Annotated in this window: 43 protein-coding genes; 8 read left to right on the plus strand and 35 right to left on the minus strand. The window is 71.3% G+C overall.

Features of this window, described 5'->3' with window-relative positions; translation table 11 throughout:
- Positions 1-181: 181 nt before the first annotated feature.
- Positions 182-1,741, plus strand: a complete 1,560-nt coding sequence (locus AB0J78_RS22880; RefSeq protein ID WP_363792184.1) for an aldehyde dehydrogenase family protein — start codon at positions 182-184, stop codon at positions 1,739-1,741.
- Between the two features lie 72 nt (positions 1,742-1,813).
- On the opposite strand, the gene AB0J78_RS22885 is transcribed toward AB0J78_RS22880, so the two are convergent.
- The 4 genes from AB0J78_RS22885 to AB0J78_RS22900 all read right to left on the minus strand — a co-directional run bounded on the left by AB0J78_RS22885 (position 1,814) and on the right by AB0J78_RS22900 (position 5,211).
- The gene (locus tag AB0J78_RS22885; protein WP_363792186.1) at positions 1,814-2,353 is read right to left on the minus strand and encodes a GNAT family N-acetyltransferase; all 540 of its coding nucleotides are present in this window, start codon (positions 2,351-2,353) and stop codon (positions 1,814-1,816) included.
- Between the two features lie 20 nt (positions 2,354-2,373).
- The gene (locus AB0J78_RS22890) at positions 2,374-3,684 is read right to left on the minus strand and encodes an FAD-dependent oxidoreductase (protein WP_363792188.1); all 1,311 of its coding nucleotides are present in this window, start codon (positions 3,682-3,684) and stop codon (positions 2,374-2,376) included.
- Entirely contained in the window at positions 3,681-3,998 is a 318-nt protein-coding gene (locus tag AB0J78_RS22895; RefSeq protein WP_363792190.1) for a (2Fe-2S)-binding protein, read from the minus strand. Before AB0J78_RS22895 ends, AB0J78_RS22890 begins: the two co-directional genes overlap by 4 nt.
- Before the next feature lie 238 nt (positions 3,999-4,236).
- A complete protein-coding gene (locus AB0J78_RS22900; protein ID WP_363792192.1) occupies positions 4,237-5,211 on the minus strand; it encodes a M28 family metallopeptidase in 975 nt (324 codons plus the stop codon).
- Between the two features lie 268 nt (positions 5,212-5,479).
- Between AB0J78_RS22900 and idi the strand changes: the two genes are divergently transcribed.
- Positions 5,480-6,058: an isopentenyl-diphosphate Delta-isomerase gene (gene idi / locus AB0J78_RS22905; RefSeq protein ID WP_363792194.1), complete on the plus strand. Its 579-nt coding sequence runs from the start codon at positions 5,480-5,482 to the stop codon at positions 6,056-6,058.
- 65 nt (positions 6,059-6,123) lie between these two features.
- Here idi and AB0J78_RS22910 read toward each other — a convergent pair whose 3' ends face one another.
- From AB0J78_RS22910 to AB0J78_RS22940, 7 genes are all read right to left on the minus strand, one after another.
- The gene (locus AB0J78_RS22910) at positions 6,124-7,428 is read right to left on the minus strand and encodes a GNAT family N-acetyltransferase (protein ID WP_363792196.1); all 1,305 of its coding nucleotides are present in this window, start codon (positions 7,426-7,428) and stop codon (positions 6,124-6,126) included.
- 96 nt (positions 7,429-7,524) lie between these two features.
- A complete protein-coding gene (locus AB0J78_RS22915; protein WP_363792198.1) occupies positions 7,525-8,172 on the minus strand; it encodes a class II aldolase/adducin family protein in 648 nt (215 codons plus the stop codon).
- 10 nt (positions 8,173-8,182) lie between these two features.
- The gene (locus tag AB0J78_RS22920; protein ID WP_363792200.1) at positions 8,183-8,659 is read right to left on the minus strand and encodes a ribose-5-phosphate isomerase; all 477 of its coding nucleotides are present in this window, start codon (positions 8,657-8,659) and stop codon (positions 8,183-8,185) included.
- Positions 8,656-10,386 carry a dihydroxyacetone kinase family protein gene (locus AB0J78_RS22925; protein WP_363792202.1) on the minus strand — a complete coding sequence of 577 codons (1,731 nt, stop codon included), beginning with the start codon at positions 10,384-10,386 and terminating at the stop codon, positions 8,656-8,658. Before AB0J78_RS22925 ends, AB0J78_RS22920 begins: the two co-directional genes overlap by 4 nt.
- A 1-nt stretch (position 10,387) precedes the next feature.
- Positions 10,388-11,848: an FGGY-family carbohydrate kinase gene (locus tag AB0J78_RS22930; RefSeq protein WP_363792204.1), complete on the minus strand. Its 1,461-nt coding sequence runs from the start codon at positions 11,846-11,848 to the stop codon at positions 10,388-10,390.
- Positions 11,845-12,900 (minus strand): 2-hydroxyacid dehydrogenase, encoded by a 1,056-nt coding sequence (locus tag AB0J78_RS22935; protein WP_363792206.1) that lies wholly within the window; start codon positions 12,898-12,900, stop codon positions 11,845-11,847. The genes AB0J78_RS22930 and AB0J78_RS22935 overlap by 4 nt, the downstream gene beginning before the upstream one ends.
- A 42-nt stretch (positions 12,901-12,942) precedes the next feature.
- The gene (locus AB0J78_RS22940; protein WP_363792208.1) at positions 12,943-13,635 is read right to left on the minus strand and encodes an HAD family phosphatase; all 693 of its coding nucleotides are present in this window, start codon (positions 13,633-13,635) and stop codon (positions 12,943-12,945) included.
- Between the two features lie 122 nt (positions 13,636-13,757).
- Between AB0J78_RS22940 and AB0J78_RS22945 the strand changes: the two genes are divergently transcribed.
- Together AB0J78_RS22945 and AB0J78_RS22950 are read left to right on the plus strand one after the other, a co-directional pair.
- Positions 13,758-14,546, plus strand: a complete 789-nt coding sequence (locus AB0J78_RS22945; RefSeq protein ID WP_363792210.1) for a DeoR/GlpR family DNA-binding transcription regulator — start codon at positions 13,758-13,760, stop codon at positions 14,544-14,546.
- A gap of 167 nt (positions 14,547-14,713) precedes the next feature.
- Entirely contained in the window at positions 14,714-16,057 is a 1,344-nt protein-coding gene (locus AB0J78_RS22950) for an RbtT/DalT/CsbX family MFS transporter (RefSeq protein WP_363792212.1), read from the plus strand.
- Here the strand turns inward: AB0J78_RS22950 and AB0J78_RS22955 are convergent.
- The 3 genes from AB0J78_RS22955 to AB0J78_RS22965 are packed head-to-tail and all read right to left on the minus strand — an operon-like array spanning position 16,054 to position 21,067.
- On the minus strand, positions 16,054-17,703 hold the full coding sequence (locus AB0J78_RS22955) for a PIG-L family deacetylase (RefSeq protein ID WP_363792214.1): 1,650 nt from the start codon (positions 17,701-17,703) through the stop codon (positions 16,054-16,056). The genes AB0J78_RS22950 and AB0J78_RS22955 overlap by 4 nt on opposite strands.
- Complete coding sequence (locus tag AB0J78_RS22960; RefSeq protein ID WP_363792216.1) at positions 17,700-20,129, minus strand: GtrA family protein; 2,430 nt, start codon at positions 20,127-20,129, stop codon at positions 17,700-17,702. Before AB0J78_RS22960 ends, AB0J78_RS22955 begins: the two co-directional genes overlap by 4 nt.
- Positions 20,129-21,067 (minus strand): glycosyltransferase family 2 protein, encoded by a 939-nt coding sequence (locus AB0J78_RS22965; protein ID WP_363792218.1) that lies wholly within the window; start codon positions 21,065-21,067, stop codon positions 20,129-20,131. The genes AB0J78_RS22960 and AB0J78_RS22965 overlap by 1 nt, the downstream gene beginning before the upstream one ends.
- A gap of 348 nt (positions 21,068-21,415) precedes the next feature.
- Between AB0J78_RS22965 and AB0J78_RS22970 the strand changes: the two genes are divergently transcribed.
- Complete coding sequence (locus AB0J78_RS22970; protein ID WP_363792220.1) at positions 21,416-23,494, plus strand: prolyl oligopeptidase family serine peptidase; 2,079 nt, start codon at positions 21,416-21,418, stop codon at positions 23,492-23,494.
- Here the strand turns inward: AB0J78_RS22970 and AB0J78_RS22975 are convergent.
- From AB0J78_RS22975 to cmk, 5 genes are all read right to left on the minus strand, one after another.
- Entirely contained in the window at positions 23,491-24,570 is a 1,080-nt protein-coding gene (locus tag AB0J78_RS22975; protein WP_363792222.1) for a histidine kinase, read from the minus strand. The two genes, AB0J78_RS22970 and AB0J78_RS22975, sit on opposite strands and share 4 nt — an antisense overlap.
- Positions 24,567-25,244: a response regulator transcription factor gene (locus AB0J78_RS22980; RefSeq protein WP_363792223.1), complete on the minus strand. Its 678-nt coding sequence runs from the start codon at positions 25,242-25,244 to the stop codon at positions 24,567-24,569. The genes AB0J78_RS22975 and AB0J78_RS22980 overlap by 4 nt, the downstream gene beginning before the upstream one ends.
- A gap of 139 nt (positions 25,245-25,383) precedes the next feature.
- Positions 25,384-26,799 carry a ribosome biogenesis GTPase Der gene (der, locus tag AB0J78_RS22985; RefSeq protein WP_363792296.1) on the minus strand — a complete coding sequence of 472 codons (1,416 nt, stop codon included), beginning with the start codon at positions 26,797-26,799 and terminating at the stop codon, positions 25,384-25,386.
- Between the two features lie 11 nt (positions 26,800-26,810).
- Positions 26,811-27,482 carry a lysophospholipid acyltransferase family protein gene (locus tag AB0J78_RS22990; protein WP_363792225.1) on the minus strand — a complete coding sequence of 224 codons (672 nt, stop codon included), beginning with the start codon at positions 27,480-27,482 and terminating at the stop codon, positions 26,811-26,813.
- Positions 27,479-28,165 carry a (d)CMP kinase gene (gene cmk, locus AB0J78_RS22995; RefSeq protein ID WP_363792227.1) on the minus strand — a complete coding sequence of 229 codons (687 nt, stop codon included), beginning with the start codon at positions 28,163-28,165 and terminating at the stop codon, positions 27,479-27,481. Before cmk ends, AB0J78_RS22990 begins: the two co-directional genes overlap by 4 nt.
- Positions 28,166-28,373: 208 nt before the next feature.
- On the opposite strand from cmk, the gene AB0J78_RS23000 reads away from it, so the two are divergent.
- Together AB0J78_RS23000 and AB0J78_RS23005 are read left to right on the plus strand one after the other, a co-directional pair.
- Entirely contained in the window at positions 28,374-28,856 is a 483-nt protein-coding gene (locus AB0J78_RS23000; protein ID WP_363792229.1) for a TrkA C-terminal domain-containing protein, read from the plus strand.
- Between the two features lie 68 nt (positions 28,857-28,924).
- Complete coding sequence (locus AB0J78_RS23005) at positions 28,925-30,100, plus strand: cation:proton antiporter (protein ID WP_363792231.1); 1,176 nt, start codon at positions 28,925-28,927, stop codon at positions 30,098-30,100.
- Positions 30,101-30,169: 69 nt separating this feature from the next.
- Here the strand turns inward: AB0J78_RS23005 and AB0J78_RS23010 are convergent, their stop codons facing one another.
- The 16 genes from AB0J78_RS23010 to AB0J78_RS23085 form a co-directional block, all read right to left on the minus strand.
- Positions 30,170-30,943, minus strand: a complete 774-nt coding sequence (locus AB0J78_RS23010; protein ID WP_363792233.1) for a pseudouridine synthase — start codon at positions 30,941-30,943, stop codon at positions 30,170-30,172.
- Complete coding sequence (scpB, locus tag AB0J78_RS23015) at positions 30,933-31,622, minus strand: SMC-Scp complex subunit ScpB (RefSeq protein ID WP_363792235.1); 690 nt, start codon at positions 31,620-31,622, stop codon at positions 30,933-30,935. The genes AB0J78_RS23010 and scpB overlap by 11 nt, the downstream gene beginning before the upstream one ends.
- Positions 31,622-32,527 carry a segregation/condensation protein A gene (locus tag AB0J78_RS23020; protein ID WP_363792237.1) on the minus strand — a complete coding sequence of 302 codons (906 nt, stop codon included), beginning with the start codon at positions 32,525-32,527 and terminating at the stop codon, positions 31,622-31,624. The genes scpB and AB0J78_RS23020 overlap by 1 nt, the downstream gene beginning before the upstream one ends.
- Positions 32,524-32,883 carry a hypothetical protein gene (locus AB0J78_RS23025; RefSeq protein WP_363792239.1) on the minus strand — a complete coding sequence of 120 codons (360 nt, stop codon included), beginning with the start codon at positions 32,881-32,883 and terminating at the stop codon, positions 32,524-32,526. Before AB0J78_RS23025 ends, AB0J78_RS23020 begins: the two co-directional genes overlap by 4 nt.
- Positions 32,880-33,821, minus strand: coding sequence for a ParA family protein (locus tag AB0J78_RS23030; protein ID WP_363792241.1), 942 nt, complete (start codon positions 33,819-33,821; stop codon positions 32,880-32,882). Before AB0J78_RS23030 ends, AB0J78_RS23025 begins: the two co-directional genes overlap by 4 nt.
- A 174-nt stretch (positions 33,822-33,995) precedes the next feature.
- The gene (gene xerD, locus AB0J78_RS23035) at positions 33,996-34,943 is read right to left on the minus strand and encodes a site-specific tyrosine recombinase XerD (RefSeq protein WP_363792243.1); all 948 of its coding nucleotides are present in this window, start codon (positions 34,941-34,943) and stop codon (positions 33,996-33,998) included.
- The gene (locus tag AB0J78_RS23040; RefSeq protein WP_363792245.1) at positions 34,940-35,596 is read right to left on the minus strand and encodes an NUDIX hydrolase; all 657 of its coding nucleotides are present in this window, start codon (positions 35,594-35,596) and stop codon (positions 34,940-34,942) included. The genes xerD and AB0J78_RS23040 overlap by 4 nt, the downstream gene beginning before the upstream one ends.
- Positions 35,597-35,672: 76 nt before the next feature.
- Positions 35,673-37,391 carry a CTP synthase gene (locus AB0J78_RS23045; RefSeq protein ID WP_363792247.1) on the minus strand — a complete coding sequence of 573 codons (1,719 nt, stop codon included), beginning with the start codon at positions 37,389-37,391 and terminating at the stop codon, positions 35,673-35,675.
- A 233-nt stretch (positions 37,392-37,624) separates the two neighbouring features.
- Complete coding sequence (locus AB0J78_RS23050; protein ID WP_363792249.1) at positions 37,625-38,569, minus strand: copper transporter; 945 nt, start codon at positions 38,567-38,569, stop codon at positions 37,625-37,627.
- Positions 38,566-39,750: a putative cytokinetic ring protein SteA gene (steA, locus tag AB0J78_RS23055; protein WP_363792251.1), complete on the minus strand. Its 1,185-nt coding sequence runs from the start codon at positions 39,748-39,750 to the stop codon at positions 38,566-38,568. Before steA ends, AB0J78_RS23050 begins: the two co-directional genes overlap by 4 nt.
- Before the next feature lie 294 nt (positions 39,751-40,044).
- Positions 40,045-41,841, minus strand: coding sequence for a DNA repair protein RecN (gene recN / locus AB0J78_RS23060; RefSeq protein WP_363792253.1), 1,797 nt, complete (start codon positions 41,839-41,841; stop codon positions 40,045-40,047).
- A gap of 101 nt (positions 41,842-41,942) precedes the next feature.
- Positions 41,943-42,830 carry an NAD kinase gene (locus tag AB0J78_RS23065; protein WP_363792255.1) on the minus strand — a complete coding sequence of 296 codons (888 nt, stop codon included), beginning with the start codon at positions 42,828-42,830 and terminating at the stop codon, positions 41,943-41,945.
- Positions 42,827-43,681, minus strand: coding sequence for a TlyA family RNA methyltransferase (locus tag AB0J78_RS23070; RefSeq protein WP_363792257.1), 855 nt, complete (start codon positions 43,679-43,681; stop codon positions 42,827-42,829). Before AB0J78_RS23070 ends, AB0J78_RS23065 begins: the two co-directional genes overlap by 4 nt.
- A gap of 4 nt (positions 43,682-43,685) precedes the next feature.
- A complete protein-coding gene (locus AB0J78_RS23075) occupies positions 43,686-43,916 on the minus strand; it encodes a hypothetical protein (RefSeq protein ID WP_207918964.1) in 231 nt (76 codons plus the stop codon).
- A gap of 91 nt (positions 43,917-44,007) precedes the next feature.
- On the minus strand, positions 44,008-44,997 hold the full coding sequence (locus AB0J78_RS23080) for an HAD-IIA family hydrolase (protein WP_363792298.1): 990 nt from the start codon (positions 44,995-44,997) through the stop codon (positions 44,008-44,010).
- A gap of 5 nt (positions 44,998-45,002) precedes the next feature.
- Positions 45,003-45,716 carry a hypothetical protein gene (locus tag AB0J78_RS23085; RefSeq protein WP_363792259.1) on the minus strand — a complete coding sequence of 238 codons (714 nt, stop codon included), beginning with the start codon at positions 45,714-45,716 and terminating at the stop codon, positions 45,003-45,005.
- A gap of 39 nt (positions 45,717-45,755) precedes the next feature.
- On the opposite strand from AB0J78_RS23085, the gene AB0J78_RS23090 reads away from it, so the two are divergent.
- The gene (locus AB0J78_RS23090) at positions 45,756-47,150 is read left to right on the plus strand and encodes a hypothetical protein (protein ID WP_363792261.1); all 1,395 of its coding nucleotides are present in this window, start codon (positions 45,756-45,758) and stop codon (positions 47,148-47,150) included.
- The last annotated feature ends 323 nt before the right edge of the window (positions 47,151-47,473 follow it).

Genomic DNA, 47,473 nt, shown 5'->3' on the forward strand with positions numbered 1-47,473 from the left:
TTCCGCGTTCCTGTTTCGCCGGATTTCCCAACCGCGGCGGAGCGGCGAGGCTCTGAAGGGGTTCACAAGACGCACGTACGTTTTGTTCGAATTCGTACGATTGCAGCAGGCGCAGCGCCTCTCGACCTGGCATAGTCCTATGCCTCCCGGCACCCCATCCCAATCTTTTGAGGAGGGCGTAATGACACTCCGGGTTCCCGATCACCACACCGCTTCGGCGGTGCTGTCACGGGCCATCGCCGCAGTGCCGGAGGCGTTCGACGACGGCGTGCCCCGCAACCTCATCGACCGCCGCTGGCAGGCCGTCGGGGAGCCCGCCCCGCAGGTCACACCGGTGGACGGCACGGTCTTCGCCCAGCTGCCCAAGATCGACGCCGGCACGGCGCAGGACGCGGTGCGGGCAGCGGCGAGGGCCCACCAGGCGTGGGCGCAGACGACCTTCGAGCAGCGCCGCGAAGCGGTGACCAGCGCGGTCGAGGCCATGTCGCAGGTCCGCGACGACCTCGCACTGCTTCTCGCCTGGGAGATCGGCAAGCCGTGGAAGGCCGCCTGCGCCGACGTCGACCGCTGCCTCGACGGCGTGCGCTGGTACGCCGAGCACACCGAGCAGATGCTCAACCAGGACGTGGAGGGCGCCCCGCACAAGCGCCAGCCGCTTCCCGGCCCGGTGAGCAACATCGCCAGCTGGAACTACCCGATGAGCGTCCTGGTGCACGCCGAGCTCGTGCAGCTGCTGGCGGGCAACGCCGTGATCGCCAAGACCCCGACGCAGGGCGGCGCGGTGACGCTGACCGTCGCGCACGCGCTGATGGCCCGCGCCGGGCTACCGGCCACGCTGGTGTCCGGGGACGGTTCCGCCCTGTCCGACCCGCTGGTGCGCTCGCCCGAGGTGGGCGCGCTCGCGTTCGTCGGCGGACGCTCCAACGGCGGCAAGATCGCCGCGCAGCTGGTCGACACCGGCAAGCGGCACATGCTGGAGCAGGAAGGCCTCAACACCTGGGGCCTGTGGGAGTTCTCCGACTGGGACGGACTGAGCGCTCACCTGCGCAAGGGCTTCGAGTACGCCAAGCAGCGCTGCACCGCCTACCCGCGGTTCGTGGTGCAGCGAAAGCTCGTGGACAAGTTCCTCGCCACCTATCTCCCGGTGGTCCAGTCGGTGCGCTTCGGTCACCCGCTGGCCGGGGAGAACGGCGAGCCGCCCGCGCTGGACTTCGGTCCGCTGATCTCGGCGGCGAAGGCCACCGAGCTGGAGGGCCGGGTTGCCGAGGCGTTGCGCCACGGCGCAGTTCCGCTGCACCACGGCGACCGCTCCCAGGGGCACTTCCTGGACGGTCAGGACGTCTCGGCCTACGCCGCGCCGGTGACGCTGCTGGCACCGCCGGGCGCCAGCCGGCTCATGCACGAGGAGCCGTTCGGACCGGTCGACACCATCGTCGTGGTCGACACCGAGGCGGAGCTGCTGGCGCAGATGAACGCCTCCAACGGCGCGCTGGTGGCCTCCGTCGCGTGCGACGACGAGTCGTTCGCCGCCGAGCTCGCCGAGAGCGTCCAAGCGTTCAAGGTCGGCATCAACAAGCCGCGCTCGCGCGGTGACCGGGACGAGCCGTTCGGCGGCCGGGGCGCGTCGTGGAAGGGCGCGTTCGTGGGAGGACAGCACCTCGTCCACGCCGTCACCCAGGGGCCTCCGGGAGAGCAGCTCTACGGCAACTTCCCGGGCTACCACCGCTATCCGCAGACCTGATCGCGGCGCGAGCGAACGGGGACCCCGCTGCGGCGGGGTTCCCCGTTCGTCATCGGCGGGTTCCCCGCGCGTTCACCAGGGCTCGCCGGGGCGGGGGTCGCAGGTGAGCGGCGCGCTGAGATCGAGGGTGGCCCCGGCCGGGTAGTAGTAGATCCAGCCGTCCTCCTCGGGGGTCGGGCGGATGCCGGTGGGTGTGAGAGCCCTGGTCAGCGCGGGCCAGGGTTTCCAGCCCCGCGCCGCGTAGAAGGGGCGGCCGACTTCGCTGGCGCCGAGGGCCCCGAGGTCGTAGGCCGCGCGGATCATGCGCTCGACCTCGGCCATGAGGGCACCACCGATGCCCCGGCCCTGGCGGTCGCGTCGCACCGCGACGCCCTCCACGTAGCCGGTGCGCAGGGCGCGGTCGCCGAGCAGCAGTCGCCGCATCACCAGCGCGGCGTGCCCGACCAGTTCGTCGCCCTCCCAGGCGAGCACGTGCATGCCGCCGATGCAGTGCTCCCAGTCGGCTTCGGTCATGGCGTCGCCTTCGATGAAGACGTCCCACAGCAACCGGCGCGCCGCGCCCAGGCTCGCCACGTCGAGGTCCGCGGTGTGCGCGGTCCGCAATTCGGCCATGCGGCACATGATGGCAGGAATCAGGCGACCGGGGGTTCCTTCGCGGACGTCCGGAGGAGGTTCTCGGCGAGCTCGCTGGCGTTGCGGCCGCACATCCGCCCCTGGCAGGACCCGAGCCCGACGCGGCAGGACAGGTTCAGCGAGCTCGCGTCGCGCTGGGCGGGCGCGCTGTCCCGAAGTGCCTGGTAGGGAACCTCTTCGCAGCGGCAGACGACGGTCTGCGGAGTGAGCCACTCGTTCCAGTCCTCGCCGATGCGGGTCGCCGACGCCATCGCCCGGCCGAATCGCCGTCCACATCGGACCACGAGAATCGCCCGACGAGCGGGTTTTTCGACCTGGCTCCACGTGGTCGCCTCGACGTGCACGGCCGCGGCGAGCCCTGCGACGGCGCCTTCGGCCGCCGCGGCACGGGCTCCGGCGATGCCGGTGGCCTCACCCGCCGCGAAGACCCACGGCGTCGAGCTGCGCTGCGCTCCGTCGACCCGCACGAAGCCGTCCTCGATGTCGCAGCCCGCCGCTCTGGCGAGCTCCAGTCGCGGTTCCAGACCGTGGGCGACGCAGATCGCGTCCACCGGGATCCTCCGGTGCGTGCCCGGAACCGGCCGCCACCGCGCGTCGAGCTTGGCGACCACCGCCTCCTTGACCCGGTCCTCGCCGACCGCCGCCACGACCCCGGCCCTGGTGCGGAACTGAGTGTTGCCGACGAGCCTGCGCAGGTAGCCGGCGAACCCGGCGAGCTTGTCCCACTGACCGGCCAGGTCCGGTGCTCGTCGCAACCACGCCGCCGGGCTCCCCGCGTCGAGCACGGCCACCACGTCGGCGCCCACACCCAGCAGCGATTCGGTGACCGGCAGCAGCAGCGGCCCGGTTCCCGCGACCAGCACCCGGCTGCCCACCGCGATCCGCTGGCCACTCGCCAGCGCGTGCGCGGCCCCGGCGGTGAACACGCCGGGCAGCTCCCAGCCGGGGAACGGCAGCACCCGGTCGTGCGCGCCGGTGGCCAGCACCAGCGCGTCGGCGTGGAAGCTCTCCCCGGCGTCCCCGGGACCGGCGCGAACGTGGACGTCGTGACCATCGAGCGACCGAACGCTGCCGGACGACCGCCGGATGCGCGGGTGGGCGTCGATCTCCTCGGCGAGGGTCGTGAAACTCCGCTGCCCTCGCCGGATCCGCTGCGGTTGGGCCAGGCCGAACTGCTCGGGCGGGGCCTGGTGGTACTTCCCGCCCAGCGCGTTCGAGGAGTCGACGAGCAGCACCTCGGCCCCGGCTCGAGCAGCGTGCAGGGCAGCGGTCATGCCTGCCGGTCCCGCCCCCACGACCACGACGCTCATGCCCGCTCCCCCATGCCGCGAGTGCTGATCACGTCGCCGGGTTCGACCGACCGCAGGCAGGCGCGGACGCCCGGGGTTCCGTTGACCACCAGCACGCACTCGGCGCACACGCCGATCCCGCAGAACAGCCCACGTCTCCGGCCTCGACCACCGGATTCGCGCCACGAGGTCAACCCGCGCGACATCAGCACGGCGGCGACCGTCTGCCCGGCGTGCGCGGTGACCCGGCGCCCGTCGACCTCGACGGCGAAGCTGGCCTGGTAGCGCGGTTGTGCGGGGTCCAGGTGGGCGGGCAGCAGGTACGGTCCGGTCAACAGCCGCCACCTCCTGGATCTGCACCGGCACGGCGTGCTCACCCGTGCCCGGTGCGCTCGGTTCCCGATCGAACCGACAGGAGAAATTGAACTGCCCCAGATCAGATCGCGCATCAATCCATTGATGTAGGCCCGTCAGACATGGGACTGATGCGCGAGAACAGCCGTCCCCGGCAGCCACCGCCTGCGCTGCGGTGCTGCCGGGGACGGCCTTTTCCCTCTCCCGATGGCTTGCGGTCTACGGCTGCGGGAACTGCGCCGCGTAGGTCTTCACTGCGTTGGCGATGGCCGCGAAGTTGCGCTCCAGGGCCTGGGCATCGACGTTCTCGACGGTGTCGCACGCCTGGTGGTAGCAGGCGTCGAACGCCTCCCCCGCCTTGCCGCCCCACTTCTCGGCCTGCTCCGGGCTCTTGGTCTCCTCCGCGCCGGTGAAGGTGCCACCGGCCGGGATGCCGACCTCGATGAACGGGCCGTAGTCGGACCGACCGTCGAAATCGGTGCCCTCCGCGGGCGCGCCCGCCGCACCCAGCGAGTCGTTGAGCAGCTTCTCGATCTGCGCCGATCCTTCCGGGCCCGGGCCGGCGCCGACGCCGTCGGAGTCGTCGCCGTCGTAGGTGAAGTAGCCGGCGTTGGGCGAGCCGACCATGTCGAAGTTCAGGTAGGCGGCGATCTTCCCGCGCTCGGCCTCCGGCAGCGTCTCCACGTAGTGGGTGGAGCCCACCAGGCCCTCTTCCTCCGCGCCCCAGAAGGCGAAGCGGAGCTTGTGGGTCGGCGTTTCGCCGCCCGCCGCGTAGTCGAGCGCGGCCTGCAGGATCGCGGCCGAACCGGTGCCGTTGTCGTTGATCCCCGGCCCCTCGCCCACGCTGTCCAGGTGAGCGCCGAACATGACGACCTTGTTGGCGTCACCGCCCGGCGTTTCGGCGATCAGGTTGTAGGTGGGACCGCCGAGGGAGTCGAACTCCTGGACCGTCGTGGTGAAGCCGGCTTCGTCGAGCTTGCCCTTGATGTAGTCCAGGGAAGCCTGGTATCCGGGCGTCCCGGCGGCTCGGTTCCCGCCGTTGGCACCGGCGATGTCCTGCAGTTCCTGCAGGTGGTCCTGCACGGCCACGGCACCGGCGCGTGCGCTGTTCTCGGCAACGGCCGCGGTGGGCAGCACCAGCGCTGCGGCCGCCGCGAGCGCGGAAGCGGTGGCGAGCATCGGGCGGTTCGGCATCTCCGCGATCCCCTTCGTCGATGTCGGAGTCGATCTCGATCGATCGCGTATTCGCCTGGCGAACGTATCGGCGAGAATCTCGAGGCAGACCGTTTTGACCAAAAGTCGCCTCACCAACGCGTTTTTCCCGTATTCGCGAGGGGGTTTCACGGTTGCCGAGCACAACCCGACGCTCGGCGCACTAGGCCGATCAGGGCTCGCATTGTTCTCCCGGCGGCGCTGAGGCAAGCTGGGACGACACCCCCGCTACCCCATGGAGGTACCGCACGTGGAACAGGTGGTCCTGCTCGACGAGGCCGGCCAGGCGATTGGCGTCGAGGACAAGGCGACCGTGCACCACCAGGAGACGCCGCTGCACTTGGCGTTCTCGTGCTACGTGTTCAACGACCACGGCGAATTCCTGCTCACCCAGCGCGCGCACCACAAGCGGACCTTCCCGAGCGTGTGGACCAACACCTGCTGCGGTCACCCGGCTCCGGAGGAGGAGATGAAGGCCGCCATCACCCGCCGACTCGGCGAAGAGCTCGGCCTGGCGGTGCGCGGGCTCGAACTGGCGCTGCCCGCGTTCCGCTATCACGCCACAATGGACAACGGGGTCATGGAGAACGAGATGTGCCCGGTGTTCGTCGCTTTCACCGACAGCACACCCGCGCCCAACCCGGACGAGGTCGCCTCGACTCGTTGGGTGCGCTGGAAGGAGTTCAGCACCGGGGTCCTCTCCGGTGACACCGAGGTCTCCCCCTGGTGCGCGCTGCAGGTGCGCGAGCTCACCGAGCTGGGGCCCGAACCCGCGCAGTGGCCCGTCGGCACTCCGGCGACCCTGCCACCGGCGGCCCGCGTGGCCTGAGGACCGCGCAACGCCGAACGGCCCCGGAACCCAAGAGACCTGGTTCCGGGGCCGTTCGGTGGGCGCTACTCGGCCCGTGCGAGCGGGGTGAGGTCGCGCGACCAGCTCCACTCGCCGGGTTCGGGCGCACCGACGAGCTTCAGGCCGGCGCTCCGCAGCGTGCGGGAGATCGCGGTGTTGTCGACGTGGGTGTGCGCGGTGAGCGTCGTGATCCCCAGCTCAGCGGCCTGTTCGACGATGTGCTGGGCGAGCACCGCGCCGATGCCCCGACGCTGCCAGTCGTCGCGCACCAGCAGGGCGAGCTCACCGCTGTCGCCGTCGTACATCAGGTTTCCCATCCCCACGACCTCGCCGTGCGGACCGAGCACCAGCGTGGAGCGCCCCAGCGCCGGGGTCAGCAGTCGTCGCAGTCCTCGTTCCCCCGGGGCCGGGCCGGGGCTGAAGTAGCGGCGGAAGCGCGCGGCGCTGGAGCAGCGCTCGTGGAACTCGGCGACCAGGTCGAGGTCCGCGCGATCCGCCGGGCGCAGGGTCAGCTCGATCCCGCCGGGCGTGGTCGCGGTCCGCTCGGCCGGGCGGACGCGGGCGCGGCAGCTGGTGACCAGGTCGACCAGCGCGCGGGCGCGGGCGAACTCGGCCGGGGTGAACGCGCCTCCTGGCCGGGTCAGCACGAGGAACCCGCCGCCGGGTTCGTCCAGGCACATCGCGGTCTCGGTGAAGACCCCGGCTTCCAGCGACGGCTCGGGTTCCTCGTGCCAGCGCACGTCGACGTGCCCGAGCAGCGAGCGCAGACCCCTCACCAGGTCGGTCCGGCCGTTGATCAGGTCGTTGGCGAGGTTGGCGGTGCGGGTGGGCACGTCGTCGAGCTCGCGGACGTCGGCGTGCGAGGCGGTCACGTCGTAACCGCCGGCGCTCTCCACCGCGGCGACCAGTTCGGCGTGCCGGATCCGGGTGGGAACGTGCAGCAGCACCTCGTCGACCGCCCCGTCGGCGACCGGGTGCACCTGCATGGTGCGGATGTCGCCGCCGAGCGCCGCCAGCGCCCCGGCCAGCTTCGCCAGGCGTCCGGGTGTGTCGGTGACACGAGCCCGCAGCCGCCACAGGTTCTGCGGGACGTACCCGATCTCTGGCGGGACCGGTTCGGTCCCGTCGTCGGTCGCGGTGGACGCGGTGCCACGGCGCGACCACCACCGCGCGGCACCCGCGACCAGCAGGGCCGCTCCGAGGGACATCAGCACCAGCGTCGCGGCGGAGTGGCTGCGCACGCCGGTGACGAGGAGGTTCGCCGCGCCTGCGATCAGGAACAGCGCGGCCAGCTCGATGATCTCGCGGGTCCAGTCCCCGTGGGCTCGACGGTGCTCGCTGGGAGTCATGCCCCCATGCTTCAGGCACCACGTTTCACCAGGACGAACCCGGATCACACCGGCGTTAACAGGCGGACATCACACCGAGCGGTGAACGCGCGACGATCAGCGAACCGATTGGCCGTAGCCCGCGAAGAGGGTTGCGCAGTGGGCGAGCTCCTGGTCGGAGAGCACGGCCGGGTCGCCGAGCTTGGCCGCCGTGAGCCAGAGCTCGCAGAGCCATTCGAGCTGCCGGGCCCGGTTGTAGGCCTTGGTGAGGCTGCCGCCGACGGTGACCGTGCCGTGGTTGCGGAGGATGCAGCCGTTGCGGTCGCGCAGCGCCTCGGACATCGACACCGCGAGGGCGTCGGTGCCGAAGGTGGCGTAGTCGGCGACGCGCACGGCACCGCCGTAGTCGGCCAGCTGGTAGTGCACGGCCGGAACCTCGTCGCGCAGCAGCGACAGCGCCGTGGCGTGCAGCGAGTGGGTGTGCACGACCGCGCCCGCGTCGTGCTCGACGTAGGCCGTGAGGTGCATCGGCAGCTCGGAGGTGGGCTTGAGCTCGCCCTCCACGACCTCACCGCTGAGGTCGACCAGCGGGATGTCCACCGGCCGCAGCTCGTCGTACTCCACGCCCGAGGGCGTGACCGCGACGAGGTCGCCGCTGCGCACCGACACGTTGCCGGAGGTTCCCACCACCAGCCGGTCGGAGGTCATCCGCCGCGCGATGTCGATGACCTCGCCGCGCTGCTCGGCCAGACGCAATGCGCTCATCCCTTCCCGCTCAACAGGCCACCCCGGTGCCCTCGTAGCCGTCGATCGCCGCGACCTTCTCGGCCGACGCCGAACTCGTGTCGAAACGGTAGTCGAGCCACTCACCGGCGAGCTTGCGGGCCAGTTCGAGCCCGATCACGCGCTGCCCGAAGCACAGCACCTGCGCGTTGTTGCTCAGCACCGACCGCTCGACCGAGTAGCTGTCGTGCGCGGTGACCGCCCTGATCCCGGGCACCTTGTTGGCGCTGATGGCCACGCCGAGCCCGGTTCCGCACACCAGCAGCGCCCGGTCGGCCGACCCCTCGGCGACCAATCGGGCGGCCTGGACCGCGACGTGCGGGTAGGCGGTGTGCTCGTCGTTGCCGACACCGACGTCGACGATGGAGGCGACCCGCGAGTCGTTCTCCAAGTCCTTCTTCAGCGCGTTCTTGTACTCCAGCCCGGCGTCGTCGGAGCCGACGACGATGCGGTACGGCTGTTCGCTCACTGGTCCTCTCCCCCTCCGGAGTGTTCGCCGATCAGCTCTCCGACCCGGGTGAGCACGAGCGCCAGCGACGTCGCGCCCGGGTCGGGTGTTCCCACGCTGCGTTCGGCCAGCGGCCTGGCCCGGCCCGTCCGGGGCCGCAGTTCCGAGGTGGTGGTGGCCGCCTTGGTCGCCACCGCCGCCGCGCGCCGCCACGCCACCGCTGCCCCGCTGCCTTCGTCGACCGCGCCGCGGAGCTCTTCGGCGAACGGCGCCAGGGCGTCGACCAGGGTCTTGTCCCCGAGCTCGGCGCGCCCGAGGCGCTGCACCGAGGCGAGCGCGGCCTCGGCACCGGACACCAGGTCCGCCGCGCGGGCCTCGCGGTCGTCGGGCAGCAGGTCGCCGAAGGAGCGCAGCGCGGCTCCCCACAGCACGCCCGAGGTGCCGCCGGCCTTCGACGCCCACGCATCGCCGGCCGCGAGCAGCACGGCCGCGGGACCGACGCCCTGGGCTGCTGCGGCTTCGGCGGCTTCGACCGCCGCCGAGCTGCCGCGCGTCATGCCGCGTCCGTGGTCACCGTCGCCCGCGATCGCGTCGAGGCGTCCGAGCTCGTCCTCGTTGTCGCGCAACAGGTCTGCGACCGCGCGCAACGACGCGACCACCTCGGCGGCCGTGGCCTGCCCCTGCTCCGGCGCGACCACGACCTCCGGTTCGGCCACCACCGGGTCCTCGACCTCGACGTCCGATGTGGACGCTTCGACGAATCCCCTGCGGTAGGCCGGGGTGTCGGCCGGGGCGAGCCAGAGCCGTTCGAGCTCGTCGTCCAGCCAGGTCAGGGTCAGCGAGCAGCCGGCCATGTCCAGGCTGGTCACCAGCTCCCCCACCTCCGGAGCGACGACCTCGACACCGGCCTCGGCCAGCAGCCGGGACGCGGTTCCCCACACCACGAACAGTTCCTCGTACTTGGTGGCGCCGAGCCCGTTGAGGATCGCCGTGACCCGGCCGCCTTCGGCCGGGGCCTCCGCCAGCACGCCGTCCACCAGGGTTTTCGCCAGCTCCGACGCCGAGGGCATCGGCGTTTCGGACACGCCGGGCTCGCCGTGGATGCCCAGTCCCAGGCCCATCCGGCCTTCGGGCACCTCGAACAGCGGGTGGTCCTGGCCGGGCAGCGTGCAACCGTCGAAGGCGACGCCGAGGCTGCGGGTGCGCGCGTTGGCGTGCTCGGCGACGCGCACCACCTCGTCGAAGTCGTACCCCTCCTCGGCAGCCGCGGAGGCGACCTTGAACACCACGAAATCGCCCACCACACCACGCCGCTTGGCCTGCTCCTCAGTGGGAGCGCTGGCGACGTCGTCGGTGACGACCACGTTGTGCGCGCGAGTCCCCTCGCGTCGCAGGCGTTCCACGGCGAGTCCGAAGTTCATGTTGTCACCGGCGTAGTTGCCGAAGGAGAACACGACTCCGGCGCCTCGGTCGGCCGCGCGCGCCACGGAGTAGGCGTCAGCCGCCGATGGCGAGGTGAAGATGTTGCCGATCACCGCACCGTCGGCGAAACCGGGCCCGACGACTCCGCAGAACGCCGGGTAGTGGCCGGATCCGCCGCCGGTGACCACCGCGACCTTGCCGGGCCGGGCCGGTCGGGAGCGCACCACGCCACCGGGGACGCGGCGCACGTGATCGGGGTGCGCGGCCACGAACCCGGTGACCATGTCCTCGGTGAAAGTGGCCGGATCGTCGTACAAGCGCGTCACGTCAGCCCTCCTCGACGGGCGCCCAGTGCGGCCGGGCGCGTTCGATGGCGGTCAAGTAGTCGTGGTAGCCGCGGTCGTAGAACTCCACGGCTTCCGGATCGGGGTGCACGACATGCCGGTCGGCGGCCCACTGCTCCCGGTCGACGGGTTCGCCCAGCGCATCCCACGCGGTCATCGCCGCTCCCCGCGCGCCGACGCCCTCTTCGTGCGGGACGTTCAGCGGCCGGCCGAGGACGTCGGCGAAGATCTGACTCCACGCCTGCGAGCGGGCACCGCCGCCGCAGGCCGCGACCTCTCCGCTGAGCCCTGCGCTCTCCAGGTTGTGCCGGGCGGCGTAGGCGACGGCCTCGCACATCGCGCGCACCATGTCGGCGGGGGTGGTCTCCAGCGAGAGCCCGGTGAACTGGCCGCGCGCCCGCGAGTCGACGAACGGCGCGCGCTCACCCGACGAGGACAGGAACGACAGCGCCGACACGCCACCTGCTCCCGGCCGGCTCTGCGCGAGTAGGGTTTCCAGCTGCTCGACGCTCGATCCCGTGGTGGCCAGCACCCAGTCCAGGTTGGCGGTGCCGACCATCGCGGGCATCACCCGCAGGTAGCGCTGCGGGATCGGCGTGGCCAGCCACATCCCGGCGGGCTCGCCGAGGGCGTCGATGACGACCTCGTCGCGCAGCACCTGGCAGCCCAGCGTCGTGCCGATCACCAGGCTGCCGTCCCCGACGTCGCTGACCCCGGAGCCGAAGGCGCAGGCGGGCAGGTCGAACGGCCCGGCTGACACGGGGAGTCCCGACGGCAGGCCGAGCTCGGCCGCGGCCTCGTCGGAGAGCGCGAAGAGCTTGCCGACCGGGGTGGTGTCGGCCAGCAGGCGGCGGTGCTCGGCGATGCCGCAGGCTTCCAGCGCCTCGGTCGAGTACTCGCGCTCGGGCACGTCGAGGAACGGCATCGAGGCGTCGGAGGCGTCCACGGTGATCTCACCGGTGAAGCGCTGGACGATCGCGTCCACGCAGTACCCGGCGACGGCCGCGCGTTCGAGGCGTTCCGGCTCGTGCTCGGCGAGGTGGGCCAGCAGCGGCCCGGCCGAACCGGGGAACATCCCGGAACCGGTCAGCGCGTGCACCTTCCGCTGCACGCCGCTGGTCTCCCAGTCGCGCAGCACACCTGCGGCGCGGGCGTCCAGCCAGGAGATGGCACGCCCGACGCTGCGCCCGTGCTCGTCGCGCAGCCACAGCCCGTCGCCCTGACCGGTGATGGCCAGGGCCTGCACGGGTTCGGTGGCCGCGGCCGCGACCTGGCGGACGACCTGGACGACCGAATCGACGACCTCGTCGAGGTCCTGCTCCACCAGTCCGGGTGCGGGCCGGTGCAGGGTGGAGCGCACGCCGCGGGTCAGCAGAGCCGACCCGTCGCGGCCCAGCAGCGATGCCTTGGTCACCGAGGTGCCGACGTCCACTCCGATGATCATGGCCGCAGGTCTCCGAACTTCGCCAGCACGTCCGGGTTGGCCACGAACCGGGGCCGCTGCCCGTCGAGGAACCTGGCGACCTCACCGGCCACGATCTCGGCCGCCCGGTGCGCGGTCTGGCGGGTGGCACCGGCCAGGTGCGGGGTGGTGATCACGTTCGGCGCGTCGAACAGCGGCCAGTCGCGCGGCGGGGGTTCGATGTCGTAGACGTCGACCGCCAGCGCGCCGAGCTTGCCGGTGCGCAGCAGGTCGGGCAGCGGCGCGTAGTCCAGCAGCCCGCCGCGCGCCGAGTTGACCAGCACCGCGCCTTCCGGCAGCAGCTTGAGGTTGTCGGCGTTGAGCAGGTTGCGGGTCTCCGGGGTCAGCCGCGCGTGCAGGCTCACCACCGAGCTGCGCCGCAGCAGTTCTTCCAGCTCGACCAGTTCGACGCCCTCGCCGGCGACATCGGCGGCCTTCACGAACGGGTCGGCGACCAGGACGTTCGCCCCGAACGCGCGCAGCACGCGGGCGACGATGCGACCGATCGCGCCGTAACCGACGAGTCCGGCGGTGGAGCCTTCGAGCTCGATGCCCGCGTTCTCGTAGGCGTAGTAGTCTCCGCGCCAGTTGCCGTCCTTGAGCTCGGCGTCCGAGCCCGGGATCCGGCGCAGCGCGGCGAGCATGAGCCCTACCGCGAACTCGGCTGCGGCGGCCGCGTTGCGGCCGGGCGCGTAGCTGACGATGACCCCGTTGTCGGTCGCGGCCTGCAGGTCGACGTTGACCGGGCCGCCCCGGCACACGCCGACGAACTTCAGGTTCTCGGCGGCGTTGAGCACGTCTCCGGTGAACGGCGCCATCTGGGTGGCGACGATCTCGGTGTCGCCGAGGGCGTCGAGCAGCCGCTGCTCGGTGCCGCTGGCCTCCTGCACGTTGCCGACCGGGCCGAACGGCTCGACCGGCCACGGCAGCTTCAGCGTGTCGAAGCGCAGTTCGCGCGTGGTCGCGCGGCGCAAGGCGTCGACGAACACCTCGGGGTGCACGAAGTGGTCGCCGGCGGCCAGAACGCTTGTCATCTCCGGACTCCTTTGTCGCGAGGTGTGCGAGCTCAGCTCAGTTCAGCGTGCCTGCGGCAGCGATCCGACCAGCTTCAGCCGCACGTCGTCGAGGTCGGTGGCGATGTGGGCGGCTCCGGCGAGCGCGTCCTCGGCAGGCGGGTAGTCACCGTTGGGGATGGCCACCACCGTCATGCCCGCTCGGGCGGCGGCGCGCAACCCGTTGCTGGAGTCCTCGACGGCGAGGCAGAGCTGCGGCTCGTGGCCGAGCTTCGCGGCCGCGGCCAGGTACACGTCGGGGCTCGGCTTGCCGCGCGGCACCTCGGCGCTGGACACGGTCGCCGAGAAGTGCGGGGTCAGCCCGTGGCGGTCGAGGACGGCGTCGATGAGCCGCCGCGGCGCCGAGGAGGCGAGCGCGATGGGTGCGCGGGCGGCGACGTCGGTGACCATCTTCTCCGCGCCCGCCAGCAGTTCGATCTCGCCGTCGTCGAGCGCGGTGATCATGTCGTCGACCACGATCCGCTCGGTCTCGGCCGCGGATTCAGCGGCCTCGCTGAACTCGGCGAGGAACGCGGCCCACTCCGGCGCGCTCATGCCCTGGACCTGCCGGGTCTCCTGCCCGGTCCAGGTGCGTCCACGAGCCGCGGCGAAGCGGGTCCACATCCGCTCCCACAGGTGCTCGCTCTCGACCAGGACGCCGTCCATGTCGAACACGACCGCGCTGTGGGCGCTGTTCGGCCGATCCGGCTGGGTCATACGTACCTCCCGCCAATCACTGATGGACCCAAATTAACACTCATGGCGTTAACTGTCACTAGCAGAGTGATACTCCGGCAGGTCTGCACCGTTGCACGCACCCGACGAGGCAAGATGAGCGCATGGCGTCAGCACCGAAGAAGCAGTCCCCCCGCCTCCAGCGGCAGCAGAGGATCGTCGATCACGTGCTCTCGCAGGGGTTCGCCAGCGCCGCGGAGCTGTCCACGCTGACCGGGGTCAGCCTGATGACCGTGCACCGCGACCTCGACGACCTGGCGACGCGGGGCCTGCTGCGCAAGTACCACGGAGGGGTCTCGGCCCAGCCGTCCACGGTGTTCGAGTCCAGTTCGGACTTCCGGCTGCACACCCACACCGCCGAGAAGGAGGCGCTGGCCGCCGACGCCCTGCGGTTCATCACGCCCGGCATGTCGGTGATGCTCGACGACTCCACCACCGCGCTCGCGCTGGCCAGGCTGCTGCCGGAGGTCGGCCCGCTGACCGTGGTCAGCAACTACCGGCAGGTCCAGGAGGCGCTGCGCGACGTCCCCGACATCCGGCTCATCGGCCTCGGCGGCGAGTACTCCCGCACGCACGACTCCTACCTTGGCCTGCCGTGCCAGGAGATGATCTCGACGTTCTCGGTGGACATCGTGTTCCTGTCCACCTCCGCCATGAACGCGCGCCTGACCTACCACCAGGAGCAGGAGATCGTGCTGGTCAAGCGCGCGATGATGGGCAGCGCCACGACCAAGGTGCTGATGATGGACGCCAGCAAGGTCGCCCGCTCGGCGCTGCACCAGCTCGCCCCGGTCAGCGCCTTCGACCACGTCCTGCTCGCCGGGAAGCTCGACGACGCCCTCGTCGAGGAGATGCGGGAGCAGACCGACGTCCGCCTGTCCCCGGTGGGCTGAGCACACCCCGTCGGGCAAGCGGCGCGCGGAGTCCGCACCGCCGAGAAAAAGACCACCGATGTGGTTTTAACATCTTGTGCGTTAACTTCAACAGGGTGCATGATGGCCGACATTCGTTGGCTAGGTGCGGCGACGCACCGACACATCCGACCTTGTTGGAGACAGTGATGTCCCAAACGTCCGCAACCGGGTACCCGGGCTTCCTCGACCGCATCGGGATCCCGCGGCAGCTCTTCTGGGGCTTCGTCGCCGTGCTGATCTTCATGATCGGCGACGGCGTGGAGACCACGTTCCTGTCCGACTACCTGCAGCGACCCGAGGGCGGTGCGCTGCCCGGTGCGGTGGCCTCCTTCGCCACGGTCACCCTCTACGGCGTCGCGGCCATGATCGCGGCGTGGTTCTCCGGAACGCTTTCGGCGATCTGGGGCCCGCGCCGGGTGATGTGGCTCGGCGGTGCGTGGTGGGTCGGCTTCGAGTGCCTGTTCCTGTTCGTGGCGCTGCCCTCGCACAACGGGGCGTTCATCGTCGCGACCTACGGCATCCGCGGCCTGGCGTATCCGCTGTTCGCGTTCTCGTTCCTGGCGTGGGCCCAGGTCGCGAGCCCGACGAAGATGCGCGGCTCGGTGGCCGGCTGGTTCTGGTTCGCCTTCACCGGCGGCCTGCCGACGCTGGGCGCCGCGCTGGCGGCGCTGTCGATCGGCGTGTTCGGCCTGAGCGACTACCAGACCCTGGTGCTGTCGCTGGTCGTGGTGACCGTCGGCGTGCTGCTCGGGTCCTTCGCGGTGCGCGAGGAGCACGGGCTCAAGCCGATCGCCGATGAGACGGTGGAGAACCCGCGCAGCCTCAAGCGGCTCGCCGAGGGCGTCGACATCCTGTGGCGGGACCGCCGGGTGCTCGCCGGCGGCCTGATCCGCATCGTCAACACCGCGCCGCAGTACGGGTTCTTCGCCATGTTCCCGTTCACCTTCGGGCCTGCGGCGCCGGACGGCGGGTTCCTGACCGCGGCGCAGGTGGCGTCGCTGGCGTCGATCGCCTACGGCGCCAACATCGCGGCGAACCTGTTCTTCGGCGTGTTCGGCGACCGATTCGGCTGGCGCCGCACGGTGACCTGGTTCGGCTGCCTGGGTTGCGCCATCGCCACCCCGCTCTGGTACTTCAGCTCGGTGGCCTCGCAGAGCTTCGCCGTGGCGGCCGTGCTCGGCGTGGTCTACGGACTGCTACTGGCCGGTTTCGTGCCGCTGTCCGCGCTGATGCCGTCCATGGTCGCCACCAAGGACAAGGGTTCGGCGCTGGCGGTGCTGAACTTCGGTGCCGGTGGCGCGGCCTTCGTCGGCCCCGTCGTGGTGACGGTGCTGTACCCGCTGGTCGGGGGCGGTGGCGCGACGATCGTGTTCTGCCTGATGTACCTGGCGGTGGGCGTGCTGTCGCTGCGCATGAAGGACGACAGCGACCCCGGCGAGCACCGCGCGCCGCGCGCCGGTGCACCGGAGGCCGCTGGGGCTTCGGCCTAGGGAACGGAGAAGGTCCTGATCAGGCCGTCGCCCGTGAGGGCGGCGGCCTGATCTCCGTTCGGCGACAACGCGGGTTGCGCTTCGACGTGGCCGAGGGTCGTCGTGCCGTCCGGCCGGAAGATCTGCAGGAGTCCGTCGGCGTTGCGGGCGGCGAGCACCGGGCCCGGGGCGATCGCCGGATCGGAGATCGCCTCGGCGTCGATGGTCCGCACTCGCCCCCAGCCCGCGCTCTCGGCCAGCACCACCAGATCACCTCGGGAGTCGCGGTAGGCCGCGTAACCGCTGGTCGTGGCGATGGCACCGACCGGGTGCTCGGAGGAAGCGACGGGCACTCCGCATCCGGACCCGGTCAGCCGCCAGTGCAGCATCCCGTTCCGGGACGCGGCCATCACGTGGATCTCACCGCTCCCCGATGCCAGCACCGAGACCTCGTCACCCACGTCGGAACCACCGAGCCGGCACCACGTCCCGGTGTCGCGGACGCTCACCCCGCCGCCGGAGTCGCGGACCGCGACCACCACGCGTCCCCGCACCGGCACCGCCGACGGCGGCCCGAGGTCCACGCCCGGTTCCCGCGGCGGTGGCACGCCGAGAGAACGCCACGGCCGATCCCCTTCCTTGAGCCACACCGCTCCGGAATCCCGGTCCTGCACCACCACCGTCGCAGGATCGACGAAGGAGGCGGACCCCTCTCGCGGGGCGAATCCCGGTGTGTCCACAACGGATTCCCCGATCACCAGATCACGCCCGCGCACGTGCGCGTGGCTACCGCTGGTCAGCCACCGCGTTCCCCACGGCCTGCGCAGGCGCATCGCGGCGAGCCAGGCGTCGTAGGGCTCACCGAGCCCGACCAGCGGATCGTGCTCGGCGTAGCGGGCGAACACCGCGCGCTTTCCGGCCACCACGCGTTCCGGCAGGTTCGGAGGCGCGTCGGCGACGTTGTAGTCGCGGTAGTGCAGCAGCGGCAGATCCGTTCCGATCAGCGCGGTTTCGGTGAACCGAGCGGTGGCGAGGTGGTCGGGGTGGTCGTGGGCGCTCCCCCACTGCTGCTGGTGGCGCGGGTCCGGTCGCGGGTCCTGCGTGCGGACGAGCGTCGGCGCGAACTCCTCCCGGAGGCCGATCAGAGAATCGATCACCGAACCGCGGTCGTGGCTGGTCACGGGCACGACCGACCCCGCAGCGGCGACGGTGTCCACGCGGTGCGCCGGATTCCGCCAGAGCTCGCTCAGCGCGTGCCGAGCGCGCGGGTCGTTGTCATCGGGCAGACCGAGGAACACCAGCCCCACCGAGGGCCGCCGGCGAAGCCGGTGCAGTTCCGCCGAGCGGCCTCCGGGGAGCTCCAGCGCCGAGCGCGTCCAGTCGTCGGCGACCCCGGCCATCGCCGCGAACGCGGCGCGAGCACCGGCCTGGCGGCTCGCCGCGTAGTCCGCGGGCGGTTGCACGTCGCTCTCGCCCGCGGTGAGGAACACCGTCGTGACCCGGGCGCCCGAGCGGATCGCCAGGGGCACGTCCGGGCTCATGAACAGCATGTCGTCGTCGGGGTGCGCCACGACCTGGAGGTGCGACGGCCTCGGTGAGCCCGCCGCCGCGACCCCTGACACGACCAGCAGCAACGCGACCGCGAGCAGCAGCACGGCAGTCCTCATCGCGCCCACCGCCACGACATCCACAGCGCACCCAGCGCCCCGGCGACCACCAGCAGCAGCCCCGCCCGGACACCCGGTGGTGACCACGACAACGTCAGCGTCCCTCCGGAGATCTCGCGCGGAACCCGCACGTTCAGCAGCCCCGCTCCGGTCGCGGAAATCGGCACCGGACGTCCGTCCACAGTGGCCCGGTAGCCGGGCCAGGAGAGTCGCGCGAACACGAGGTCCCCGCTCCCGGTGAACCTGACGGTCTCGGTGCGCGCACCGCGCTGCACGTCCCCCAGCACCTCGACCCCGCGGGCCACGCTCAACAGCCCCTGCGGCCACGGGACCGGGGCGATGCGGGTGAGCACGACGACCTCGTCGTCGCGGTGCGCGACGTGCCAGCCCGGAGGCGGTTGGGTGACCTCGCGCAGCCGCCGCTGCACCACGACGTGGGTCGCCTTGAGCTGGTCGGCGAGCCGATCGGGACCCCACAGGCGGTCGTACGCGCGCGGACAGGTTCCGCCGAAGTAGTTGAGGCACAACGACGTGTGCAGGGCGTCGTGGCCCATCCCGGTGTAGGACACCAGACTCGCGACCCCGGCGGCGGCCGGCATGTTGCCCAGCAGCAGCTGCGACCACGCGCTGCGGTCGGCGATCCGCTCCGGCGGGATCCGCTCGCGCGCCGCCACCTGCACCACCGTGCCGTCGCGCAGCGGCGCGTGGGCGCGGCGCAGGGCGTCGACGTCGGTCGGGAAGTTGTAGTCGGCGACGTCGCGGTTGATCGGGAACCACAGCAGCTGAAGACCCAGCACCAACGCCGTTCCCAGGTGCAGCACCGGGAACAGCCTGCCGCGCAGGGCCCACGTCAGCAGCCCGGCGACCAGCACCAGTCCGACCAGGTGCTTCGGCGCCTGCGCGGGCCAGGCCGCAAAGGCCAGGTAGCCACCCGCCAGCATCAGCAGCGCCGAGGCCACCGCACGCGTCGGGGCGCGGTCCCGGCGCAGACCGCTGGACAACGCCACCGCCAGCAGCACCGCCACCGCGAGGTGCAGGACCGCGATGTGCCGCAGCGGCCAGCGGAACATCCACACGTTGGACGGGCCCAGGCACAGCAGCGCGAAGCAGCCCGCGACGAGTACCGCCGCGGTGCACCGCCGCCACGGCATCTCGCGCCACTTCAGCCAGGGCAGCAGCGGGACCGCGAACCACGAGAGGAAGGTGGCGGGAACCGTCATCCGGTAGTCGCCGAAGGAGATGATCTGCGGCAGGAAACCGGGTGTGCTCGCGTTGAGCAGATCGCCGATGCCCGGTACCAGCAGACCCGAGTTGAACAGCTCGCGACCCGACCGCCAGCCCACCCCGGCGGTCGCCAGCACCGGCCAGAACACCAGCGGCAGGCACGCGGCCACCGCGACACCGATCGCGACCAACCGGCGCGGCCCGGATTCGACCGCCAGCGCGGCGAAGACCAGGCACAACGCGAGCAGGCCGTACGGATCACCAGCCGAGACGCACAGGTAGCACAGCACGAACGGCAGCACGGCCGGTGCTTCTCCGGAGAGGTACCGGTGCAGCGCCCACCACGCCCACGGCAACCACGCCAAGCCCATCAGCCCGCCGGCCCAGCTCGCGGCTTGGAAGTGCAGCACGAACCCCGACACCGGCAGCGCCACCGACATCACCGACGCCGCAGCGGGTTTCGCCCCGTAGCCCCGGCACAGCAGGTGCGTGCCGACCGCCAGCAGCACCAGGAACTGGATCTTCACCACCGCCGCCGCGATCGCCAGGTCGCCGATCAGGGCGACCACGGCGAAGTCCAGCAGGTGCAGCGGGTTCCAGATGCCGAACAGCGACTCGGCGGCCAGGTTCCCACCCATCCACGAATCCGGCTCCAGCCCGAACGCCCACTCGCCCGCGAGCAGTCGCTCGCCGAGCCGGTGCCACATCGGCAGGAACTGGGCGGCGCTGTCGTCGGCGAAGTAGAACGAGGGGTTGACCAGCAGCGGCAGCGTCCCGAGCCCGGCCACCGCCAGCCCGACACCGGCGGCACCTCGCCACTCACCGCGGTCCGGGCGGGTCAGCGCCGCGCGGCTCGCCAGGAACGTCACCGGCACCAACGCGAACCCCACCAGCGGCGCGAGCCTCGGATCGACCCCGAACACCGCCACCGCGAGCGCCACAGCCGAGGTGCTCACGCCCAGCAGCACCAGGCTCGCCAGCGGGAACAGCAGCAAGGAGCGTCCGCTCGGTCGCACCCGGAAGGTGAACCGGCAGTTCAGCGCGTAGGAGCACACCATCGCCGCGCCGGTCGCGAGCGCGTGCGCCACCAGGTACGGCAGCACCAGCCACAGCGCCAGGTACACGGCCCAGTGCACGCCGGTGTTCACCCCGCCGACCATGGCGAACCGGCCGAACTGCGAGGACTCGATCAGCCGCCTCATCACGACACCAGTCCCGCGGTGCACACCCGGTGCTCGCCGGGCAGCGGATCCGGTACCGGGCCGGTCTCCTTGACCAGGTAGTGCGGCCGTCGCCGGGACTCGGCGTAACCGCGACCGACGTACTCCCCGAGCACGCCGAGCACGAGGAGCTGAACACCGCCCAACCCGAGAAGCAGTGCGGCCCAGCGCTTCTCGCCATCGGCGAGCGCTGCGAGCAGACCCGCGAAGCCGGCGACGAGCAGGCCGAGGTAGATCGCCGGGCGGAGCGGCTTGTCGTTGAACGCGGTCAGCCCGTCGATGCCGTGATCGACCAGGTCCGACAGCCGCCACCGCGACTCACCGGTCTCGCGCGGCACGTTGCGGTAGGTGACCCAGCCGGTGTCGAAACCGATCCAGGCGAACAGCCCCTTGGAGAAGCGGTGGTGCTCGGGCAAGGACAGCAGGGCGTCGACCGCACGTCGCGACAGCACCCGGTAGTCCCCGGCACCGTCCTGCAGCCGCACGTCCAGCCACCGGCTCGCCAGCCGGTAGTAGGCGCGCGAGGACGCGGTCCGCCAGGCCCGTTCTCCGGATCGGCTGCGCCGCGCGACGACCTGGTCGTAGCCGGTGTCGAGCAGCACCAGCATCCGGGGAAGCAGACGCGGCGGGTGCTGCAGGTCGGCGTCGAGCAGCGCCACCCGGTTGCCGCGGGCGTGCCGGAGCCCGCAGAGCATCGCGGGTTCCTTGCCGAAGTTGCGGCTCAGCGACACGTAGCGGAACCGCGGGTCGTGCTCGCTGAGGCGCCGGGCCTCGGACAACGTGCGGTCGGTGCTGCCGTCGTCGACCAGGATCACCTCGTAATCCCGGACGTGTCCGGACAGCGCCTCGACCAGCGCGTCGCGCAGCCGTTGCAGTCCGTGCTCCTCGTTGAAGCACGGCACGACGATCGACAGGTGCATGGTGCAGTTCTCATCCGTCTCGGGGCCGGCGGCCCACGCACCCCGGAAATTCCGGAAACCGCTGCGGGCCTTGCTGGATCGCCCCGAACCATGCCTGCCTCCCCCGCCTGAACCCCCTCCCAACACACCGACGAATCCCCCACCCCAGCGTCAGATCCTCACCGGGGAACCGGATTTCAATGGAAATCCGTCCGCCTGGATCCGGCGGGAGAGGGCGGACGCCGTCGCGCCGGGATCCGGTGGCCGGAGGTGGAGCGCCCGCCACCGGATGTTCGGTGGACGCACCGGCGGGGATGACCGGCGGACCTGGTGCGGCATCGGGGTGTGCGTGATGGCAGGCTGGTTCGCATGTCGTCCGCATCGTTTCCTCGCCGAAGCGCGCGCACGCAGGGGTTCAGCCTCGGTGCGCCACGCAACTTCACCGTCGTCGGCGACGGCGCGCGCGTCCTGTTCCTGCGCTCCACCAGCGGCACCGACCGCACCACGGCGCTGTGGGCGCTGGACACCGCCACCGGAACCGAGCGGTTGCTGGTGGACCCGGCGAAGCTGCAGGCCGAGGACCAGGTGACCGCCGAAGAGCAGGCTCGGCGGGAACGCGCGCGGGAACGGGCGACCGGCATCACCGGCTACAGCACCGACCGCGATGGCGAGCAGGTCGTGTTCACCCTGTCCGGGCGCCTGTTCATCGCCGACGTCGCCACCGGTGACGCCCGCGAGCTCCCGGTCCAGCAGCCGGTCGCGGACCCGCGCCCCTCCCCCGACGGGCGCCACATCGGCTACCTCTCCGCTGGTCAGCTCCGCGTGATCGCCGCCGACGGCTCCGGCGACCGCGCTCTGGCCGAACCGGACGGCGACAACGTCACCTGGGGAGCCGCCGAGTTCATCGCGGCCGAGGAGATGGACCGCCACCGCGGCTACTGGTGGGCTCCCAGCGGCGAGGAACTGCTGGTCGCGCGCGTCGACGAAACCCCCGTCCGGCACTGGTACCTGGGCGATCCCGCCCACCCAGACCGCGTTCCCGTCGCCACCCGCTACCCGGCCGCGGGCACCGCCAACGCCGAGGTCACGCTCGCCGCGATCGGGCTGGACGGCCGGCGCGTCGCCGTCGAGTGGGACCGGAGCACCTACCCGTACCTGGTCACGGCGCACTGGTCGCGGCACGGCCGCCCGCTGATCGCGGTGCAGACCCGAGACCAGCGAACCCAGCTGCTGCTGGCCGTCGACACCGAGGCCGGCACCACCACCGAGATCCACCGGGACACCGACCCGCAGTGGATCGACATCAAGCCGGGCTGGCCGTCGTGGACGCCGGGCGGTGAGCTCGTGCGCATCGACGCCGCGGAGGGCGCCTACCGCCTGGTCGTCGGCGACCGGCCGTGGACCGCTGCTCCGCTGCAGGTGCGCAGCATCGTCGACATCGGCACCGAGGACGTGCTGGTGTCCGGCTCCGAGGACGATCCGGCCGAGGTGCACCTCTACCGCGTCACCGCGACCGGTTACGAGCGTCTGACCAGCGGTTTCGGCGTGCACACCGGTACTCGCGGCGGCGACGTCCTGGTCGTGGCCACCAGCGATCTGGACCGGCCGCGGACCGGCGTGGTCGTGCGGCGCGGCGCGCGGACGATCGCCGAGATCGACAACCACGCCGAGGCCCACGGACTGGACCTCAACGTCCGGCTGCTGCGGCTCGGCGAGCGCGAGCTGCGCAGCGCCCTGCTGCTGCCCAGCGGATACACCGCGGCGGACGGGCCGCTGCCGGTGCTGCTGGACCCCTACGGCGGCCCACATGCCCAGCGGGTGCTGGCTCGCCAGCAGGGCTACCTGACCTCCCAGTGGTTCGCCGACCAGGGCTTCGCGGTGCTGATCACCGACGGTCGCGGGATGGCCGGTCGCGGTCCTGACTGGGACCGGGCCATCGCCGGTGACCTGGCCGGTCCGCCGCTGCAGGACCAGGTCGACGCGCTGCACGCCGCCGCTGCCGAGCACCCCGAGCTCGACCTCGACCGGGTGGCGATCCGCGGCTGGTCGTTCGGCGGCTACCTCGCCGGACTGGCCGTGCTGCGCCGCCCGGACGTCTTCCACGCCGCGATCGTCGGAGCGGGCGTCGTGGACTGGCGGCTCTACGACACCCACTACACCGAGCGCTACCTGGGCGATCCGAACACCGCGCCCGAGGTCTACGAGGCCAACTCGCTGCTGCGCGACGCGGCGAAATTGGAACGCCCGATGCTGATCGTGCACGGCACGGTGGACGACAACGTGGTCCTGGCGCACGGCCTGCGCCTGTCAGCGGCGCTGACCGCGGCCGCGCGCCCGCATTCAGTGCTCCCGCTCGCCGGCGTGAGCCACATGCCCACCGACGAGACGACCAGCGAGAACCTCCTGCTCATGCAGGTCGACTTCTTGCGCGCGTCGTTGGCGCGCTAGGACTCCTGCGGGAGCAGCGCGACGAGCCGGAAACCGCCGTCCTCGGACAGGCCCGCGTCCAGCTCGCCGCCTGCCATGCGGATCCGCTCGGACAGGCCCTCCAGCCCGGCACCGCCGGTGAGCTCGGTGATCGGCTCGCCGTCCGGGGCGTCGTTGGTGACCACGATGCGCAGCGCGTCGGCCCGGTTGCTCAGGTCCACCCGGACTCCGGCGCCGGGCGCGTGCTTGGAGGCGTTGGTCAGCGCTTCCTGCACGACCCGGTAGGCGGCCCGCTCCACAGCACCGGGCACCTCGTGGTGCTCCAGGTCGCCGGTCAGCTCGACGTCCACACCGGACGCCCGCGCCTGGCGCACGAGGTCGGTGATCGTCCTGGCCTCGGCCTCGGCTGTGGTCGAGCTGAGTCCGAGGGTGGTGCGCATCTCGTCCAGCGCCTGCTTGGCCAACCCGCGCACCCGCGTGGCGGCCTCGCGCACGGCCGGTTCGCCGCTGCTCGCACCGAGCGCGGCGGACTCGACCGCGATCAGCGTGACGTGGTGACCGACGGCGTCGTGGATCTCCCGGGCGATGCGGGCCCGCTCCTCCGACTTGGCCATCTCGGCCTTGGCCTGCGCGACCACTTCACCGGCGTCGGCGAGCCGCTGCAGGCTCTCGGCCAGCTGCTCGCGCAACGCCACCAGCAGTCCCAGCACAGCGGGCGCTCCCGCCGACAGCACCACGAAGGCCAGGGTCAGCAGGATCGACCCGGGTGTCAGCGATTGCGTGATCAGCACGGGCGTGACGGCGACGACACAGGTCAGCAGAACCCACCCGGCCAGTTCGAGCGGCTTGGTGCGCACCCGTCCGAGGCGGAACATCGCCACCAGGATCGCCGCCCAGCCCAGGCCACCGGCCATCGCGGGCATGCACAGCAGCACGGTCAGCCGGGGCCACCGGTGCCGCAACGGCAGCAGCAGCCCCGCGGCCAAGCCGGACAGGACCTTGTAGCCCATCGGGTCCGGGGCGGCGATGACGGCGGCGACGGGCAGACCGACCGCCAGGACCTCCAGGCCCCAGAACCGCCAGTTCACGCCGTTCACCGCTCACCGCCGACGCCGGCGACCCGCTGCGCGATCAGAGCGGCCTGCACCCGGTTCTGCGCGCCGAGCTTGGACAGGACGGTGGAGACGTAGCTCTTCACGGTCGCCTCGGTCAGTCCCAGCCGGGAGGCGATGTCGGCGTTGGAACGGCCGTCGGCGAGCAGTTGCAGCACCTGCCCCTCCCGCGCGGACAACGCCTTGACCAGGTCGAGCTCGCGAGCGTTGTCGCTGGTGGCGCGCAGCCGGGGCAGCAGTCGCGCGGTGATCCGCGGATCCAGCACCGCACCGCCGGCGGCCAGGTCCTGCACCGCGCGCACCAGCACCTCCGGCTCGGCGTCCTTGAGCAGGAACCCCTGAGCGCCGAAGCGCAGCGCGTCGGCGACGTAGTCGTCGAGGTCGAACGTGGTCAGCACGGCGGACGCGGGTGGCTCGGGCAATCGAACCACCTCGCGCAGCGCGGTGAGCCCGTCCTTGCCCGGCATCTGGACGTCGATCAGGGCGACGTGGGGCCGGTGCGCGCGCACCTCGGAGAGCAGTCCGTGACCGTCACCGGCCTCGGCCACCACCTCGATGGTGCCGCTGCTCTCCAGCATGACCTTGAGCCCGCGTCGCAGCATCGGCTCGTCGTCGGCCAGCACGACCCGGATCGGCCCGCCGCCGTCGGTTGCCGCCACCTCTCGGTTCACCTCCGCCGTTCCCGAGGGTCGCCAGCAGACTAACGGCAGCGGATGTCCTCAGCGCACGCACCACCCGAACACGCGGCCCTCGCCGCCTGCTCGACCTGCTACCGCACCGCTGAGCGAGGCGAGTTGCTCAGCCGCGCTTGCCCTTGGCCTTGCGCTCGCGCACCCGCACCGAGATCCGCACCGGGCTGCCGACGAATCCGAAGGTCTCGCGGAACTTGCGCTCCAGGAACCGCCGGTAGCCGGCCTCCAGGAAGCCGGTGGTGAACAGCACGATCGTCGGCGGCCGGGTCTGCGCCTGGGTGGCGAAGAGGATCTTCGGCTGACGACCGCTGCGCGCCGGCGGCGGGTTGGCCGCGACGAGCTCGTTGAGCCAGCCGTTGAGGCGACCGGTGGAGACCCGGGTGTCCCAGGAGTCCAGCGCGGTGCGCAGCTGCGGAGCCAGCTTGGCCACCGAGCGGCCGGTCAGCGCCGAGACGTTGACCCGCTCCGCCCAGCGCACCCGCACCAGCTCGCGGTCGATCTCCTTCTCCAGCTGGTTGCGGCGGTCGTCGTCGACCTTGTCCCACTTGTTGTAGGCCAGCACCAGCGCGCGCCCCGCCTCGACCACCATCGTGATCACCCGCAGGTCCTGCTCGCTGATCGGCTCCGAACCGTCGACCAGCACGATCGCGACCTCGGCGGCCTCGATGGCGGCCTTGGTGCGCAGCGACGCGTAGTACTCGGTGCCGCTGGCGGTCTTGACCCGCTTGCGCAGGCCGGCGGTGTCGACGAAGCGCCACACCTGGCCGTCGAGCTCGACCAGCGAGTCGACCGGGTCCACGGTGGTGCCGGCGACGTCGTGCACCACCGAGCGGTCCTCGCCGGTGAGCTTGTTGAGCAGGCTGGACTTGCCGACGTTGGGCTTGCCGACCAGCGCGACGCGGCGAGGTCCGCCGGTGGCGCCGAAGACCTCGCGCGGGGTTTCCGGCAGCGCCTCCAGCACCCTGTCCAGCAGGTCGCCCGAGCCTCGCCCGTGCAGACCGCTGACCGGCATCGGCTCGCCCAGGCCCAGCGACCACAGCGAGTGCACGTCGGCCACGCCTCGCTCGTCGTCGACCTTGTTGGCCACCACGATCACCGGCCGCTTCGAGCGGCGCAGCACGCGGGCCACGGCTTCCTCGGTGGCGGTGGCGCCGACCTTGGCGTCGACGACCAGCACGATCGCGTCGGCGGTGTGCATGGCCAGCTCGGCCTGGGCCGCCACCGCGCTCTGCAGGCCCTTGGCGTCGGGCTCCCAACCACCGGTGTCGACCACGGTGAAGCGGCGACCGCTCCACAGCGCGTCGTAGGCGACGCGGTCCCGGGTCACGCCCGGGGTGTCCTGCACGACGGCCTCACGACGCCCCAGCAGGCGGTTGACCAGGGTGGACTTGCCCACGTTGGGGCGCCCGACCACGGCCAGGACCGGCTGCGGCTTCGGCGGCGCCTCGTCGCCCTGCGCGGCGGCCTCGTCGAACTCCGCCCATTCGGACTCGTCGGACCACGTGCCGTCCAGGTCCTCCAGCGACTCGTCGGTCACGCTCGTTTACCTCTCACATCGTCATTGGTCCGGTCGGCGACCTGCCGATCCAACTCGGCGATCAGCGCGACCAGTTCGTTGCGGACGGTCTCGGTTGCCGCCACCAGCCCGGCGCGGCCCTTGCCGCCCGCCGGGGAAATCGGCTCCCCGAACAACACGTCGATCCTGGGTAACAGCCTACGGCCCGAGCCTTCGGGACGTCGGGTGCCCCGGCACGCCACCGGCAGGATCTGCGCCCCCGAAGCGCGGGCGAGCCACGCCGCCCCGTGCTGGGCGTTGTCGATCTCCCCGGAACCGCGCGTGCCCTCGGGGAACACCCCGACCACGCCGCCGCCCTTGAGCACGCGGACCGCGGTCAGCAGCGGAGTTCGATCGGGTTCACCGCGCCGGACGCCGATCTGCCCGATTCGGGTCAGGAACCAGCCCAGCGCACCGCTGAACATCTCCTGCTTGATCAGGAACACCATCGGCCGCGGAACCATTCCCAGCAGCAGCGGACCGTCCAGCAGCGAGCTGTGGTTGGCCACCAGGACCACCGGACCGCTGCGCGGGATCCGCTCGCGACCGCGCACCTTCACGCGGAACGGCAGCCGCAGCGGCCAGCGCGAGATCCACCGGGCCACGCGGTGCAGGCCTGCCGAGGCGCCCTCGGGAAGCTCCGCGCTCATGCCGCACCTCCCAGCAGCCCGCGCGACTCCACGAGCTTGGTGAGCTGTTCGAGCACCCCCGCGATGTCGAGGTCGGTGGTGTCGACCTCGACGGCGTCCTCGGCCTGGCGCAGCGGCGCCACCTTGCGACCGGAGTCCAGCGCGTCGCGGCGCTGCACGTCGGCGTGGGTGCTGCGCAGGTCGCTCTCGCGGCCGTCGGAGGCGTCCTGCGCGGTCCGGCGCGCGGCGCGCGCGTCCGGGGAGGCCGTCAGGTACACCTTCAGACCTGCGTCCGGCACGACGACCGTGCCGATGTCGCGGCCTTCGACGACCATGCCGCCCGGATCGTCGATCGCGACGCCGATCAGCTCGCGCTGCATCGCCACCAGCAGCTCGCGGACCTCGGGCACGGCGGAGACCGCCGAGACGGCGGCAGTGACCTCGGGACCGCGGATCTCCGGTTCCACGTCCGCGCCGTCGAGACGTACGGCAGGCGCGAGCGGGTCGGTTCCCATGCCCAGCTCGGCGACGCGGGCCACCCGGGTCACCGCTGCGGCGTCGGTGGGGTCGATCCCCGCGCGCAGCACCGCGAGCGTCACCGCCCGGTACATGGCACCGGTGTCGAGGTAGGTCGCGCCGAGAGCCGCCGCCAACTTCTTCGACACCGTGGACTTGCCGGTACCCGACGGTCCGTCGAGAGCCACTACTCCACGAAGCCTGGCCTGCGCCACGTCGCCGTTCCTCCCCGTTCGCAAAATCCTTCCCGGCGGATCGCCGGAACCAACCAACCATTCTGCCTGGCCGCCACCGGTGAATCCCAATCGCGTCCGGTTCGGGATCGGAACCGGACCGAGACCGGGACTCCTCCGGGCGGATCAAGGAATAGACGTGAAGCCCTTTAGGGTTGCACGAGTGGACGTAACTGTGACTCCGCTGCCGGGGCTCGGCACGCGCCAGGACTTCACCACTGGATCTGGTCACCGCGTCGGGGTGATCACCTATCGGGACGGGCGTTTCGAGCTGATCGTCTCCGACCACGAGGACCCGGACAAGGTCGCCGCCTCGGTCGAGCTGTCCAGCACCGAGACCAGCACGCTGGCCGGTCTGCTGGGGGCGCCTCAGCTGGTGTCGAAGCTCTCCGAGCAGCAGCGGGAGGTCGCCGGGGTGACCACCTGGCAGCTGCCGGTCCCCGCCGGTTCGCCCTACGCCGGCCGCGAGCTGGGCGACACCGAGATGCGCACCCGCACCTCGGTGTCGATCGTCGCGGTGGTGCGGGAGAGCGTCGTCCACCCGTCGCCGCGGCCGGACTTCGTCTTCGCCGCCGGTGACCTGGTGGTCGTGGTGGGCACGACCGAGGGGCTGCGGGCGGCCGGGGAGATCCTCACCCAGGGCTGAGCCGGCGGAGGTCGACGCCGACCGACCGTCACAACTCCATACGCAGGGAACACGCGAGAGGAAACACGGTGCACGACACGGCGATCTCCCTTATCGAGCTGGGAGCGGTGTTCTTCGGTCTCGGCATCCTCGGGAGACTCGCGTGGAAGATCGGCATATCACCGATCCCGCTGTACCTGCTCGGTGGAGTCGCGTTCGGCACCGGTGGGCTGATCCCGCTGCACGGCATCCAGCCCTTCACCCACATCGCCTCCGAGATCGGCGTCGTCCTCCTGCTGCTCTTACTGGGGCTGGAGTACTCCGCGGGCGAACTGGTCACCGGACTGCGCCGCTCCTGGGTGGCCGGGCTGATCGACATCGTGCTCAACGCCGCTCCCGGAGCGATCGTGGCGCTCATGCTGGGCTGGGGCCCGATCGGAGCGCTGGCGATGGCCGGCGTCACCTACATCTCCTCGTCGGGCATCGTGGCCAAGGTCCTCGGCGACCTGGGCAGGCTCGGTAACCGCGAGACGCCGGTGATCCTGTCGATCCTGGTCTTCGAAGATCTCGCGATGGCCGTCTACCTGCCGATCCTCACCGCGCTGCTGGCCGGGGTGAGCTTCGTCGGCGGTCTGACCGCGGTCGGCATCTCGCTGCTGGTGATCACCGTGGTGCTGCTGATCGCGCTGCGCTTCGGCAAGTACGTCTCGGCGATCGTGGACAGCCCCGACCCCGAGGTGTTCCTGCTGCGGCTGCTGGGTGCCGCGCTGCTGGTCGCCGGACTGGCCTCCGAGCTGCAGGTCTCGGCCGCGGTCGGCTCGTTCCTGCTCGGCATCGCGATCTCCGGGTCCACGGCGCAGAACGCGACCCGCATGCTGGAGCCGCTGCGCGACCTGTTCGCCGCGGTGTTCTTCGTCGTCTTCGGCCTCAACACCGATCCCGTCGAGATCCCGCCGGTGCTGCCGATCGCCCTGGGCCTGGCCGTGCTGACCTGCGCCACGAAGGTCCTCACCGGGTGGATCGCGGCCCGCATGCAGGGCGTGGCCCGGATGGGCCGGCTGCGCGCGGGCGCGGCCCTGGTGGCGCGCGGCGAGTTCTCCATCGTCATCGCGGGCCTGGCGGTGTCCTCCGGCGCGGTCGACGGCGAACTCGCGGCCCTGGCCACCGCCTACGTCCTGCTCATGGCCATCATCGGCCCGGTCGCGGCCCGCGTCGTCGAGCCGCTCGCCCGCGCGGTCCTGATGCGCAAGCCCCAGACCGTGTGAGCAGTTCACCCCTGGAAGAAGAATCCGCGGCCGGGATTTCCCGGCCGCGGATTCTTCTTCAGCGCAAGCTCACATGTCGACGATCTTGTAGAGGGACGCGACCTCCTGGCCGTTGAGGGGGCGGATCGCGCCCTGGCGCTCAGTGGTGAGCTGCACGTCGCCGATGCGGGTGCGCACCAGTCGCTGCACCGGGTGCCCGACGTGCTTGAGCAGCCGGCGCACGATGCGCTTGCGGCCCTCGTGGAGCACGATCTCCACCAGCGCGCGGTTCTGGTTCTGGTCGACCAGCTTGAAGCGGTCCACCTTGACCGGGCCGTCCTCCAGCTCCACGCCCTCGCGCAGCCGCTGCCCGAGGTCCTTCGGGATCGGTCCCAGCACCTCGGCCATGTAGGTCTTGCGCACCTTGTACGACGGGTGCATCAGCCGGTTGGCGAGCTCGCCGTCGTTGGTGATCAGCAGCAGACCCTCGGTGTCCTGGTCCAGGCGCCCCACGTGGAACAGCTTGCCCTGGCGCTCCCGCAGGTAGTCACCGATGCACGGACGTCCCTTGTCGTCGGACATGGTGCACAGGATCCCGGCGGGCTTGTTCAGCAGCAGGTGCGTCAGGTTGCTGTTGGTCATCACCCGGCTGCCGTCGACGTGGATCACCGCGGTCTCCGGGTCGACGCGGCGGCCCAGCTCCATGACGACCTCGCCGTTGACCTCGATGCGGCCCTCGACGATCATCTCCTCGGCCGCCCGCCGAGACGCGACACCGGCCTGCGACAGGACCTTCTGCAGGCGCACCCCCTCTTCGTTGGGGTCCTTCGCGGCACTGGAGGGGGAACGGCGTTCAGACGTCATCGATCGAATCCACTTCGGGCAACAGGGGTGCGAGCGGCGGCAAGTCCTTGAGCGACGACAGCCCCAGCCGTTCCAGGAACAGCTCGGTCGTGCAGTACAGGATGCCGCCCGTCTCCGGGTCGGTGCCGGCCTCGCTAATCAGGCCGCGCCCCACAAGGGTACGGATGACGCCGTCCACGTTCACACCCCGTACCGCCGCGACGCGGGAGCGCGTCACCGGCTGTCGGTAGGCGATCACCGCGAGGGTCTCCAGCGCAGCGCGGGTCAGCTTGGTCCGCTGCCCGTCGAGCAGGTAGCGCTCGACGTAGGGCGCGTACTTCTCGCGCGAGTAGAAGCGCCAGCCGTCACCGACGTAGCGCAGGTCGATGCCGCGCTCGCTCTCCGCGTAGCCCTCGGAAAGCCTCCGCAGCGCGGAGCGGACCCGGGCGACCGGCTGCTCCAGCGTCTCCGCGAGCAGCTCGTCCCCCGCCGGCACGTCCACGACCAGCAGCAACGCCTCCAGGGCGGCATCCAGCTCGGAATCGGCGGTGAGATCGGGAGCCCCGGTGGTCTCCACCGCCTCATCGGCCGCCGCCTCCGGTGCGGGTTCGGCGGGAGCTTCGCCGCCCACCTCGGCACCCTCCGGACCCGTCACCTCGTCCGGCTGCGCGTCGACTTCGGGTTCCGCTTCGGCGGCCATCAGCCGTACTCCTCTTCTTCCCGGTTGGCTCGCTGTGCCTCGGCCTCGGCCTGCGCCTGGGCGATGCTGCCGCCGACCCAGCTCACCTGCAGCTCGCCGAGTGGGCTGTCCTGCTCGAACTGCACGACCTTCTCCCGGTACAACTCCAGCAGCGCCAGGAACCTGGCCACCACCTCGACGGTGTGCCCGCAGTCCGACACCAGGTCGGTGAAGGTCAACGTGCCCTTCTCCGCCAGCCGCACCCGCAGCAGGGCGGCATGCTCGCGCACCGACACCCCGTGCTGGTGGATGTGGTCCAGCGACACCGTCGGCGGCGGTTTCGGCCGGAACACCGACGCGGCGATCTCGGCGAACCGCTGCGGGTCGACGCCGATCACCACCTCCGGCAGCAGGTTCTCGTAGCGCTCCTCCACCGACACCGAGCGCGGGTAGCGGCGCAGCGCGCCGGCTTCCAGCTCGGCGAACAGCGCGGCCACCTGCTTGTAGGCGCGGTACTGCAGCAACCGCGCGAACAGCAGGTCGCGGGCTTCCAGCAGCGCGAGGTCGGCCTCGTCCTCGACGTCGGCGGCGGGCAGCAGCCGGGCGGCCTTGAGGTCCAGCAGGGTCGCGGCGACCACCAGGAACTCGGTGGTCTCGTCCAGGTCCCAGTGCTCACCGAGCGTGCGGGTGTAGGCGATGAACTCGTCGGTGACCTTGTGCAGCGCCACCTCGGTGACGTCGAGCTCGTGCGCGGAGATCAGTTGGAGCAGCAGGTCGAAGGGACCCTCGAAGTTCTCCAACCGCACGGTGAACTTCCCGTCACCAGGCTGAGCTTCGGCCTCAGCTAACGAGGAATCCTGTTGTGCTGCATCGACCCCGGCGTCGGACGGTGCGAGTTCGGCGCCGGGTTGCGGGGCATCGGTCACTCGCCGGACTCCCGCAGGTGCCGCACCAGCACCGAGTCCGCACCGTGCTCGGTGAAGTCGGCCAGCAGCACCGCGATCGCCTCGCGCACGACGCGACCGCGGTCCACGGCGATGCCGTGGTCCGCCCGCAACGCGAGCCGAGCCTGCTCCAAACCCAGCAACTCCTCGTCGGACACGTACACGGTGATCTTCGAATCGTGCTTGCGCCGACCGGAACCCGCCGACAGCGCTCGCCCCTGCTCCTTGACCGGGGCGGGCGGCGTCGGGTCCTCCTGCGGCGCGGAGCCCTGATCCGTCCGAGGCACAGTAGTACGGAACAGTTCAGCGGCCCCGGGCAGGGCGACCCGACGTGTCATCGAGCGATCACCTCGCGGGCCAGCGCCCGGTACGCCTGGGCCCCCGCGGAACGCGGCGCCCACCTGGTGATCGGCTCACCGGCGACCGTGGTCTCCGGGAACCGCACCGTCCGGTTGATCACCGAGTCGTAGACGACGTCGCCGAACGCTTCCACCACGCGCTGCATGACCTCGCGGGAGTGCAGCGTGCGCGGGTCGAACATCGTCGCCAGGATGCCGCTGATCTCCAGCTTCGGGTTCAGCCGCTCGCGCACCTTCTCGATGGTGTCGATCAGCAGCGCCACCCCGCGCAGGCTGAAGAACTCGCACTCCAGCGGGATGATGACGCCGTCGGCGGCCGCCAGCGCGTTCACCGTGAGCAGGCCGAGCGAGGGCTGGCAGTCCACCAGGATGTAGTCGTACTCCTCGATCGACTGCCGCAGCACGCGGTGCAGGGTCTGCTCGCGGCCGACCTCGGTGACCAGCTGCACCTCGGCGGCGGAGAGGTCGATGTTGCTGGGCAGCAGGTCCATGCCCTCGACGGTGGTGCGGCGCACCACGTCCTCGACGGCGACCCCGCGCTCCATGATGACGTTGTAGATCGTCTGGTCGAGCTGGTGCGGCTGAACGCCGAGGCCGACCGAAAGCGCGCCCTGCGGGTCGAAATCCACCAGCAGCACCCGGCGCCCGTGTTCAGCGAGCGCGGCACCGAGGTTGATCGTCGAAGTGGTCTTGCCGACGCCGCCCTTCTGGTTGCACATCGCCAGCACCGACGCGGGACCGTGCTCGTCCAGCAGCGGAGGTTCGGGGATGTACCGGAGCGGCCGACCGGTGGGACCGAGACCGCGGGCGTCCTGGTTCTGATCGGCGTTGGCCGCAGGACCTGTGGTCTCGGGGGCGATGCTCAGGTCGACCGCGCCCCGAGGCCGCCGGGAGGCGGAAGGATGCGGCAACGACATGGCGATCTGACTCCTTCGGTACCGGTGGCGATCGATCGCAGCCTAAGTCGCTCAAACGACCTGCGGCAACGTGCCTCGCCGTGGTGTCGGTAATTGGGTCGGCGGAAGTTCGTGATGTTCGTGTGATGAAGATCTACCGCTTTCGGTGAACGCGCGCATGCGCAAGCGGTGATCTCACCCCGAAAGGTGCGCGCGCGGATGTGCCGTGGCGTAGACCTCCCGAAGCGTGTTGACCGTGACCAGCGTGTACACCTGCGTCGTCGTCACCGAAGCGTGCCCCAGCAACTCCTGCACCACGCGCACATCAGCCCCTCCTTCGACCAGGTGCGTGGCGAAGGAATGGCGCAGCACGTGCGGTGAAACCGTTTCCGCGATTCCCGCCCGTTGCGCAGCTGTTTTCAACGCGTTCCACGCGCTTTGGCGAGAAAGTCCGGTTCCGCGCGAATTCAGGAACACCGCGGAACTGCCTCGCCCGCGCGCCACCAGCACGGGCCGCGCCCGCACCAGGTACGCCTCCAGCATCGCCAGCGCGGGACGCCCGATCGGCACGAGCCGCTGCCTGCCGCCCTTTCCGTCCAGCAGAACGGTCCGGTCGGTGCGGTCGATGTCGTCGACGTCGAGCCCGACCGCCTCGGAGATGCGCGCTCCGGTCGAGTACAGCAGTTCCAGCAGCGCCCGATCCCGCAGCCCGCGCGGATCGTCGCCGCCGGAGTGCTCCAGCAGCCGTCCCACGTCGTCGACCGACAGCGCCTTCGGCAGCCGCTTCGGCGGGCTCGGCGGGGCGACCTCGCGCGCCACGTCGACGGCGATCCTGCCCTCGGCGTGCGCGAACCGGTGCAGGCCGCGCGCGGCCACCAGCGCCCGCGCCGCCGAGGACGACGCCAGCGGCGGCCGGCCTTCGACGCCTTCGCGCAGCTGCGCCAGGAACTCCGCCAGGTGCTCGGTGCGCACCTCACCGAGCCCGGAAACGCCTCGGGTCACCAGGAATTCCGCGTACCTGCGCAGGTCGCGGGCGTAGGAGTCCAGCGTGCTGCGCGCGGTTCCGCGCTCGACCGCGAGGTGGTCGAGGTATTCGCCGACGGCGGTGCGCAACCCCGGCGGCAGCGACTCGAAACCCTTCACCGGGCGGCGAATCGCAGCGGCCGGTCGATCCACTCGGCGTCGGCCGGGCGGGGCTGCGCGACACCGTCGCGGGCCGCCTTGGCGGCCAGCAGACCGGCCACCGCGGGACCGTTCACGATCTCCCCCGCGAACGCCATCCGCACCGCCTCCGCCAGCGGGAACCGCTCGATGACCAGGTCCGCTTCCTCGTCGCCGACGGCGTCGGGACGGGGCGCCTCGGACAGCCCGGTGGCCAGGAACACGCGCACCACCTCGTCGGTGAAGCCCGGCGACGTGGCCACGTCGACCAGCACCGACCAGTCCTCGGCGGCCAGTCCCGCCTCCTCGGCGAGCTCGCGCTGCGCGGTGCGCACCGGCGGCTCGCCGGCGACGTCCAGCAGACCGGCGGGGAGTTCCCACAGCCTGCGGCCGATCGGATAGCGGTACTGGTGGACCAGGACGACCCGGTCCTGCTCGTCGATCGCGGCGATGGCCACGGCGCCGTAGTGCTCCACGACCTCTCTGCGGGCGTGACCTCCGCCGGGCATGCCCACTTCGTCCGCCCGCAGCGCCAGGATCCGCCCGACGTAGACGTCTTCGCTGGCCAGCGTGGTGAACTCGTGCTCTCCGTTGGTGCGCGCGACACCGCTACCCGTGGTCTCCACGAGGACCACCCTAGAGCCGATCGCCCGCCGATGAAGCGGCCCGCACCACCGTCACCGGTCGTGCGGGCCGCTCACCTGCGATGAATCAAGCTCCGGCGGGTTCGGACTCCGGCTCCGGAGCGGCCGTCTCCAGCTCCACCGGGAGCCGCTCGGCCGCCTGGTAGTCGATGGCCGCCTTCACGAACGCCGCGAACAGCGGGTGCGGGCGGGTCGGACGGCTCTTGAGCTCCGGGTGCGCCTGCGTGCCCACGAAGAACGGGTGGATCTCGCGGTCCAGCTCGACGAACTCGACCAGGCGGTCGTCGGGCGAGGTGCCGGAGAAGACCACGCCGGCCTTGCTCAGCCGGTCCCGGTAGGAGTTGTTGACCTCGTAGCGGTGCCGGTGCCGCTCGTGGACCTCGGTGGTGCCGTAGGCCTCGGCGACGATCGAGCCCTCGCCCAGCTTCGCCGGGTAGGAACCCAGCCGCATCGTGCCGCCCATGTCCCGGTCACCCGAGATCACGTCGTGCTGGTCGGCCATGGTGCTGATCACCGGGTGCTGGCAGGGCTCCTCGAACTCGGTGGAGTTCGCGCGCTCCAGACCGCCCAGCGACCGGGCCGCCTCGATCACCATGCACTGCAGGCCCAGGCACAACCCGAGGACCGGGATGTTGTTGGTCCGCGCGTAGCGGATGGCGCCGAGCTTGCCCTCGATGCCGCGCACGCCGAACCCGCCCGGGATCAGCACGCCGTCCACGCCGGCCAGGGCCTGCGCCGCGCCGGAGTCGGTCTCGCAGGTGTCCGAACCGACCCAGGAGATCTGCACCTTGGCGTGGTGGGCGAACCCGCCCGCGCGCAGGGCTTCGGTCACCGACAGGTACGCGTCGGGCAGGTCGACGTACTTGCCGACCAGCGCGATGCGCACCCGCTCGGAGGGGTTGTGCACCCGGTCCAGCAGGTCTCCCCACACCGACCAGTCGACGTCGCGGAACGGCAGGCCGAGCCTGCGCACCATGTAGGCGTCCAGGCCCTCGCTGTGCAGCACCTTCGGGATGTCGTAGATCGACGGCGCGTCCGGGCAGGCCACCACGCCGTCGGTGTCGACGTCGCACATCAGCGCGATCTTGCGCTTGAGGTCGGAGGGCAGCTCGCGGTCGGCGCGGCAGACCAGCGCGTCCGGCTGGATGCCGATGTTGCGCAGCGCCGCCACCGAGTGCTGGGTGGGCTTGGTCTTGAGCTCGCCCGACGGCGCCAGGTACGGCACCAGCGAGACGTGCAGGAAGAAGCAGTTGTCCCGGCCCACGTCGTGGCGGACCTGGCGGCAGGCCTCCAGGAACGGCAGCGACTCGATGTCGCCGACGGTGCCACCGACCTCGGTGATCACCACGTCAGGCGTGACGCCGTTCTCGTCGGGCTCGGCCATGGCCCGGATGCGGGCCTTGATCTGGTCGGTGATGTGCGGGATGACCTGCACCGTGTCGCCCAGGTACTCGCCGCGACGCTCCTTGGCGATGACCGCGGAGTACACCTGGCCGGTGGTGACGTTGGCGTTGCGGGTCAGATCGCGGTCCAAGAACCGCTCGTAGTGACCGATGTCCAGGTCGGTCTCGGCGCCGTCCTCGGTGACGAACACCTCACCGTGCTGGAAGGGGTTCATCGTCCCCGGATCGACGTTCAGGTAGGGGTCGAGCTTCTGCATGGTCACCCGCAGGCCGCGGGAGGTGAGCAGTTCGCCCAGGCTGGACGCCGTGAGCCCCTTCCCCAACGACGAGGCAACGCCCCCCGTTACGAAAACATGCTTGATAGTGCGTGCTTGCGGCACCAAGAAAAGCTCCCCGTGGTCAAGCCGTCGCCTGGCTGGATTTCTGCGCTGGCAGGACGGCTGGATCCGTCGCTCCCACGGAATTCCAGCCTAACGCACGACGGTCGAGGCCCGCACCGAGACCCGCCCTACCTGGAAAACGCGAACCGGCCGGGTCAACCGCCATCCGGCGGCCTACCGGCCGGTCAACCGTGACGTCTCGGTGAACCGCGCACGACCAGGGGCGAACCCGCGGGTCACGAAGCGCCGCGGGTGCCCGGCACGGGCCCCTGCGCGCTGCTGGCCACACCGTAGTGCCCGGCCTGCCGGTCCGCCTGCTCGCGGGCGGCCATCACGACCGCCACCCGACCGGCACCGGTCTCCGCGTTGTCCACCGTGGAAAGGCTCGACGACATCGCCGGGTCCACGCGCGCCACGCCGACCGCACCGCGCCCGTCGGCGGACCCGGTCGTACCGGCCAAGACAGCGCCCTGCCCGGAGCGGTCGACCTGGGTGGCGAAGCGCGCCAGCGCCGTCGCCCGGTCCGCCGCGTTGTCGCCCTCCACGCGACCGCCGGTGAGCACCACCGCCAGCTGCGCGGGACGCAGTCCCTCCGACGCGGTCGCGTAGCCGCCACCGGCCAGGCCGGACAGCGCCGCCGCGCGGGCGTCGTCGGCGGCCTGCGGCTGCCCGGTCTGCGGGTTGACCAGCGTCAGCGGGCCGATGAGGCCGCCGGCGAGGGTGCCCGGGTCCGCCGCCGTGGGCAGCTGGACCCCGGCGGGCAGCAGCTGGGTGACGACGCCGCGCAGCTGGTCGGTGCGGTCCGGGTCGGTGAGCGCCTCGCCGAGGCGAACCTCACCGGTGACGTCGGCGCCGGAGTCGCGCAGCAGCTTGGTCATCGCGGTGCGCTGGCCGTCGTCGGTGTCGGCGGAGCTGATCACCACCACGCTGCGGCCGGCGAGCTGATCCCGCACGGCCATCGGCGCGATGGTCGTGTCGAACTGGTCGGCGGCGTCGGCCTGGGCCTTGAGCTGGGCGCGCTCGGCACCCAACTCGTCGACCTGAGCGCGCAGCTCCTGCTTCTCCCCGCTCACGGCCGTCAGCAGGCCTTCGCTGACCGAGCTGGTGCCCAGCACCACGCCCACGGCCAGCGCGAGGAAGACCGCGGCGATCGAGATGATGTGGTAGCGCAGCGTGATCACGAGAACAGCCCCTTGAAGTAGGCCGACACGACACCGGCGGTGTCGGCCATCTGGCTCATGGCGGCGGAGCCGAGCCCGGACACCAGCAGCGCCACGGCGACCACCAGCAGCACCGCCAGCACCAGCAGCACCACGGCCGACATCGGCGTGCGGTTGCGCTGCAGCGCGGCGACTGCCGGGCCGTCGATGACCTTGCTGCCCAGCCGAAGCCGGGTCAGGAACGTCGACGGGTTCGAACCCGAGCGGCCGCGGTCGAGGAATTCGCTGAGCGTGGCCTGGAACCCGACGGTCACCACCAGGCTCGCCTGGTGCGCGTCGGCCAGCAGCAGCGCGAGGTCCTCCGGGTTGCCGGAGGCGGGGAAGGTCATCGCGCCCACGCCGAGGTCCTGGATGCGCTCCAGGCCGGGCGCGTGCCCGTCCAGGTGCGCGGGGATGACCAGTTCGGCACCGCTGCGCAGCGTGGCTGTGCTGACGGTGTCCGGGGCGGCGACGATGACGTCCGGCTTGTAGCCGGCGCGCTGCAGGGAGTCGGCGCCGCCCTCGACGCCGATCAGCACCGGCTTGTACTCGCGGATGTAGCGCTTGAGGGTGCGCAGGTCGTCGGCGTGGCCGTAACCGGGCGCGACCACCAGCACCTGCCTGCCCTCCATGGAGCCGGAGAGCGCGGGAACGCCGATGCCGTCGAGGATCAGCGTGCGCTCGGTGCGCAGGAACTCGATGGTGTTGGCGGAGAACGCCTCCAGCTGCGTGGACATCCCGGCCTTGGCCTCGATGAGCTGGTCGGCGACCGAGTTGGCGTCCTGCTCGACGCCGCGTCCCAGCTCGCGTTCCCCGGCGAAGACACCGCCCTCGAACAGGCGGATCTTCGCGCCGTCCTTGACCTGGTTGAGGATGTCGCTTCCGACGCCGTCGACGAGCGCGATCCCGGCGGCGAGCAGCACCTCCGGGCCGAGGTTCGGGTAGCGCCCGGAGATCGACGGGGCGGCGTTGACCACACCGATCACCCCGGCCGCCACCAGTGCCTCGGCGCTGCGCCGATCCAGGTCGGCGTGGTCGATCACCGCGATGTCACCGGCGCGGACCCGGCGTGGCAGATCACCGGAGCGGCGTTCCACCCTGGCGACCCCGGCGAGACCGGGCAGGTCCTCCTGCTGTCGAGTCAGCAGTCCGCTGATTTTCATGAGCCGATGGTGACAAACCAATCACCAATCGTGGCCGCGCCACGCCGAACCCACTGCGCCATATGCCGCAGCGCACAAAGAACCAAACAGCCCAACCGCAACCGGCGTCAGGCAAGCGACGCAGTCGCTTTCTCAGTGCCCCATGCGAGCAACTCGCACCGCCGCGGGTTCTCAGACGTCTTCTGGGGAGGACAGCCGTAGCGCCGCGTATTGGTCATACACAAGTCTCGGATCCCGGAGCCAGAAGACGTCTGAGGTTCCGCCACCCGCACCGCCACGCAAGACCCCAGAGTCTTAGGACTTCTTCTTGCCGCTCTTGTTCTTTCGGCCGAACTTCTCTTGCGTCAGCTTGTAGGTCTTCGCGGTCTCGAGCAGCTCTTCGGCGTGCGCACGACCGGTCTCGGTCGACTCCATGCCCGCGAGCATGCGCGCGAGCTCCACCACTCGGCGCTCGTCGGCGACCAGGCGCACGTCGCTCTTGGTGAGACCGCCGTCCACCTGGCCCTTGTCGACCACCAGGTGCCGGTCGGCGAACGCCGCGACCTGCGGGAGGTGGGTGACCACGACGACCTGGTGGGTGCGCGCGAGCCGGGCCAGCCGACGTCCGATCTCCACGGCCGCGCGACCGCCGACACCGGCGTCGACCTCGTCGAAGACGAGCGTGGGCACGGTGTCCGCGTCGGCGAGCACGACCTCCAGCGCCAGCATGACGCGGGAGAGCTCACCGCCCGAGGCGCCCTTGTGGATCGGCAGCGCGGGCGCTCCGGAGTGCGCGATGAGCTGGAGCTCGACCTCGTCGACGCCCTCCGGCCCGGCGTGCAGCCTGCGGTCGTCGACCGGGATCCCGTTCGGGTCGCCGTCCTCTGCTTCCTTGGCGTGCACCAGGACCTGCAGCTTGGCCTGCGCCATCGCCAGTCCGGACAGCTCCTCCGAGACCGCGTCGGCCAGGCGCACGGCTGCTTCGGCGCGGGCCGCGCTGAGCACCTTGGCGTGTTCGGCGAGTTCCACCGCGAGCTCATCGCGGCGGGCCGCCAGCGCGGCCAGCGCCTCCTCGGAGGTGTCCATTCCGGACAGCCGCGAGCGGGCGTCCTCCGCCCAGGCCAGCACTCCGTCGACGTCGGCCGCGTACTTCTTGGTGAGCTGCTTGAGCTCGGCCTGACGGGCCAGCACCTGCTCCAGGCGGGCCGGGTCGGCGTCGAGCTTGTCCAGGTAGGCGCCCAGTTCACCGCCGACGTCGGAGAGCACGGCGACGGCCTCGGCAACGCGCGGTTCGAGTTCCCGCAGCGCCGGGTCCTCCGAGGAGGACAGCCGCCGGGCGGCCTCCCCGATCAGCCCGATCGCGCCCGGGGCCTCCGGGTCGGCGTCAGCGGAACCGGACAGCGCGTGCTGGGCACCTGCGGCGATCTCCCGCAGCTGGTCCACGTCGGCGAGTCGCCGCGCCTCGTCGACCAGCGAAACGTCCTCGCCCGCTTCGGGGTTGACGGCTTCGATCTCGGCCAGCCCGTGGCGCAGCAGGTCGGCTTCGCGGGACAGCTCGCGGGAGCGCTCGGTGCGCTCGGTCAGTTCGCCCACGACCTCGGCCCACTCGGCGCGAACCCGCTGGTAGTCGGCCAGCACGTGCAGCACCGGTTCACCGGCGAAGCGGTCGAGCACCGCGCGCTGCTCGCCGGGGCGCAGCAGCCGCAGCTGGTCGTTCTGCCCGTGCACCGCGAGCACCTGCTCGGAGAGCTCGGAGAGCACGCCGTTGGGCACCGAACGCCCGCCGAGGTGCGCCCGCGAACGCCCGTCGGAGGTCACCGTGCGCAGCGCGATCAGGCTTCCGTCGTCGTCGGGTTCGGCACCGGCGTCGCCGGCGACCTTCGCCGCCGGTGAGTCCGGGGTGGTCGCGAAACGGCCCTCCACGACGGCACGCTGCGCACCGGACCGGACCCGCGAGGCGTCGGCCCTGCCGCCGCTGAGCAGATGGAGTCCCGTGACCACCATCGTCTTGCCCGCGCCCGTCTCACCCGTGACCACGGTCAGGCCGGCGTGCAGTGCGAGCGTGGCGTCGTCGATGACGCCCAGTCCCTGGATACGCATCTCCGCCAACACACACAGCACCCTATCGGCACCGAGCGCCGGAGAACGCCCCACTGCGGTGATCGCCACCGAAATCGTTAGACACTGTGTTCGATCTGCTCGGCAGGCGGTCGCTACTTGGCAGGTCCGCGCCATCCCTGGACGGGCAGCTCGAACTTCCGAACCAGCCGATCGGTGAACGACGTGTCGTGCAGGCGCACCAGGCGGATCGGCGTCGACCCGCCGACGACCTCCACGCGCGCCCCGGGCGGCAGGTCGAACTGCCGCTGACCGTCGCAGCACAGCACCGCGTGGTGTCCGTGCTGGTCGATCTCCATCGCCACCAGGGAATCCCGCGACACCACCAGCGGGCCCGCGAACAGCGCGTGGGCGTTGCTCGGCACGACCAGCAGCGCCTGGACGTCCGGCCACACCACCGGACCGCCCGCGGAGAACGCGTAGGCCGTGGAACCGGTCGGGGTCGAGCACAGCACGCCGTCGCAACCGAACGCCGACACCGGGTGGCCGTCGACCTCGACGACCACGTCCAGGATCCGTTCCCGGCTGCTCTTCTCCACGCTGGCCTCGTTGAGCGCCCAGGTGGAGGCGACCTGGTCGCCGTTGAGCGTCGCGGTGACCTCCAGGGTCATCCGCTCCTCGACGTGGTAGCGGGATTCGACGACGGCGGCGATCGCCTCGTCGAGGGCGTCGGAATCGGCACCGGCCAGGAACCCGACCCTGCCGAGGTTCACCCCGAACAGCGGCACCCCGGCGGGTCGGGCGAGTTCGGCGGCGCGCAGCAGCGTGCCGTCACCGCCGAGCACGAGCACGAGCTCGGTGCCGACGGCGGGGTTCTCGTCCGGTCTCGCGACCTCGCAGGCGGATTCCCGCAGCTCATCGGCTTCGCCGGCGAGCGCCCGGACCTCGATCCCCGCGTCGAGCAGACGACCGGCGACCTTCTCCGCTGTGCGCAGGTTCTGCTCCCTGCCGGTGTGCACCACCAGCAGCACCCGTCGGGTCAACTCCCACTCCCTTGCCGGGATGAATTCCTGGTCGACGTCTGCGGTCCGCGCTCGACCGCGTCCGCCACCATGCTGCTGGCGCGATCGTGGTCCGCTTCGGCGCCCGGCCGCAGCCAGACGAAGAACTCGACGTTCCCGGACGGGCCCGGAAGCGGGCTGGCGACGACGTCGCGCAGTCCCAATCCGTGCTCGGCGGCGAAGTCGACCACTTCCAGCACCGCTTCGGCGCGCAGCTGCGGATCCCTCACCACGCCACCCGAGCCTAGCCGCTGTTTGCCCACTTCGAACTGCGGTTTGACCATCAGGGCGAGATCAGCGTTCTCGGTGGCGCAGGCGACCAGCGCGGGCAGCACGAGCTTCAGCGAGATGAACGACAGATCCGCGACCACCAGGTCCACCTGGCCGCCGATGTCCTCGGGGGTCAGCGACCGCACGTTGGTGCGGTCGTGGATGTGCACCCGCTCGTCGGTCTGCAACTTCCACACCAGCTGGCCGTACCCGACGTCGACGGCGACGACCTCTCGGGCCTCGCGACGCAGCAGCACGTCGGTGAACCCGCCGGTGGAAGCACCCGCGTCCAGGCAACGCTTGCCCGCCACCGACAGCCCGCCCGGCTCGAACGCCTCCAGCGCGCCGACCAGCTTGTGGGCGCCGCGCGAAGCCCAGCCCGGGTCGTCGACGTCGTCGGTGACCAGCACGGGTGCGTCGATCTCCACGGCGGTGGCGGCCTTGCGCGCGATCATGCCGCGCACGCTCACCCGGCCTGCCGCGACCAGTTCTCCAGCGTGTTCCCGGGACCGGGCCAGCCCGCGCCGAACCAGTTCGGCGTCCAGGCGCGCCTTGCGAGGCACTTCGTCAACTCCGAGGGGTGTTCTGGGACTGCAGGTGGTCGGCCTTCGACAACGCCTCGGTCAACGAGCTGTGCACGTTCTCGAAGCGCTGCACGTGCTCGGCGACGGGCTGATCGCGCACCTCGTCGAGCTCGGTCATCGCCGCGGAGATCGCGTCGATCGCCGACTGCCCGTCGTCGGCCTGACGCGCCAGCATCGCCGGGTTGGGCGCCTGCTGCTGCCACGGAGAGGTCATGGGCGGGTACTCCCCTCGATCACCGGTGGGCGCGAACGTTGCGCGGCACCACCTTCACGCTAGCCGACTGATCCAGCACGTTCCCGTCAGGTCAGTCGATGTCCAGCGCCCGCAGCGCCGCGCGCGCCGCGTCGTCGCTGCCCTCCACCTGCACCGGTCCGGAACCCGCCGACCACCACGCCGCGCACAGCGCGCGCAGCGCACCGAGTTCGTCGCCGTCACCCCGCGAGGACAGTTCGAGCCGGTCGCCGACCGCCACCGACCACGCCGGTTGTGCGGCGATGGCGACCTCGGACTGGGGCGAGAACAGGCCGAGCAGATCCGCCGCGACGCTGCCCGGCCGTTCACCGGGCGCGGCCTCCAGCAGGTGGCGAGGCGTGTTGACGCCGGTGAGCACCATCAACGAGGGCATGCCCGCCTTCACCGCACCGGCGATGTCGGTGTCCAGCCGGTCCCCGACCATCAGTGGCCGGTCGGCTCCGGCCGACGACACCGCGCGGTCTAGCAGCGGACGCTCCGGTTTGCCCGCGACCAGCGGGTCCTGGTCGGTGGCCGCGCGCAGCAGCTCGACCAAGGCGCCGTTGCCGGGCATCAACCCGCGTTCGGTGGGCAACGTGCGATCGGCGTTGCACGCCACCCACAGCGCGCCGTCGCGGATCGCCAGGCACGCCTCGGCGAAGTCGCGGTAGCCCAGTTCCGTCGACAGGCCCTGCACGACCGCGACCGGATCGTCGGCGAACTCGGTGACCGGCACCAGACCGAGCCGGTCCACTTCGGACTCCAGCGCTGCGGAACCGACGACCAGCACCCGGGATCCGGCGGGCAGCTTCTCGGCGAGCATCGCCGAACCCGCCTGGGCGCTGGTGCTCACCTCGCTGCGCTCGGCCTTGAGCCCAAGCCCGATCAGGTGGTCGACGACCGCCTGATCGGGCTTGGAGGCGTTGTTGGTGACGTAGCGGACCGGCACGCCGCGGTCGTGCACCCGCTGGATCGCTTCCAGCGCGCCGGGAACCAGTTCCCCGCCCCGGTACACCGTGCCGTCCAGGTCGAACAGCACGACGTCGTGATCGTCGAGCAGCATGCCGCTCACTGCGTCCGCGATCCTCCTTCGGCCGCGGGCTCGGCGCCGGCGCCGTCCTCGTCGACCTCCACGTCGTCCGCGTCCGCCTCGTCGAGGTCGCCTTCCTCGGCGTCGTCCTCGTCGACGTCGTCAGCGTCGTCCTCGTCGAGATCGTCTCCGTCGGCGTCGTCATCGTCGAGGTCGTCATCGTCGTCGTCGATCTCCGCCGCGGCCTCGGCCTCGTTGACCAGTTCCTCGACGACCTCGGGTCCACCGAGCTGCACCGCGAGCTCCTCGAGCCGCTCGGGAGCGTCGGTCTCCTCCTCGTCGTCGGCGTGCGCCGCGTGGACGAACCACGTGAAGGCGTCCCGCTCGCGACCGGCCGCCAGCAGGTTGTCGGCGTAGGCGTAGAACAGCCGGGCGCTCCACGGCTCCTGGATCTTCGGGTCCAGCTCCGGGATCTGCAGGCTGACCACGGACGCCTCGATCTCGTCGAGGTCGCGCCGCGCGCCGGCCGCGACGATCCGCAGCTCGATCTCGTCCTCCTTGTCGAGCTGCAACGCCTCCTCGCTGCGCACCAGCTCGATCGCCCGCTCCGGACGTCCCATCGCCCGCTCGCAGTCGGCCATGATCGCCAGGTGGCCCGGGCCGCCGCCCATCCGACGCGCAGCGCGCAGCTCGGACAGCGCCTCGTTCCACTCGCCCGTCAGGTAGGCGGTGAGACCGTTGGCCTCGCGCACCGACGGGGTCCGGGAGGCCTTCTGCCGCGCGAAGCGGGCGTGCGCCAGGGCGCGCTCGGGGTCCTCGTCGATCAGCTGACCGGCTGCGACCAGGTGCTGCGCGACCTTGTCGGCAGCTCCCTTCGGCAGCGACAGCAGCTCACGGCGGACCTCCGGGTCCAGCTCCGACGGGTCGACGCCGCTCTCGGGGAGCTCCGGCTCGACCGGCTTCGGCGCATCGTCGTCCTTGCGCTCCGGCTTGCGGTCCGCGTCGCGCTTGAAGCCGCCGTCGTCCTTGCGGAAGCCGTCCTTCTTCTTGAAGTCGTCGCGCCGGCCACCGCGGTCGTCGCGTCGGGGACGGTCGTCGCGCTTGAACCCGCCACGGTTGTCGCGGTCATCCCGGCGCGGACGGTCATCCCGATTCCGGTCGTCACGACGGGGACGATCGTCGCGGTTGAAGTTCCCGCGGTTGTCCCGGTCATCACGACGGGGACGGTCGTCACGCTTGAAACCACCACGGTCGTCACGACGGGGACGGTCATCGCGGTTGAAGTTCCCGCGGTTGTCCCGGTCATCACGACGGGGACGGTCGTCACGCTTGAAACCACCACGGTCGTCACGACGGGGGCGATCATCGCGCTTGAAGCCGCCGCGGTCGTCGCGGTTGCGGTCGTTGCGGTAGCCACCGCGATCCGCGCCCCGGTTGTCCCGGCCACGGTCATCGCGACGGAAGTCGCCACCCCGGTTGTCCCGACGATCATCACGCCGGAAACCATCGCGGCCGCCACGGTCATCGCGGCGGGGACGGTCATCGCGGTTGAAGTTCCCGCGGTTGTCCCGGTCATCACGACGGGGACGGTCGTCACGCTTGAAGCCGCCGCGGTCGTCGCGGTTGCGGTCGTTGCGGTAGCCACCGCGATCCGCGCCCCGGTTGTCCCGGCCACGGTCATCGCGACGGAAGTCGCCACCCCGGTTATCCCGACGATCATCACGCCGGTCATCACGCCTGAAGTCATCACGACGCGGACGATCGTCCCGGCGGGCGCCGCCTCGGTCATCCCGGTTGCGGTCGTCGCGCGGGCCCCGGCGATCGTTGTCGTTGAACCGGTCGCGGTTGTTGCGGAACCCACCACGATCATCGCGCGGACCCCGGTTGTCCCGGTCGCCCCGGTGACCACCGCGGTCGTTGCGATCGTTGCGGAACCCACCCCGGTCATCCCGGCTGCGGTCGCCGCGGTAGCCGCCGCGCTCTCCGCCCCGGTTGTCCCGGTCGTTGAAGCGACGCTGACCACCGTCGTTGTCGCGCCGCGGGCCACCGTACGAGCCGCGGCCCTGCGAGTTGCCGCCTGGTTTGCGGTCGTAGTTGCCGCGGCCGCCCTGGCCGCTGCGGCCGGCACCGGCCCCGCGGCGGGGACCGCCGCGCTTGTCGTCGGAACCGGACACCGAACCTCCTGAAGAAGAAAAGCCAAAAAATCTTACCAAGGTAGTAGCCCTGGCTTAGCGCGCCCGTCATCGCGGGGTCTTGATCGACCACCTGCGCCCGTGCTGTCATCCAAGCCCCGAGCGGGACTGAACAGCCACGACCGAACCGCCTTCTACAAATCGTACAGCTCGTCGACCCGCTCCGACCGGCCGGGACCACGGCCGAAGAACCTCACGACGAAAAAGCGGGGCTGGTTGATCCTGCTCGGATCAACCAGCCCCGCGCATAAGGATTGTGTCGGCGGGGGGTTTCTATCCCACACCCCAGCCAGTGCAGTAACAACACCCCAGGGGTG

The organism is Saccharopolyspora sp. NPDC049426 (assembly GCF_040676935.1).
GTDB lineage: Bacteria > Actinomycetota > Actinomycetes > Mycobacteriales > Pseudonocardiaceae > Saccharopolyspora.

Coding starts and splice junctions, on each gene's coding strand:
- AB0J78_RS22880 (WP_363792184.1), top strand. CDS start 182: ATGACACTCCGGGTTCCCGATCACCACACCGCTTCGGCGGTGCTGTCA.
- AB0J78_RS22885 (WP_363792186.1), bottom strand. CDS start 2,353: ATGGCCGAATTGCGGACCGCGCACACCGCGGACCTCGACGTGGCGAGC.
- AB0J78_RS22890 (WP_363792188.1), bottom strand. CDS start 3,684: ATGAGCGTCGTGGTCGTGGGGGCGGGACCGGCAGGCATGACCGCTGCC.
- AB0J78_RS22900 (WP_363792192.1), bottom strand. CDS start 5,211: ATGCCGAACCGCCCGATGCTCGCCACCGCTTCCGCGCTCGCGGCGGCC.
- AB0J78_RS22910 (WP_363792196.1), bottom strand. CDS start 7,428: ATGACTCCCAGCGAGCACCGTCGAGCCCACGGGGACTGGACCCGCGAG.
- AB0J78_RS22915 (WP_363792198.1), bottom strand. CDS start 8,172: ATGAGCGCATTGCGTCTGGCCGAGCAGCGCGGCGAGGTCATCGACATC.
- AB0J78_RS22930 (WP_363792204.1), bottom strand. CDS start 11,848: ATGATCATCGGAGTGGACGTCGGCACCTCGGTGACCAAGGCATCGCTG.
- AB0J78_RS22935 (WP_363792206.1), bottom strand. CDS start 12,900: ATGACAAGCGTTCTGGCCGCCGGCGACCACTTCGTGCACCCCGAGGTG.
- AB0J78_RS22940 (WP_363792208.1), bottom strand. CDS start 13,635: ATGACCCAGCCGGATCGGCCGAACAGCGCCCACAGCGCGGTCGTGTTC.
- AB0J78_RS22945 (WP_363792210.1), top strand. CDS start 13,758: ATGGCGTCAGCACCGAAGAAGCAGTCCCCCCGCCTCCAGCGGCAGCAG.
- AB0J78_RS22950 (WP_363792212.1), top strand. CDS start 14,714: ATGTCCCAAACGTCCGCAACCGGGTACCCGGGCTTCCTCGACCGCATC.
- AB0J78_RS22955 (WP_363792214.1), bottom strand. CDS start 17,703: ATGAGGACTGCCGTGCTGCTGCTCGCGGTCGCGTTGCTGCTGGTCGTG.
- AB0J78_RS22960 (WP_363792216.1), bottom strand. CDS start 20,129: ATGAGGCGGCTGATCGAGTCCTCGCAGTTCGGCCGGTTCGCCATGGTC.
- AB0J78_RS22965 (WP_363792218.1), bottom strand. CDS start 21,067: ATGCACCTGTCGATCGTCGTGCCGTGCTTCAACGAGGAGCACGGACTG.
- AB0J78_RS22970 (WP_363792220.1), top strand. CDS start 21,416: ATGTCGTCCGCATCGTTTCCTCGCCGAAGCGCGCGCACGCAGGGGTTC.
- AB0J78_RS22990 (WP_363792225.1), bottom strand. CDS start 27,482: ATGAGCGCGGAGCTTCCCGAGGGCGCCTCGGCAGGCCTGCACCGCGTG.
- AB0J78_RS23010 (WP_363792233.1), bottom strand. CDS start 30,943: ATGACGTCTGAACGCCGTTCCCCCTCCAGTGCCGCGAAGGACCCCAAC.
- scpB (WP_363792235.1), bottom strand. CDS start 31,622: ATGGCCGCCGAAGCGGAACCCGAAGTCGACGCGCAGCCGGACGAGGTG.
- AB0J78_RS23025 (WP_363792239.1), bottom strand. CDS start 32,883: ATGACACGTCGGGTCGCCCTGCCCGGGGCCGCTGAACTGTTCCGTACT.
- AB0J78_RS23030 (WP_363792241.1), bottom strand. CDS start 33,821: ATGTCGTTGCCGCATCCTTCCGCCTCCCGGCGGCCTCGGGGCGCGGTC.
- steA (WP_363792251.1), bottom strand. CDS start 39,750: ATGAAAATCAGCGGACTGCTGACTCGACAGCAGGAGGACCTGCCCGGT.
- AB0J78_RS23075 (WP_207918964.1), bottom strand. CDS start 43,916: ATGACCTCTCCGTGGCAGCAGCAGGCGCCCAACCCGGCGATGCTGGCG.
- AB0J78_RS23080 (WP_363792298.1), bottom strand. CDS start 44,997: ATGCTGCTCGACGATCACGACGTCGTGCTGTTCGACCTGGACGGCACG.